The 42,431-nt window shown below is 48.7% G+C and carries 41 protein-coding genes and 1 pseudogene (1 of these 42 running past the window's edge); 13 read left to right on the top strand and 29 right to left on the bottom strand.

The window, feature by feature from the left end; translation table 11 throughout:
• Positions 1–247 precede the first annotated feature (247 nt).
• A pseudogene (locus C7B65_RS10815) lies at positions 248–655 on the bottom strand (iron uptake porin); the annotation flags it as partial.
• A 277-nt stretch (positions 656–932) separates the two neighbouring features.
• Positions 933–1,337: a hypothetical protein gene (locus C7B65_RS10810; RefSeq protein ID WP_073071563.1), complete on the bottom strand. Its 405-nt coding sequence runs from the start codon at positions 1,335–1,337 to the stop codon at positions 933–935.
• 182 nt (positions 1,338–1,519) lie between these two features.
• On the opposite strand from C7B65_RS10810, the gene C7B65_RS10805 reads away from it, so the two are divergent.
• Positions 1,520–2,695, top strand: a complete 1,176-nt coding sequence (locus tag C7B65_RS10805; RefSeq protein ID WP_073071565.1) for an aminotransferase class V-fold PLP-dependent enzyme — start codon at positions 1,520–1,522, stop codon at positions 2,693–2,695.
• Between the two features lie 240 nt (positions 2,696–2,935).
• Entirely contained in the window at positions 2,936–3,241 is a 306-nt protein-coding gene (locus C7B65_RS10800; RefSeq protein WP_143162049.1) for a hypothetical protein, read from the top strand.
• On the opposite strand, the gene C7B65_RS10795 is transcribed toward C7B65_RS10800, so the two are convergent.
• Positions 3,238–4,182, bottom strand: coding sequence for an aldo/keto reductase (locus C7B65_RS10795; protein WP_073071569.1), 945 nt, complete (start codon positions 4,180–4,182; stop codon positions 3,238–3,240). The two genes, C7B65_RS10800 and C7B65_RS10795, sit on opposite strands and share 4 nt — an antisense overlap.
• Positions 4,183–4,360: 178 nt before the next feature.
• Here C7B65_RS10795 and trpS point away from each other — a divergent pair, with 178 nt between their 5' ends.
• The 4 genes from trpS (at position 4,361) to C7B65_RS10775 (ending at position 9,929) form a co-directional block, all read left to right on the top strand.
• Positions 4,361–5,371 (top strand): tryptophan--tRNA ligase, encoded by a 1,011-nt coding sequence (trpS, locus tag C7B65_RS10790; RefSeq protein ID WP_073071571.1) that lies wholly within the window; start codon positions 4,361–4,363, stop codon positions 5,369–5,371.
• 301 nt (positions 5,372–5,672) lie between these two features.
• Positions 5,673–6,602, top strand: coding sequence for a methylenetetrahydrofolate reductase (locus C7B65_RS10785; protein ID WP_073071573.1), 930 nt, complete (start codon positions 5,673–5,675; stop codon positions 6,600–6,602).
• Positions 6,603–6,678: 76 nt separating this feature from the next.
• On the top strand, positions 6,679–7,980 hold the full coding sequence (locus C7B65_RS10780; RefSeq protein WP_073071575.1) for an ATP-binding protein: 1,302 nt from the start codon (positions 6,679–6,681) through the stop codon (positions 7,978–7,980).
• A 26-nt stretch (positions 7,981–8,006) separates the two neighbouring features.
• On the top strand, positions 8,007–9,929 hold the full coding sequence (locus C7B65_RS10775; protein ID WP_073071577.1) for an ATP-binding protein: 1,923 nt from the start codon (positions 8,007–8,009) through the stop codon (positions 9,927–9,929).
• On the opposite strand, the gene msrA is transcribed toward C7B65_RS10775, so the two are convergent.
• On the bottom strand, positions 9,926–10,579 hold the full coding sequence (gene msrA / locus C7B65_RS10770) for a peptide-methionine (S)-S-oxide reductase MsrA (protein ID WP_073071579.1): 654 nt from the start codon (positions 10,577–10,579) through the stop codon (positions 9,926–9,928). The genes C7B65_RS10775 and msrA overlap by 4 nt on opposite strands.
• 202 nt (positions 10,580–10,781) lie before the next feature.
• On the opposite strand from msrA, the gene C7B65_RS10765 reads away from it, so the two are divergent.
• Entirely contained in the window at positions 10,782–12,155 is a 1,374-nt protein-coding gene (locus C7B65_RS10765) for a hypothetical protein (RefSeq protein ID WP_073071581.1), read from the top strand.
• Between the two features lie 363 nt (positions 12,156–12,518).
• Positions 12,519–14,174 carry an iron uptake porin gene (locus C7B65_RS10760; RefSeq protein WP_073071583.1) on the top strand — a complete coding sequence of 552 codons (1,656 nt, stop codon included), beginning with the start codon at positions 12,519–12,521 and terminating at the stop codon, positions 14,172–14,174.
• A gap of 67 nt (positions 14,175–14,241) precedes the next feature.
• Here C7B65_RS10760 and C7B65_RS10755 read toward each other — a convergent pair whose 3' ends face one another.
• The 12 genes from C7B65_RS10755 to C7B65_RS10695 form a co-directional block, all read right to left on the bottom strand.
• A complete protein-coding gene (locus tag C7B65_RS10755; protein WP_317615815.1) occupies positions 14,242–14,727 on the bottom strand; it encodes a response regulator transcription factor in 486 nt (161 codons plus the stop codon).
• A gap of 759 nt (positions 14,728–15,486) precedes the next feature.
• Entirely contained in the window at positions 15,487–15,891 is a 405-nt protein-coding gene (locus C7B65_RS10750) for a (2Fe-2S) ferredoxin domain-containing protein (protein WP_073071585.1), read from the bottom strand.
• A 91-nt stretch (positions 15,892–15,982) separates the two neighbouring features.
• Positions 15,983–17,338, bottom strand: a complete 1,356-nt coding sequence (gene creD, locus C7B65_RS10745) for a cell envelope integrity protein CreD (RefSeq protein ID WP_073071587.1) — start codon at positions 17,336–17,338, stop codon at positions 15,983–15,985.
• Positions 17,339–17,457: 119 nt separating this feature from the next.
• Complete coding sequence (ureC, locus tag C7B65_RS10740) at positions 17,458–19,167, bottom strand: urease subunit alpha (RefSeq protein ID WP_073071589.1); 1,710 nt, start codon at positions 19,165–19,167, stop codon at positions 17,458–17,460.
• Positions 19,168–19,560: 393 nt separating this feature from the next.
• Positions 19,561–20,208, bottom strand: a complete 648-nt coding sequence (locus C7B65_RS29595) for a DUF1294 domain-containing protein (protein ID WP_073071591.1) — start codon at positions 20,206–20,208, stop codon at positions 19,561–19,563.
• 80 nt (positions 20,209–20,288) lie between these two features.
• Complete coding sequence (locus C7B65_RS10725; protein WP_073071593.1) at positions 20,289–20,549, bottom strand: hypothetical protein; 261 nt, start codon at positions 20,547–20,549, stop codon at positions 20,289–20,291.
• Between the two features lie 162 nt (positions 20,550–20,711).
• Entirely contained in the window at positions 20,712–20,891 is a 180-nt protein-coding gene (locus C7B65_RS28340) for a hypothetical protein (protein WP_219898477.1), read from the bottom strand.
• 113 nt (positions 20,892–21,004) lie between these two features.
• Positions 21,005–21,478 (bottom strand): DUF4079 domain-containing protein, encoded by a 474-nt coding sequence (locus C7B65_RS10715; RefSeq protein WP_073071595.1) that lies wholly within the window; start codon positions 21,476–21,478, stop codon positions 21,005–21,007.
• A 49-nt stretch (positions 21,479–21,527) separates the two neighbouring features.
• A complete protein-coding gene (purH, locus tag C7B65_RS10710) occupies positions 21,528–23,081 on the bottom strand; it encodes a bifunctional phosphoribosylaminoimidazolecarboxamide formyltransferase/IMP cyclohydrolase (protein WP_073071596.1) in 1,554 nt (517 codons plus the stop codon).
• Between the two features lie 99 nt (positions 23,082–23,180).
• Positions 23,181–23,411, bottom strand: a complete 231-nt coding sequence (locus C7B65_RS10705; RefSeq protein WP_073071598.1) for a hypothetical protein — start codon at positions 23,409–23,411, stop codon at positions 23,181–23,183.
• Between the two features lie 342 nt (positions 23,412–23,753).
• The gene (locus tag C7B65_RS10700) at positions 23,754–24,737 is read right to left on the bottom strand and encodes an aldo/keto reductase (RefSeq protein ID WP_073071600.1); all 984 of its coding nucleotides are present in this window, start codon (positions 24,735–24,737) and stop codon (positions 23,754–23,756) included.
• Between the two features lie 89 nt (positions 24,738–24,826).
• Positions 24,827–25,363, bottom strand: a complete 537-nt coding sequence (locus C7B65_RS10695) for a hypothetical protein (RefSeq protein ID WP_083582892.1) — start codon at positions 25,361–25,363, stop codon at positions 24,827–24,829.
• 174 nt (positions 25,364–25,537) lie between these two features.
• On the opposite strand from C7B65_RS10695, the gene C7B65_RS10690 reads away from it, so the two are divergent.
• Positions 25,538–25,759 carry a hypothetical protein gene (locus C7B65_RS10690; RefSeq protein WP_073071603.1) on the top strand — a complete coding sequence of 74 codons (222 nt, stop codon included), beginning with the start codon at positions 25,538–25,540 and terminating at the stop codon, positions 25,757–25,759.
• A gap of 233 nt (positions 25,760–25,992) precedes the next feature.
• Here C7B65_RS10690 and C7B65_RS10685 read toward each other — a convergent pair whose 3' ends face one another.
• Positions 25,993–26,364 carry a hypothetical protein gene (locus C7B65_RS10685; RefSeq protein WP_073071605.1) on the bottom strand — a complete coding sequence of 124 codons (372 nt, stop codon included), beginning with the start codon at positions 26,362–26,364 and terminating at the stop codon, positions 25,993–25,995.
• A gap of 609 nt (positions 26,365–26,973) precedes the next feature.
• Here C7B65_RS10685 and C7B65_RS10680 point away from each other — a divergent pair.
• A complete protein-coding gene (locus C7B65_RS10680; protein ID WP_073071606.1) occupies positions 26,974–28,116 on the top strand; it encodes an AAA family ATPase in 1,143 nt (380 codons plus the stop codon).
• A gap of 149 nt (positions 28,117–28,265) precedes the next feature.
• Here C7B65_RS10680 and alaS read toward each other — a convergent pair whose 3' ends face one another.
• Genes alaS through C7B65_RS10645 form a run of 6 tightly spaced genes read right to left on the bottom strand, consistent with a single transcriptional unit; the run spans position 28,266 to position 34,316 of the window.
• Positions 28,266–31,283 (bottom strand): alanine--tRNA ligase, encoded by a 3,018-nt coding sequence (gene alaS / locus C7B65_RS28755; protein ID WP_223257370.1) that lies wholly within the window; start codon positions 31,281–31,283, stop codon positions 28,266–28,268.
• Positions 31,284–31,319: 36 nt separating this feature from the next.
• The gene (locus tag C7B65_RS10665) at positions 31,320–31,883 is read right to left on the bottom strand and encodes a Uma2 family endonuclease (RefSeq protein ID WP_073071608.1); all 564 of its coding nucleotides are present in this window, start codon (positions 31,881–31,883) and stop codon (positions 31,320–31,322) included.
• A 29-nt stretch (positions 31,884–31,912) separates the two neighbouring features.
• Positions 31,913–32,485, bottom strand: coding sequence for a Uma2 family endonuclease (locus tag C7B65_RS10660; RefSeq protein WP_073071609.1), 573 nt, complete (start codon positions 32,483–32,485; stop codon positions 31,913–31,915).
• A gap of 11 nt (positions 32,486–32,496) precedes the next feature.
• Positions 32,497–32,835 carry a diacylglycerol/lipid kinase family protein gene (locus C7B65_RS10655; protein ID WP_073071611.1) on the bottom strand — a complete coding sequence of 113 codons (339 nt, stop codon included), beginning with the start codon at positions 32,833–32,835 and terminating at the stop codon, positions 32,497–32,499.
• Between the two features lie 21 nt (positions 32,836–32,856).
• On the bottom strand, positions 32,857–33,543 hold the full coding sequence (locus C7B65_RS10650; RefSeq protein ID WP_073071613.1) for an ATP-dependent Zn protease: 687 nt from the start codon (positions 33,541–33,543) through the stop codon (positions 32,857–32,859).
• Positions 33,540–34,316: a M15 family metallopeptidase gene (locus C7B65_RS10645; protein ID WP_073071615.1), complete on the bottom strand. Its 777-nt coding sequence runs from the start codon at positions 34,314–34,316 to the stop codon at positions 33,540–33,542. The genes C7B65_RS10650 and C7B65_RS10645 overlap by 4 nt, the downstream gene beginning before the upstream one ends.
• Before the next feature lie 192 nt (positions 34,317–34,508).
• Between C7B65_RS10645 and C7B65_RS10640 the strand changes: the two genes are divergently transcribed.
• Positions 34,509–35,429, top strand: a complete 921-nt coding sequence (locus C7B65_RS10640) for an AEC family transporter (RefSeq protein ID WP_073071801.1) — start codon at positions 34,509–34,511, stop codon at positions 35,427–35,429.
• Here C7B65_RS10640 and C7B65_RS10635 read toward each other — a convergent pair.
• The 3 genes from C7B65_RS10635 to murC form a co-directional block, all read right to left on the bottom strand.
• Positions 35,426–35,779: a cyclic di-GMP-binding domain-containing protein, MshE-related gene (locus C7B65_RS10635; protein WP_106253988.1), complete on the bottom strand. Its 354-nt coding sequence runs from the start codon at positions 35,777–35,779 to the stop codon at positions 35,426–35,428. The two genes, C7B65_RS10640 and C7B65_RS10635, sit on opposite strands and share 4 nt — an antisense overlap.
• A 342-nt stretch (positions 35,780–36,121) precedes the next feature.
• On the bottom strand, positions 36,122–37,156 hold the full coding sequence (gene murB, locus C7B65_RS10630; protein WP_083582894.1) for a UDP-N-acetylmuramate dehydrogenase: 1,035 nt from the start codon (positions 37,154–37,156) through the stop codon (positions 36,122–36,124).
• A gap of 88 nt (positions 37,157–37,244) precedes the next feature.
• Complete coding sequence (gene murC, locus C7B65_RS10625) at positions 37,245–38,780, bottom strand: UDP-N-acetylmuramate--L-alanine ligase (protein WP_073071618.1); 1,536 nt, start codon at positions 38,778–38,780, stop codon at positions 37,245–37,247.
• 682 nt (positions 38,781–39,462) lie between these two features.
• Between murC and C7B65_RS10620 the strand changes: the two genes are divergently transcribed.
• Positions 39,463–40,473, top strand: a complete 1,011-nt coding sequence (locus C7B65_RS10620) for a type I glyceraldehyde-3-phosphate dehydrogenase (protein ID WP_073071620.1) — start codon at positions 39,463–39,465, stop codon at positions 40,471–40,473.
• Between the two features lie 88 nt (positions 40,474–40,561).
• On the opposite strand, the gene C7B65_RS10615 is transcribed toward C7B65_RS10620, so the two are convergent.
• The 3 genes from C7B65_RS10615 to C7B65_RS10605 are packed head-to-tail and all read right to left on the bottom strand — an operon-like array spanning position 40,562 to position 41,805.
• Entirely contained in the window at positions 40,562–40,942 is a 381-nt protein-coding gene (locus tag C7B65_RS10615) for an HNH endonuclease (RefSeq protein WP_083582895.1), read from the bottom strand.
• Positions 40,939–41,349, bottom strand: a complete 411-nt coding sequence (locus C7B65_RS10610) for a hypothetical protein (protein WP_073071623.1) — start codon at positions 41,347–41,349, stop codon at positions 40,939–40,941. The genes C7B65_RS10615 and C7B65_RS10610 overlap by 4 nt, the downstream gene beginning before the upstream one ends.
• Positions 41,350–41,373: 24 nt before the next feature.
• Entirely contained in the window at positions 41,374–41,805 is a 432-nt protein-coding gene (locus tag C7B65_RS10605) for a hypothetical protein (protein WP_073071625.1), read from the bottom strand.
• A gap of 181 nt (positions 41,806–41,986) precedes the next feature.
• Between C7B65_RS10605 and C7B65_RS10600 the strand changes: the two genes are divergently transcribed.
• A protein-coding gene (locus C7B65_RS10600; protein WP_073071626.1) for a hypothetical protein crosses the window boundary here: on the top strand, positions 41,987–42,431 show its 5' portion. Its footprint extends 122 nt past the window's final position; the window shows 445 of its 567 coding nt (coding positions 1–445); the start codon lies at positions 41,987–41,989; its stop codon lies off the right edge, out of view.

Here is a 42,431-nt window from a genome sequence, read left to right as displayed (position 1 = left end):
AGCTAAAGCCCATGGACATACGGTTGAACGCTTTCGGTTCAGGGCAGAAGACACTTAATACAACTTCATCCAACTCAACTTTTCTACGCCTACCTACTCAAATCAAGTATATTGTGATAATCTAAAGAAACAAATGGAATGACAAAGCAATCGAGACCTTAAACACGAAGGCGAACGGATCTGAGAGTCTCAATCCCTAGCTTATTCACCCCCTGAAAACCGTCTGGTCTTGGGGGTCCACTTCAACCAAGTCTTCTTTCTTGACCAGATCAGCCGTAGAAGCCGCAATCAGTTCATTGATTTTGTTCAAGCAAGCATTTAAGCCAGCCGCAAACTCATATCGATTTAACGCTTGGTTGCCTTTGTAAGTACGATCGGGATAACCCACAATGCAGCCATAGCGCTCTACCAAAGATTGCAACGCTTGAAATGCCCAATCGGTTGGCTGAACATCTGTGAGTTGAGAAACTGAGGTTACTTGTTCGATTTCGTCAGCTTCTTCAACATCATTAGAATCTGGTTGACTGCGCGATCGGAGTTGGAAACCTTCATCCGCCTGGGGCAAACTGGCAGACCGAGCATCAGAGCCTCCTAAAACGATGCTCAATATCCCCAGAGTAGCTAACCATAAAGTCCTCAAAACTTTAATTGTCATGATCTGCATCCACTGATGAAGTTACCTTAACCACAATTATTTACTTGCAGTAATATCAGTTGAGTGTGTTATGGAAGCGATCGTTCATCCACAACTGAAACTCTAAGAAGTTCACTTGCTCGTCTCTGTTCAAAAAACTATAGTGTTTGCAATCGGTGCAATTAAAGAATGTGGCAACTCTAGCACCCTTGCCAATTGAAGTTGAATATTATCTTGCGATCGCCAATACAATCTTGCTATATTTTGCAAAATTGTTTCGTGATTTGCTTACACTCACTCACGCGATCGGAGTTTTCCGGCGTTCTTCAATGTCTTCTAACGTGCGGATAATCAGCCGCTTTGCCTGAAGCTGCCAGCCCAGTTTTTGGATGTTGAACGCGATCGCACCCCCGACGATCGTGGCAATAAAATCTAAAGGCTGAAATGATGAAATTCCAAACAGCAAACCTAAACCAGCGATTCCCCAAAACGGCAAAGCCGCGGTCTGACGCTGGGTTTCGACTAACTTGCGAATCGGGTCGGTGGGCATCTCTGCTAACAGCGTTTCTTTAACTTCCTGCTGGTCTTTGGCGTTGACTGATAAACCGATCTTCTGTCTCAGTTTTTCAATCTTGCGGGCATCAGTGCTGTATTGCGTTAACTCATCTTCTGCCATCAAAACTAGCCGTTCACACTGTCCCATCGTTTGACCTCAATGCCATTTCCTCTATTGTTGATCGAAATTCGATTGATTTATAATTTTGCGATCCCCATCCCATTGTGGTCAACTAATTAATACCAATTTCAAAAACAATTGCGATCGTCTGTAAAAGGACACGGCAGTGCCATGTCCCTACTGTTGCATCAATCAAATTGGCATAACTTATGATCAAACCATCACAACCAAATTGGGCGCAATATTGGTCGCTTGACCCTGCGATCGTGTTTCTCAATCACGGCTCGTTTGGCGCGTGTCCATTGCCAGTGTTGGCACTACAACAACACCTACGCCAGCGCATTGAGCGACAGCCGCTGCAATTTTTTGGGCGAGATTTAGAACAGTTGCTTGACCAGGCACGAATTGATCTCGCCGCGTTTGTGGGTGCAGATGCCGACGATCTGGCCTTTGTGCCCAATGCTACGACTGGAATCAACACGATTCTGCGTTCTCTCACGTTTGAGCCTGGAGACGAACTGCTGACCACCAATCAGGAGTATAACGCCTGTCGAAATGCGTTGGAGTTTGTGGCAGCGCGATCGGGCGCAAAAATTGTGGTGGCAGAAGTCCCTTACCCGATCGAGTCTGCTCAACAAGCGATCGAGCTAATTCTGCAAGCCGTTTCTTCAAAAACTCGTCTGGCATTGCTGGATCACATTACCAGTCAAACGGGATTGGTGTTTCCGATCGCGGAGATCATTCACGCATTGACCGCTCAAGGAGTCGATACGCTGATTGATGGTGCCCACGCACCTGGAATGGTCGCTCTGGATTTGACGGCGATCGCCCCCACTTACTACACAGGCAACTGTCATAAATGGCTCTGCGCCCCTAAAGGAGCCGCTTTTTTATATGTGCAACGCGACAAACAAGCTGAGATTCGTCCTTTAACCATCAGTCACGGAGCCAATTCGCCACGCTGCGATCGGTCTCAATTTCGTTTAGAGTTTGACTGGACAGGAACCGATGATCCCACCGCTTATCTATGTGTCCCAGAAGCGATCCGATTTATGGGGTCACTGTTGCCGGGTGGCTGGTCTGAGTTGATGGCTCAGAATCGAGCTAAGGCGATCGCTGCCAGAAAAATTCTTTGCGAAATCTTGGAGGTTGCGCCGCCTTGCCCCGATCAGATGATTGGCTCTTTAGCAACGGTGCCGCTATCCGATGGGTCGTATATTGAGTTGCAGGATGCGCTGTTAGAAAAGTTTGGGATTGAAGTTCCGATCGTGCCCTACCCATCTGCGCCTAACCGATTAGTTCGCATTTCTGCCCAGATTTACAACACATTGGATCAGTACGACAAGTTAGGGCAAGCGATCGTAGAACTATCGGCCCATCACTAGACTTGAGTCATCCCAATTTGATTTAACGTGAGTTCGACGAGGTTTTTCGCTTCGTTCTCAGCGGCTTCTGCCCTCTAAATCCCCCAATTTGGGGGACTTCAAGCCAAAACTTCCGGTTCAAAGTCCCCCAATTTTGGGGGATTTAGGGGGCTTCCCGAATTCATCATCGGAGTGAACCACTTCTATCGAATGCCCTCTCGCGATCGTTAGCACACATGCCCTCTCGCGATCGAAGATGCGATGAAAGATTCCACGATCTCTATCAAAAGAATGTTGCCAGAGTTGGGCATCTTAAAGTTGGCAGACTCCCGACAGGTGATTTTTTTCGAGTGGGTGTCTGCTCATCCCTGCTACCTGGATACCTCCCTCATGCTTTCAAATCTTCTCAAATTCGATTTCCCGCTCTGGCAATATCTCAACCAACCTTTAGGAGAGCGGACTTACCCAGTAGTTCTCAACCCTCGTCGCTTTCGGTGTATTCATCGAGTAGAGCTTCTAGAACGATGTCTCGAAAAAAGTATCGAATCGAAAGGGCGACGTGACTAACGCTCATAGGAGTAAACATCGCCCGTTTGCTGAAACAACGTTGACGATCGCTCTGATAACTGTTGCACATCGCTCGATTCCAGACTCCAGGTAAATGCTTCAACATTGTGCTGAATCTGCTGACGATCGAGGGTCAACCCAGAAATCACGGCTTCTACGCCCTGCTGTTGGCTGACCCAGTTTAAGGCAACCTGAGCGATCGTCTTTTCATATTTTTGGGCAATTTGCGCCAGCGTTTCTAACAGATCCAACACAGCCGACCAGCCGCCGTGAGTCCGAATCATATTGCTGTAATAAAACGATCGAGCGTGGTCAGCAGCATTTTGGGGCGCTTTCACCCCGCGAAACTTGTCAGATAGAAATCCCCCTGCTAGAGGGCCATAGGCGAGAAGTCTGATGTTGTGTTTGAGGCAGAGCGCTTGCATTGACGCTTCGACCCGACGATCGATCAAGCTGTATTGCACCTGATGAGTCGCGATCGGAGCCATTTGCAAAGCTTTTTCTAGCATCGGAGTATCAAAGTTTGTCACGCCCAGTTTGACGATTTTACCTTGCTCGACCCATTCATTGAGCAGTGCAAAGGTCGAAGAAAAATCAAGCTGAGGATTATGCCAGTGAACTTGAACGTAATCGAGGCGATCGCGCTGCAAAGTCCGTAACGAGTTTTCAATTTTGCTGCGAATCTGGTTAGGAGTCGGAATTCCACTAAAAAAGACCGCTTTCGTCAGCACGATCGTGTCGCGTCCTTTGAGCAACCGTCCTAAAACTTGTTCACTGCGCCCGTAGATGTCTGCGGTGTCAAAACCTTTGCTCCCCAACGTTAGATAGGTATCGATCGCCCGTTCTAGCTTGGCTTCTGGGATAGCTTTCCAACTCCGATCGTCGATCTGCCAGCAGCCGACCACCAGCGGCTTTAAACCAGAATCTAGTTGAGAATTCATAAGAGAAACATTAAAAGTAAGACCCTTAGTCACAAATACAGACTGAAGCTTTGAAAACTGGGTTAGGTTGCAGGTGATAATAGGTGAACTGAAGACTGTTTCTTCAGCAGCACGACTCAGTTGTTACCTCTCTTAATGATATCGACAGGCGCTTTAACCTGTTTCACTCTTCAAACTTATGACAAGGCAGCGAGTTCTTTCTGGCATTCAAACCACGGGCTATCTTCACCTCGGTAATTATCTAGGAGCCATTCGCAACTGGGTCGAAGGGCAAAGTCAATATGATAACTACTTCTTCTTAGCAGACCTCCATGCCATTACGGTGCCCCACAACCCAGAAACGCTGGCGGCAGATACCTACACGATCGCAGCGCTCTATCTCGCTTGTGGCTTAGATTTACAATACACTACGATTTTTGTGCAGTCACACGTCCCGGCGCACACCGAGTTTGCCTGGTTGTTAAGCTGCATTACGCCGCTCAACTGGCTAGAAGACATGATCCAGTTTAAAGAGAAAGCGGTGAAACAGGGGCAAGACGTGGGAACGGGCTTACTGACTTACCCGGTGCTGATGGCTTCTGATATTTTGCTCTATGAGCCAGATAAAGTGCCCGTCGGCGAAGATCAAAAACAGCATTTAGAACTGACTCGCGATTTAGTCGATCGGTTTAATCACAAGTTTGCCACTCCTGAACAGCCAGTTCTCAAACGTCCCGCTCCGCTGATCCGATCGGAAGGCGCACGAGTGATGAGCCTCACCGACGGCACTCGCAAAATGTCAAAGTCTGACCCGTCTGAGTTGAGCCGGATCAATTTGCTAGACCCGCCAGAGGTGATTCAAAACAAGATTAAGCGCTGCAAAACTGACCCGATTCGAGGGCTAGTGTTTGGTGATCCTGAGCGTCCTGAGTGCAACAACCTGCTGACGCTGTATATGATTTTGTCTAACCAGACCAAAGAAGCCGTTGCCGCAGAATGTCGAGAGATGGGCTGGGGGCAGTTCAAACCATTGCTGACAGAAACGATGATTAGTGCCTTGCAGCCAATCCAAGAAAAATATAAAGCCATCATGGATGACCAGGGATATCTAGAATCGGTGCTGCGAAGCGGACGCGAAAAAGCATCTGCGATCGCCAACGAAACCCTAACCAAAGCGAAGAAAGCAATGGGATATACCTTGCCTCTTTAAAAAAGAGAACGGTAGAAACTCCGGCGTTGCAAAATCAGAGGGGTCGAATGGCTGTAGGGGTAGCGCCCCCGTGCCTACCCCTGACGGAGGGCAACCACGTAGAGATTGCCCCTACTCAGATCATCCCTACGTTCAGGAATGCCAAAATTCAGACCATTTACCGATGAAGAATCCTGGATTACTCAGGATCTATGAGGGTATGCGGTGCTGAACTTTAAGTTCCTGTAAATTGCTGGGATCAGCTTCAGATTTTGAACCAATCACCGATACCCTATAGCTAAAGCTCTAACCCCGATCGCCCATGTCTCACCCTTCACACCCGCTCCCATCGTTCCGCTCTGCTGCTCAGTCTGGCGAATTTTTGATCACGGCTGAAGTGGCTCCTCCTAAAGGCGGCAACCCTGCTCATATGCTGGAGATGGCGCAACTGCTCAAAGGGCGAGTCCATGCGGTGAATATCACAGACGGCAGTCGAGCCGTGATGCGGATGTGTTCGCTCGTGTCGTCAGCGCTGCTGCTGCAACAGGGCATCGAGCCGATTTGCCAAGTGGCGTGCCGCGATCGCAACAGCATCAGCTTACAAGCCGATCTGCTCGGTGCCCACGCACTAGGGATCTACAACATTTTGGCGTTGACGGGCGACCCCGTGAAGGCAGGCGATCATGTGGATGCAAAAGCCGTGTTTGAGCTAGAGTCAGTGCGCTTGCTGCAACTGATCGCCAAGCTCAATTTAGGCGCTGATTGGAAGGATCAGCCTCTAACTGATGGAGAAACCAGTCTATTTGTCGGCGCGGCAGTTGACCCGCAGTGTGGGAGTTGGTCAGGTTTACAGCGTCGGTTTGAGCGCAAGGTAGAGGCGGGGGCGCAATTTTTTCAGAGTCAGCTAATTTCGGACTTCGATCGCTTAGAAAAATTTATGGATCACCTCGGTTCACCTGCCGGAAAGCCCATCTTAGCGGGAATCTTTCTGCTCAAGTCTGCAAAAAATGCTCGATTTATTAATCGCTGTGTGCCAGGAGTTCAAATTCCAGAACACATTATCGATCGCTTAGAACGCGCCTCTGATCCTCTGCAAGAAGGCGTGATGATTGCCGCAGAACAGGTGCAAACCGCTCGCCAACTCTGTCAAGGCGTACACATGATGGCGGTGAAGCGAGAAGATCTGATTCCGCAAATTCTTGACCTGGCAGGAGTCGCACCGTTGAGTAAAGCAACTCCTGTTACGGCGTGAGTAGCTAATCTAAAGGGGTTCGGGCTACGATCGAAGGTATAAAGCACTGCCCTACTCCGATCCAGGAGAACTGCCGATGACTGAAAGCCCGATCACTCAAAATCCCTTTATTGTCGGTAGACCCGTTCCGCCAGATTGTTTTGCGGGGCGCACCTCTGCGATCGAGACCGCGTTTGATCAGATTCTCAGTCGCAGCAATCTCGCCATCTGGGGCGGGCCTGGCATTGGCAAATCGTCGTTTTTAGAACTTCTAGCTTCCCCCAAAGCGTGGCAACTGAGAGGACATGATCCCTCTAGCGCAGTTATCGTTTTGCTGAGTTGTTTGAGCATTACTCCATTTAGTGCTGTCAACTTCTGGCGCGAGATCATGCTGCTTACCCAAGAGGCTTTAGAAAAAGAGCCAGTATTGCAGACAGAAGTTGGTAAGTTCTTGGAGCAGGGCAACACGACGAAGGACGGGCTACGATCGATGCTGCGATATCTAGGCAAGCAAAACAAATTTCTCGTGCTGCTGGTCGATGATTATGATGCGGCGCTGCGATCGCAAGCAGGCTATAGCGATAGTGACATTGCTGTTTTCTTGAGCGATTGCCGAAACATTGCTTCTCACTCCAGAGAGCGGCAGTTTCTCTCGATGGTCGTCACTTCACTGCGACGGCTTAATGAACTTGGGCCTAAATTAAAACCCGATGGCTCTCCGTGGTATAACCACTATTTATTTCAGCCTCTCAAGCCTTTTGACGAGACAGAAGTGGCGGCGCTGCTAGGCTGTATGCCGATGACCCCAGCGCTCAGAGACGGCATTCGAGAGATTGCTGACGGCAACCCGGCTTTGCTGCAAAACGCCGGACATCTGCTCTATCGTGAACTGCGGACGGGTCACATTCCCAACGCGGAGGCATTTGCAAAAGATTTTCAGCGCACCACCGTTCACTATTTTGAAGACATGTGGAATCTGGCTAGTGAGATCGAGCAAACGCTGATGATGCTGATTGCCCTCTGTGGGTTAAAAGGTCGCCTGCATAAAAAACACTATGATCTAGGTGACACCAATCTTGTCTTTAGCCAAAAAGAACGAGAATTGACCGATTTAGAAGAGCGAGGCGTGGTGATATCGCAAATGCAGGACAGCCAAAAGTCCTATGAGTTTGCCTCTTCAATGATGGAATGGTGGGTGGTCAAGGAAATTGAAAACAGCACCGAAGAGACCCTTCACGATCGCCAAAAAGGCTTCCTCAATCTCATGAGTCACAAACAGGCAGAGAACGTTACAAAAGCAATTCGCTGGTTGTGGCAGCATAGAGAAGAGGTGCCATCTATCCTGGAATGGTTGGGAAAAGTGTCGGCAGCATTGCCGAAGGGATTGATCCAGGGTTAATCTAGCCAAATAGCTAAAACTTATCTATGCGTTTTCCGATCGCTCGGAGAAATCCTTACATTATCGGTCGCCCGATTACGGAGCCGAACTTATTTTTTGGACGCGAGAGTCTGTTTCGGTTCGTGGAAGACAGCCTCTACAAGGGTTCTCAAGTGATTTTGCTGCACGGTCAGCGCCGCATTGGGAAGTCATCGGTGCTGGCGCAGATTCCTAATTTCGTTGACTTGGAACAGTTTGCCTTTGTTCCGCTTTCACTAGAGGGCGACAGCCAAAAACCCCTCGGTGAAGTTTTGCACGAACTCGCGAGAGATTCGCTAGAGCACTTTAGTTTGATGGACGCGATCGCACTGCCCTCGATCGCAGAACTAGAAGCTGATCCCAGGACTTTTGTCGATCGTTTCCTTCTACAACTGCGCCAAGCCCTCAACGTTCAAAATCTAGTGCTGTTGCTCGACGAATTTGACGCGTTCTACAGCCTTAAAGTAGCAGCAGGACATCTGTTTCAATATCTCCAATCGGAGGTTTATCACCATCCTGATCTCTACATCATTCCAGTGGTGGGGCGGCAACTCAACGACTTGCCCGAACTAGTGAGCCTATTTCGTGAGGCACCCAATCAAGAAGTTGGGCTACTCGATCGCCGCAGTGCAGAACGGCTGATCACCAAACCTGCCGAGGGTTTGCTGGACTATAGCCAAGACGCGATCGACGCAATTTTAGAACTTTCAGCAGGTCATCCTTACTTTACGCAAGTGGTTTGTTTTGCCGTGTTTTCTCACGCCAGAGAAGAAAATCGCTGGCAGGTGACTCGCGCCGATGTTGACAGCATTGTCGAAAAAGCCCTCGAACTCGGTGAAGGCGGGTTAGCTTGGTTTTGGGATGGATTGCCGATTCCAGAACGAGTCGTTTTCGCAGCCGCCGCCGAAGTGCCTGAGACGAAACTGATCGCTGATCAGGCTGACGATGCCTCAATTTTAAGTTTCACCCAAGAAGAGCCACTAGCGCTGCTGCGCGATCTCGGAGTCAGTCTCACGCCGCCTCTACACGATGCTGTGTTTCATCTCTCTGACTGGAAGTTTCTGCAACCTGTGGGGTCAAATCGACCCACCGGAACCAGCATTCCGCCCAGAATTGCCACGTTTCGAGTGACGATCGAGTTAGTCAGGCGATGGTTGGTCAGACGACACGCCCTCCAGCACGAAATTTGGGAACTAGAGCGGCTTGACCCCGAAATTGACCATCTCTATCAAGAAATCAAAAAAGCGCGTCCGTTTGGAGTCACCCTGAGCATTATCAGTCGGCTCAGTCCCATTTTGGCGGCAAACCCCAACCACTTTGGGGCCCTGTTTGATCTCGCAGAGTGCGTGATGGAGATTCGCAACTTTAGTCAAGCGGTGAAATATTACGATCGTGCCTACCGCGTTGATCCCGTGCGGGCAAAAGATGGGTTTCTCCAAGCCTTATGGGAATATGGCGAAGAACTTGGAGATGAAGGACATTTAGAAGAAGCAAAAGCAGCATTAAAGCAAGCCTTGGAAATTGCTCCAGATAACCCAGAGATCTATGAGCTGCTGGAGAAGATCTATAAAGAAGAGAAATATAGTGGCTACTTCAAGACAGTCTTTCCACCGAGTTTGAACCCTGTGAGCGATCGCGATTTCCCTTCAGAAGCCGTGTCAGAGATTGTCTTAGAGAGCGATTTGACAAACTTGCAAAACAAGTTTAGCGACGTGTGGAAACTCGTCGAAGATAACGCGCCTTCTGAGGTGAAAGACCGAGCGCTAGAGCGATTAGAAGAACTCAAAGAAATCTTCACGACTCAAGAGCTAAATCTGACGACGATGGCTTATGTGCGGCAATGGTTCGAGAAGAATCTGCCTGCGCCACTCTACGAAGCTGTGAGCCGCTTTTTAGAAGAGATCATCTCGAAAGCCAGTAATGTGAATTAACTGACTTCGACACTAGGAAAGCAAACCTTCGTGCCACCTAGCCCACAATATCCACCGAGATTTTTAGCAAGATACTGCTGGTGATAGGCTTCTGCGTAGTAAAACTCAGGCGCATCTATAATCTCAGTCGAAATCTCTCCGTGCCCTTCTTGCTTTAGCGCTTGCTGATAGACATCGCGAGACGCTTCTGCGAGTCGGCGCTGCTCGTCAGAATAGACGTAGATGCCCGATCGATACTGCGTTCCAACATCGTTACCTTGGCGCATCCCTTGCGTTGGGTTGTGGCTCTCCCAAAAGACTTTCAGCAGGTCTTCATAGCTGACCACGCTGGGGTCGAAGACGACTAGAACGACTTCGTTATGTCCAGTTCTCCCTGAGCAGACTTCTTGATAAGTAGGGTTTGGGGTAGCTCCGGCTGCGTATCCGACTGCGGTCGTGAAGACCCCGTTTTGCTGCCAAAACTTACGCTCTGCGCCCCAAAAACAGCCAAAGCCAAATAGAGCCGTCTGCATTCCGGCTGGGAATGGCGGCTGGAGTGGGTTGCCGTTGACATAGTGGCTTGAAGGCACTGGCATCTTTTCTGCCCGCCCTGGTAAGGCTTCTTCAGGGGTGGGCAAGCTCTGCTTTTTGCCAAATCCGAATAACACCATGCGTTTTAACTCTATTTTCGAGATGAATCTTTACACGTCCTTATATTAACGTATCTCTTTGCAGGCTCAAGTGTTGGGAACCGTCCGATCGTCCAACTTATTTTTATAAAGGGTTAGTCTCTAATCCTCCATACCGCGTATAACATTCTTTTTAGGGGTCGTCTGTCATCTCTATCACGGCAATTTTCGTTTCTCTGAAATCATGAAACCCTTTTCAATTTCTAGGGCGTTTTTTCAAATCAAATGGGGAACGGTGGGCGCGATCGGGCTGCTGTCAGGAGCGGTAGCGCTGCTGATCTGCGGGGCATGGCTGAGTGTAGAATTTATTCTCGATCCGCGATCGGTGATTTGGCTCAATCAATATCTGCCAGAAGGGTCAAAAATTTTAGTCGTAGGGTCGGATGACCTGAGAACCCTAACAGAATTGCAGGCAGCCCTGAAGAAAACCGGACGCACGACTGGCGACCCGCTTTTATTAGAAACCAATCTAAAAGCGGCTAAAAAATCTTCAGATCTGCTGTTGCCCGTGTTGACTCGCAGAGAATCCTGTGACCTTGATTGCGATCGCGTTACAGAGCTAAGAGTTTATCGTCCGATTCTTGAGAGTCATCGTCGGGGCAAACAAGACTATCTTCAGCTAATCAGTCAGCTTCCGATCACTGGGGTAGACGAGTCATTTGTGCTGGCACCGTTTGCAGAGGCGGGCGGCGACGATCAAGGCTCAACCCGTGCCCTGCCCCTGACCACACTGCAACGCTTTGAAGATAAAGCGCCATCCCAGGGCGTTTGGCTCAACCTGAGCGGGCAGCGATCGCAAGGAGACCACTCAGTTGCCTATGGAGAAATTGTTCACTACAACCCCGGTCAGACTCACTTGAGCATTTTGCTGCGCTGGACAAGCCCGATCGGAGAAGCTCCAGTCTGGCAAAAACGAGCGAAGGGCATGCTGTCTACGCTGGTCGTCAATCAATCGATCGGGCTAGAACCCCGTTTTGAAGCTTATCAGGTAAGAGCGCGCAAGTTTGTCCCCGATCCGCTACAGCTTCTCCCGGTTTCGCTCACCGAACCCGCGTTAGACAATGGTGCGTTTGTCGATGCTCTTTTTTTAGCGCGAAACGGCTTGTGGTCAACCGCTTTGGAGTTTTTGCGATCGGTTAAAAATCGCCGAGTAGGGTGGTCAGCCAATGCCCAAGCGCAAATGGATTTGGTAGAGCGCCACGCTCAAGTCACAAAATCGCAAGCCGAAAAACCTTGGGCAAATGTGAGTCAACAGGTTTTAGTCAATCTCGTGGATGGACGATGGGCAAAAGCAACGCAAGTGCTGCAAGCGTCCCCGAACGATCGAGACGAGATCACTAGTCTTTTAAAGAGTGACTCAGGGCGGTTGTGGAAGCGAATCAGCGCCCTGCTGCGGGTGAATCCAACTCGGCAGGATGTGCAAACTTGGGGAGCGCTGATTCTGATGGCGCAGCAAGATAAACCGAGGGCGATCGCGTGGTTAAAGAAACAACCCCAAGAGTCTCCAGCAAGCCGCGCTCAAATCACCAAGTTATTAAACCAAATAGACGCACTTTAGACACAATTCTTAGCTACAAGCGCCTCAACACCCTTAAAAGAGAAGAAGCAATTCTGTGAAAAGCCTCTCAATAAGGCGTACTGATCAGCAGTAATAAAGCAAGATCTATACTCGTTCTTGATCCCCTAGGGGGGGATATCAGAGGGTCTTGGTGAGCCAGTGGCTCTAAGCTTATTGAGAATTAATGGCAAAAAAGCTTGACAAGGTTCATCAAAACATAATAAGACGGTTAAGAGTTATCGTCCAAGCAAGCGAATAAGAACGATAATTATTATCATTTTGTAGATTTGATTGGCTTTCATTGAGTTGAGCAAATCCACTAACGCAACCCATTCATTCACCTGATGTGAGGCCACGACCCCTATGACGAACCTTCTTTTCAAGACTTTCTGGCTAAACCCAGCGATCGTGGCAGCCAGTCTAACCGTTTCATCGGTGGCAACTGCGGCTGACGTTCCAGCAGTGGTGTCTGCTAAGACTGAGCCGATGCAGCTTGCTCAAGCCGCCGAGACAACCTTAGAGTCTGAGGTCAGTGATTCGAGCGAGACTGCCTTATCTCAAGTCACCTCAGTTTCTCAACTGTCAGATGTGCGCCCGACTGACTGGGCATTTCAGGCGCTGCAATCTTTAGTTGAGCGCTATGGCTGCATTGTGGGATATCCCGACAAAACCTTTCGCGGCAATCGCGCTACGACTCGCTTTGAGTTTGCGGCAGGCTTAAATGCGTGTCTCGATCGCATCAATGAACTGATTGCTGCCGCCACGGCTGATTTAGTCAAGAAAGAAGACCTTGCAATTCTGCAAAGACTCCAGGAAGAATTTGCTGTAGAACTGGCAACTTTGCGCGGTCGAGTTGATGCGCTAGAAGCGCGCACGGGAGCGTTAGAAAAGCAGCAATTTTCGACGACCACCAAGCTCAGTGGAGAAGTGGTGATCGGCATTGCAGGGGTTGCAGCAGGCAGAACGATCAGTGGTCGAGAAGTCTCGAAGAATACGATCATCGGCGATCGCGTTCGTCTCAACTTTGACACCAGCTTCACGGGCAATGACTTGCTGAGAACCCGTCTACAGGCTTTCAACCTAGCAGCGCTGCCTACGGATAGAGTAAATGGCGACTTACTGACACGGGAAGGAAACTTCCGGTTTGCAGCCGATGGTGATAACTCAGTCGCAATTGATGCCCTGCTCTATCAGTTTCCTTTAGGTAGCAAGACGACGGTCACGATCGAAGCAAATGCCGGAGCGATCGACGATTTCACCGACACGCTCAATCCCTATTTAGATGGGGACGGCGCAACAGGTGCCTTGACCCACTTTGGCACTCGCAACTCGATCTACTATCTGGTGAATGGGGCAGGTTTGGGTCTCAGACACTCGTTTAGCGATGCTTTGGAACTCAGCTTAGGCTATCTGGCCAACGATCCGGCTAACCCAGCTAATGGAGCGGGGTTGTTTAACGGGTCGTATGGCGCGATCGCCCAGTTGACCTTTAAGCCCAGCGAAGCCCTAGCATTAGGGTTAACCTACATTCATGCCTACAACAACGACTTTACTGCAAACGGCAGCGTCGGCAGTGACCTTGCCAACTTTCGCGAAAGCACAGGGGAAGCCTTCTCTACCGATGCCTACGGCATTGAAGCGTCCTTTCAGCTAAGTCCTAAGATTAATATCAACGGCTCTGTTGGCTATACCAACGCTCAGGCTGTAACAGGTGGCAGAGGCAGTTTTGATATCTGGAACTGGCAAGTCGGTTTGGCGTTTCCCGACCTGGGCAAAAAAGGCAACCTGGCAGGCATTATCGTCGGTCAAGAACCTAAAGTCACAGGCAGTCGTGGTGCGTTAGGGCAAGCTTTTGGGCGCGATCGTGACACTTCTCTGCACGTCGAAGGCTTCTATCAATATCAGTTGACTGACAACATTGCCCTCACTCCTGGCATTGTTTGGCTGACGGCTCCCAATCATGACAACCGCAATAATGATGTGGTGATTGGCACCGTTCGTGCAACGTTCACGTTCTAGTCTGGACAAACAAATAGTCACCGATGGGCTTATCCATGGGTGACTATTTAAAAATGAAAAGAGTGACCTACGCCATGCTGTTTTCGATCGCCCACCGTGCCAACTCAGTGCGATTGTGTAGCCCAGTTTTGCCCAGCATGTTGCTGACGTGACTCTCGATCGTGCGTTGACTGACATTTAACTCTTCAGCAATCTCTCGGTTTGCCATGCCCCGCGCCACAAATTGCACTACCCGCAGCTCAGTCGGCGTTAACTCAACGTCAAACGGCACCTGAATCTTGGGCGTGTTGTCTCCCCCTCTAGAGTCTTTGTGCTGAATCAGTCGCGAAGCTTGCTTGAGAGAAGACTCAACTTGAGCGACTAATTCTTCTGGCTCAAACGGCTTAACCATATACACGTCTGCGCCAATGTTGAGTCCTTTCACGCGGTCTTGACTCTGCCCTTTTGCCGAGAGAAATAGCACCGGAATCCAACTGGTTTTGGGGTCTTGGCGGATGGCGCTCACCAGCGAGTAGCCGTCCATCTCTGGCATCATGACATCGCAGATAATCATAATCTGGCGTTTCTTGCTCTAAAACTTCTAGAGCCTCACGACCGTTTTCGGCAGTGATGACTTTATAGCCGCGAAACTCAAGGTAATCTTTGACTAGCAAAATCAAGTTAGGGTCATCATCAATCAACAGCAATCGTTTGTGATTTCCGGCGCTGGTTTCCTTCATGCTGTGACACTCGCTCTGCCTGAATCGGGATTAACGGTTAGAAACTGAGTTCTATTAACTGACATATTTTACAAAACTAGCCGTCTAAGTTAACGGAAACTTTGTTAAGCCCTGTTTTTCTTGTGAGAAGCTTTGAAGCAGCCAGCGAAAAGTTGTTTATTTCTGGTCGTTGACTAAAGCGTAAATTAATTACCCTTTGTTTCTCGTGTCATTATATACGACTGCTCGGAAAATTTAACACTCTCTGGCTAATGAGCCGATCGCAATTTAGGAGACAGATGTTTTTTTGCCGCCTTAAGATCGGTGCAGCAATAAACCTGCACAAATCTGGAAACGCCCCCTAAATCCTCCAATTCTGGGAGACTTTGAACTCCAGTTCCTCCCGAATTGGGGGTTAGGGGGCGAGATCGCAGGGTGATTTACGTCGAGAATTTTATTCATGCAGGAGGTCTAATAAACCGAAAGGGGTTTAGAGAACTCGTCGCTACGCGACTAAACACAGCAGATTTGACTTTACCAAAACCTCGGAGGTTTAAGCCACTGTCGGTCACGATGCTTGATTCTTGGTTAAACCTCCGAGGTTTGCGTGGGTCTTAAGTTGCATCAGACTTGACGGGAGTTGGCAGCGGATGGGTTAGGAATGCGTATTCCTGCACAATTTTGTTCTCAATTAAGTGTTCTTGGATGATGCGATCGATAATTTCTGGGCTAGCGGCTCGATACCAAACTCCGTCAGGGTAGACCACCATAATCGGGCCCTGATCGCAAACGCGCAAACAGTTAGCTTTAGTGCGAAAGATGCAGTCAGGACGCTCGATCGTCGGGGTGTCGAGTTTGAGTTCCTTTAAACGGTTTTTTAGATGGTTCCAAGCAACCAACCCTGCTTCTTTAGAACAGCATAAGGGTTTTGTTTGGTCGGCACAGATCAAGACGTGACGTTGGATTTGAGCGAGTCCTAAAGATTCAACACATTTCGTTAAATCGGTTTGCGAGGTCATTGATTAGAAGATTTTATAGATTGACTGATCAAAAAAGGTAGGGAAATCTTTCCCTACCCTTGAGCTTAACTTGACTGAACTGAGTTCTCAATCAAAGTGTTTCTGGAGAAGGTGGCTCAGGTTGCGGTTCTACACGCTTGGGGCTGAGAGGCGGCTCTAGCGACTCCATGCGGCGGGTGAAATACATGATGATCGCCAGGAAGACAAATAGTCCGATCGAACCCATTAATAGCGAATAGTCTTGGTTTGCCAGCACCACATAGAGATAGCTGTAGAGTGCTGCCTGCATGACTCCGACGATCGCGCCCCGTTTTTTAGCTCGCAGCACTGATGTCGAATAGGCGGTAAGCAAGATAACTACTGCACCCGTAGCGGTTAGATAGCCGATTTTGAACCCCAGGTGTTCAGAAATTGCCAGTTGTAAGAGATAAAACATCGACATCGCCACCCCAACCAGCAGATATTGCAAGGGATGAACGCGCAGACGAGTTGCGGTTTCAAACAGCCAAAACACCGCAAACGTCAAAATCAAGAACAAATAATTGTATTTGATGCTGCGATCGCTCATGCGATAGTTATCGACGGGCGAAATCAGATCGACTCCAAACAGAGATGCTTGAATCAGTTCGGGGTTAACGGGTGATTCATTGTTCCACTGTTGAGGATAGTTGCGACCGAGAGATGGAATATCCCATGTGGCATCAAAGCCTTTGGAAGTCACCGATCGCTGGTCGGGTAACCATACGCCCTGAAAGCTGGGATTTGTCCAGTCAGAGTTGAGGCTGACTTTGGTAACTTTGCCAAAGGGCGCAAAGGCGATTTTCTCGCTGCCGTTAACCGTGAGAGGAATTGCAAAATCAAAGCTTTCGCCCTTGATCTGGTCTTTTAGATTGGCGTGAATGCCTTGTTCGGGGCCGCCATATTTGCCTTGTCCGGCTGTAAACGGAATTGATTTTTGATTCCAGTCCAGGGTCGCTTGGGTTTGAATGGCGTGAGCATCCGAGATTTGCAAACTCAGTTCAGCGCGATCCCACAAAACATCTTCGGGACGCACTCCCCAACTTACGACATCGGGACGGACAAACCGACCGCGAATATCTAGTTTTGTTTGATAGATTGGCACTTCAAAAATGCCTCGATAGCGCACTTCTGTTTTGAGCTTGCCGCTCACCTGCAAATCATCGGGCAAAAAGGTGCCGTATTTGACTTCAGATTTTTCATCTTTGCCGACCTGCGATCGCCGAATATAAGGCACATAAAGCCGCGGCCCAAGGATAGTCTGCTCACGTCCCCAATTAGAGGTAATGCTGCTGATTGCTTCTTGACGCAAGTTTTGGCGATCGCTCACCAACCCTTGCAGCATCGCAGTCGGAATTTGCAGAACGAGAATCAGAAACGTGATTAAAAAAAGACGGGCGAGTTGAGAGTTTTTTAGCTGCTCGTACATAGGTGACGATTAAGAAGGCTGAATGCTTTGATTCATTTCTCAAGGCTTCATCCGTGCGCTCGAAAATTTCGGAGGAGAACATTTAAGAAACGTGAAGCAGATAGGAAGTAATCGCCAGATTAGAACAAGAAATAGCGTTGCGCCATTGGCAAGACCGTTGCAGGTTCACAGGTCAACAACTGTCCATCAGCACGAACTTCATAGGTCTCGGAGTCTACCTCGATATGTGGTAACGCATCATTGAGCTTCATATCGCGTTTGGTGAGATTGCGAATGCCTGAGACAGCAACAGCGGTTTTTTGTAAATTTAGCTGGTCGGGAATGCCCTTTTTGAGGGCCGTGTGAGAGAGAAAGGTGAGCGAAGTCGCCGCGATCGCACCTCCAAAACTGCCAAACATCGGCCGCATATGCACAGGCTGCGGCGTGGGAATGCTGGCGTTAGCATCGCCCATTTGTGACCAGGCAATCATGCCGCCTTTGATCACCATTTCAGGCTTAACGCCAAACATCGCAGGTCGCCATAGACATAAGTCTGCCAGTTTACCGACTTCGATCGATCCGACGTGGTTAGCGATGCCGTGAGTGATCGCAGGATTGATCGTATATTTTGCGATGTAGCGTTTGGCTCTGTGATTGTCATTGCGTGACGAATCTTCTGCTAATGCACCGCGCTGAACTTTCATTTTGTGTCCGGTTTGCCAAGTGCGAATGATCACTTCACCAATCCGACCCATGGCTTGCGAGTCAGATGACAACATACTAAACGCACCCAGATCATGCAGAATATCTTCGGCGGCGATCGTTTCTCGGCGAATTCGCGATTCGGCAAACGCCACATCTTCAGGAATGCTGGGATCGAGGTGATGACAGACCATCAGCATATCCAAATGCTCGTCTAGCGTATTTAGCGTGTAGGGGCGAGTCGGATTGGTGGAGGACGGCAACACGTTCGCTTCGCCGCAAACTTTGATGATGTCAGGGGCATGTCCGCCGCCTGCACCTTCAGTGTGATAGGTGTGAATGACGCGATTTTTAAAGGCCGCGATCGTATCTTCAACAAACCCGGCTTCATTCAAGGTGTCGCTGTGAATGGCAACCTGCACGTCGTATTCGTCAGCCACGTTGAGACAGTTATTGATCGCGGCGGGAGTTGTTCCCCAATCTTCGTGCAGTTTTAGCCCGATCACACCCGCTTTCACCTGTTCTTCGAGGGCGGCAGGCTGCGAACTGTTGCCTTTGCCGAGGAATCCAATATTCATCGGGAACGCGTCGGCGGCTTGCAGCATTCGATAGATATTCCAGGGCCCGGGTGTGCAAGTGGTGGCATTGGTTCCGGCGGCAGGCCCGGTGCCTCCACCGATCATTGTGGTGATGCCAGAAGCGATCGCGACCTCGATTTGTTGCGGACAAATAAAGTGAATGTGTGTATCAATGCCGCCAGCCGTGAGGATCATGCCCTCTCCCGCGATCGCTTCGGTGCCGGGGCCAATAATGATCGTTACGTTGTCTTGAATGTAGGGATTTCCGGCTTTTCCGATCGCTGCAATCTTACCGTCTTTAATGCCAACATCGGCTTTGACAATGCCCCACCAGTCTAGAATTAACGCATTCGTAATCACCGCATCAACTGCGCCATCTTCATTCGTAATCGGTGATTGTCCCATGCCATCCCGAATCACCTTACCGCCACCAAACTTAACTTCTTCGCCGTAGGTAGTGTAGTCTTGTTCGACTTCGATGATCAGTTCGGTGTCAGCGAGACGCACCCGATCTCCCACTGTTGGGCCAAATGTTTCAGCGTAGGCGCGGCGATTCATGCGGTAACTCATGCAGTCTTCCTCACAGTGAATTAGGGGCGAAAGATACGATCGACAGGCTGGCTGCGATCGCGACGATAAATATCAAAATCTTTGTCTAGCGTTGCAATAGCAGCAACATTCAAACGTTCAGAAATCACAATTAAAAACAAATCTGCAAAATCACCAGGTAAGTCAGCATATTAAGCATTCAGTTCAGCAATTCGTATAAAGTCACTTGGAATTATAAGGTTCACACCTCGGCTGAATCTGTTAAAAAGTCATTTTGCATCGTGAAATAAGGTTTTCCACTGCATAGACCGGGTTTTACTGCTACACACTGTGCAGTTTTAACCAGCCAATTTCAAGTCACTGTCTTTCGTCTTCACGATCGCTCGTTCTCACTGTTTAGTTTGGGATGGATTACTAGACCCATCTCGTTTTGCCCCAAACCAGCCAAACCAGCCAAGCGATGTGATGAACTGCGACGATCGTCCAAAACTTAGTTTGATAAGACGCTTTCTGACTTTTGTGGCGCAACATTCGCTGGGCTATAAACCCGCCTAACCATCCGCCTGCCAGTTCACACAGATGCAGCGTTTGTTCAGGAGTTCGCCACTGCCTTCGTTGGGCACGAGATTTATCTTTAGCGTATAGAGCATAAGTCACTAAACTCATGACAGAATAGAGAATCAGCGGAAGGGGATTGCGCGTTGTTAGAGTAAAATGAGTAGCTCCAGACAAAGGCAAAATCGACAGCAACAATACCTCATATATGGGAAAGTTCGATCTGGGTACAGCACTGAGTTTAGCGTTGCCAATCAAAAACCCCCAGGGAGAAGTTGATTTGTTTCTCGCTCCCAGAATAAAAGCGTTGCAAGCCCGAATTTTGCCATCTGAGTCAACTATGGGGTAGTAGTAAATCGTGTCGTTTTCCTGCGGGCGACGGGTCGCATCTTGAAGCTCAGACATATGTAGAAAAACGTCCTTGCTTCCATCAGCGGGCTGGATGAAACCAAATCCACGATCGTCTTTCCATTGCGTAAGTTTTCCACTGCGTAGACTGGGTTTCATGAAAAAGCTTAATGATACGAACTTGGCAATTTTAACAAACCCACTTCAAGTACAGTCCTGACCGGAAGACAAAGTAACCCTTACAATTTCGCTTGGGCGACGCACTCTTCGACGGGTCTGATTTGATGCCAATCAATGGTCGCAACCCATATTTTTTCTACTTCAGAGTACTGCACTGCTCCGTCAACTTCTAACTCTTCACTATAAAGCGTCAATAACCGACCATTCTGTAACTCGATTCGATGACGGGATAGATCTTCGATCGTGCCAATACAATTTAGACGTAATCGCCCTTGGGCATCCGCATTATGGAAGTCTGCAAAAATTCTGGGACGGTTCATAAAGCTGCTCCAAATTAAACCTGCTGTGATGGACTCGGAACTGTTGGGATTAAGAGGTTGCTAATTTCCTTTGGAGTTAAGCCTGTCAAAGTGGCATGATTTGGGCTTCTTCCAGAGGTTCGGATGACATCTCCACCTAGTTTGCGAACTTCACTAACCCTTTTAACACCTACCTGCCCGTGTGGAATGGTCGCTGCTAATTCTGCTAGTGACGATCCTAACTTCACATTCGACTGAAATCCCAGTCACACCACTGGGATGAGTTCCAGTTGCCCGTTGAATATCTTCTGGACGATTGCGCCCGCCTCGAACCACGATCGCATCGTCTGGAATAATCTGCACAAACTTTACTCTGAGTCTTGGAATCCTGCTCTCATCGATACTGATCAAAAGAACCCCTGAATGATCAATAGCTCAGGGGTTGAACATTGCGGAATTAGAACTCCGATCGCGTCCTACAGTTTGCTAATAATTCGCTGCACGATTTGTACACCCGTCAGCGCTTGCCAGCTAAACAGACCCACAATCACCACATTCAAAGTAATGTGCGTATAGCGTGCCCAGTCTTGCCCTTTTTGCATAAACGGCGATAGAGAAGCCGACACCGCGATCAACGCCGTCATACTCAACCCTGCCAACAAGTGCGACCCAACAAACAGCTTGCCATTGTTGATGTAAGTGATGACCATTCCAGCGATCGAACCTACCACCATCAGCGCCAACACTACCGACCCGATCTGATAGTGCTTTACATTGAACTTTCCTTTGATCAGCTCTTTTTTGAGATCGCCTTCTGCGGCGCGAGTCCGACGAATTTGAACGCCTAGATATAAGGCGTAAAGGGTCAACGCAAACAGCACCCACATCAAAACAGGGTGCAAAAACTGACTGTAGACTTTAACCGACTCTGGAATCTTGTCCAAGGGCATCGAGAGTTCTCCGTGTGCGAGGAATGTTGTAAAACTTAGCATAATTGGTTTAATGCAAAAAGTGCCGAATTCCGGTGAACACCATGACGATGCCTAGCTCATTGGCTGCGTCGATCGAGTCTTGATCTCGCAGACTTCCTCCGGGCTGCACGATCGCCGCAATTCCGGCTGCTGCCGCCGTTCGCACTGAGTCATCAAACGGGAAAAATCCATCGCTGGCAAGAACGGCTCCGGTTGATTTTTCACCTGCTTGCTCTAAGGCGATTTTGACCGATCCGACTCGATTCATCTGACCTGCGCCGACTCCGATCGTGGTGCGATTTTGGGTGATGACGATCGCGTTGGATTTGACGTGCTTACAGATCTTCCAGGCAAACAACAACTCGGCAAGCTGGGCTGGAGTCGGTTTTTTCTCGGTTGGCATCTGCCACTGAGTCGGGTCAGCCATAATATCGTCAGAGGCTTGAGCTAGAAATCCTCCGGCGATCGGTTTCACGGTTCCTTTGGCTCCACTTTGCAAATCCGGCAGCAACAACACCCGCAGTTTAGATTTAGCTTGCAGAATTTGTTGGGCTTCAGCGTCACATCCTGGAGCGACAACGCACTCTAGAAAGGTCTTGGTCATTGCGGTGGCGGTTGGGACATCGATCGCCCGATTGAGTGCCACAATTCCCCCAAATGCTGAAGTAGAGTCTGCGTTAAACGCTTTCTCATATGCTTCTGACAACGATGATCCCATCGCCGATCCACATGGGTTTGTATGTTTAACGATCGTTGCGGCTGGATCATTGTCTAAAGTAGCGAATTCAGCGATGATCTGTCGGGCGGCTTCTAGGTCAACTAAGTTGTTGTAGCTCAGTTCTTTGCCCTGAAGTTTGGGTGCAGATGCCCAACCTGTGGGAGTGGCTCCGGTTTGATACCAGGCAGCAGGTTGATGCGGATTTTCTCCATAGCGCAAGGCTTGAATTTGGTGCCCTGTTAAAGTCAAGTTAGTGGGAAGTCCAGCACTTTCTGAAGGTTGCTGTGCCTCTAAATAGGTTGAAATGGCACGATCGTAACTAGCAGTGTGCTGAAACGCCTGCAACGCGCAACTCTGACGAAACGAGAGCGAAGCGTCTCCGTTGTGTCTCAATTCTTGAAGATAAGCGTCATATTGAGTCGGATTGCACAGCACCGTTAGATGGGCAAAATTCTTAGCCGATGCCCTGAGCATTGCGGGGCCGCCGATATCGATGTTCTCGATCGCGTCTGCTAAAGTCACATCGGATTTAGCGATCGTTTGCTCAAAGGGGTAGAGATTGACGACAACGAGGTCGATCGGGCGAATTTGCTGCGCCTCTAAGTCTGCCAAATGTTCGGGCAGATCGCGCCGCGCCAAGATTCCGCCGTGAATGCGTGGGTGCAGTGTTTTCACTCGTCCGCCTAAGATTTCGGGCGCTCCGGTGTAATCAGAAACTTTTGTGACAGGCAATCCAGCTTGTTTTAATGCGTTTGCAGTGCCACCACTACTGATGATGTCGAACCCGAATTCTTCGACCAGGCTTCGCGCTAAATCAATCAGTCCTGTTTTGTCAGATACACTCAGCAGTGCTAGACGTGCCATGAATTCAAAGTCCTCAGTCGTTAAATCGCATCTTTTAGGATAAAGGAAGTGCTGGGAGAATGGGCGATCAGACGGTTGAAAGCTGGCGCTTTATCAAATCTAGTGAGCAGCGATTATTGCGTTGACATGGGTGAAGATACGATCGAGTTCTGCAATCGCGTCGAGTTCTGCAATTTCTTCGGGGGTGAGTTGGTCGGCTTTCTTTTTGTCGAGAAGGTTTTCCATGCGAAGTTGTAGAAATTCGCTGAACTTGAACAAATTCCAGCGATCGACTTTCTCAATGCGAATTTCATGCAGCAGCGACGATGGCTTGCCAAGCGTTGTAGTCATTTTAGTTCGGCCAAGTAAAACCTGTAATTGCCTGATTGCAGCTTGATGGGATTATAGCTTTTTGGCTATTGTATCGATCGCGAACAATCGGCTCAACGTATAAAAAAGCCGCTCTGATGAGGAGCGGCTTACGTTTCTAACTAATTCGACCGTGAAGAATCAGTACAACTGGAGTGCTTGAAGAAGCTCGGACTGCCAACTTCAAGTTTCCAACTAATCCGATCGTGAAGGATCGGCACAGACTTGTTTCCAACTAATCCGATCGCGAACGATCGGGCAATTTTAAAAAGGGTCACGCTCCCAAGTCACAGTAATGTTTAGCTTACAAAAGCTTCTTCGATCCTAACGATTGACGCTGCTCATGTCTGTGTAGCGATCGCCCACCGCAATTCCTAGCGGTAGCGCTTTTCCAATTTGGTCTAGCTCGGCTTGAGTTAAAGTCACTGTGGTGGCTGCAATATTCTCCTCTAAATAAGTGCGGCGTTTAGTGCCAGGAATGGGCACAATGTCTTCTCCCTGCGCCAAAACCCACGCCAGAGCCAACTGTCCAGCTTTGACACCTTTATCGGCTGCCATTTGTTCAACTTGCTGCACCAACTCTAGATTGTGCTGCATATTCTCAGCTTGAAAGCGGGGATAGCGTTCAGCCCGAAAATCGCCCTCAGATAAATCATCTAGGCTCTTGATCTTGCCCGTGAGAAACCCCCGACCCAGAGGGCTGTAGGGGACAAAACCAATGCCTAACTCGCGGCAGGTAGGCAAAATCTCGGCTTCTGGCTCTCGACTCCAGAGTGAATATTCTGTCTGAAGTGCAGAAATAGGATGCACGGCTTGAGCACGACGAATCGTGGCGATCGCGGCTTCTGAAAGACCCAGATAGCGCACCTTTCCGGCTTGCACCAACTCCGCCATCGCGCCGACAGTTTCCTCGATCGGAGTGTTGGGATCAACTCGATGCTGATAATACAAATCAATCACGTCCACGCCCAAGCGCTTGAGGCTGGCATCACAGGCAGAGCGGACATAATCGGGCTTGCCACTTATCCCCAAAAAGCTGCCGTCGCTGCCGCGCACATTGCCAAATTTAGTCGCGATCACCACCCGATCGCGATGGTCTTTGATGGCTTTACCCACTAACTCTTCGTTGTGACCCACGCCATACATATCGGCAGTATCTAGCAAAGTGACTCCTAGCTCTAAGGCTCGATGAATGGTGGCGATCGCTTCTGATTCATCAGCAGTGCCATAGAACTCAGACATGCCCATACAGCCTAATCCTAGCTCTGAGACGACTAATCCTTGATTACCTAGTTTGCGCTGTTTCATTGGTTTTTCCTGGTTTGGCGAATGATTGCAAGACGATTTCATCCCTACGAATTAGAACATAGGTTAGAAACACTCCGCTTACAATCTATCTAAACGGAGGGTTTTGGAATGCGATCGTAAGGGGGTTCACAGATCGAGTTGTAAGCCAGGGTGATGTTGTCTGAACCCAACAGATAATCTATGTAGGTGGCAACAACACCATCACCGAGGCAGCCGCGATAATCTGCAAATCCTTCGTGCCCGCCAGGATATTGGAGATCTTTCCAAATCGGAGGTTCATAACCAAAAATATAGTTGAAGAATTGCTTGGTGTTGTAGTTAAAGTAGCCATTGTTCGCCGTATTTGGGATTAACCAAATAGTTTGCACTCGGTTGTCAACAAAGGTCATACCAAACTTGCCTTGCTTAGGAAAAGTCGGAAACACCCGTCGCACCCCAGATGGGGAGTAGGTATAGAGTTTAGTGTTGGGTTTGTCTTTCAGAGTTTCGATCGTCCATGGACGACCAAAGTGTCGTTGGATCGTGGCTGGAGTTTGGTTAAGAACGTAACGTCCCGCAAGGGCAGGAGTGGGAAAAAGACCGCTCAAAAACAGGATTGCTAAACCGAGTAGAATAAATTTCTTCATTTGAGTTAGATAACACAGGTACATCTTCATCTACCGCATGAGCCACGAACATTTCGCCCAAATGACATTGATGCTTTATGCAATGGGTCGAAACCTGCGAAGCCCAGACAGAAGCGTAATCTTGGCGATCGCGCTATAGTATTTCCTAGCATTCTCACCATGCCGGAGGCTTCTATGACTTCCCAGCAACTAGAAGAACGTTCTCAACAACTCGAAGCGAGAGTTATTGCCCTAGAAGCAGAGATCGTGCAGATCAAGCAACTTCTTTCGCATGAAAAGCAGACTGAATCGCCTTGGTGGGAAAAAGTTGTTGGCTCGTTTGTCGATCGCCCCGACTTTGATGAAATGAAACGCTTAGAGCGCATTCTAAATAAAAGCTTAAAGCCATGCAGGTAGAAAAGCAGGATGAATCAAGATTGAAAAGTCACCTTGATCCTTGTTGTAGTTGTAAGCGATCGCTCTCATCAAAAACTGGGTTACAGGCTATTTGCCTTTCTACGGAATTTGGGCCGCGATCGTGCTATTTGCTTTTCCGTTCCTCTTCTCGTTTAAGTAAACCGAGGAAATTAGAGAGCCGCCTAAAGGTGCAGCCAAGAACTTTGATCACACAATTGACGACTCCCAACTCCCTACAGTTGAATCGTGACTTTGTTGTGCAATTCCTCCAGGTAGATCAGTGAACTGTTGCCTAGAACAATGTTGAATTTCACGAGGGAACGTTCCACTTGATATCCCGGCAACACTCGCGCGATTTGATATTCTGTCGTCAAGTCACTGGTGCCATCCCACTTGAACGATGCTAGTTGATTGGATGCGATCGCACTCAGTTGTGAAACGAAGTCCTCAATAGAATCGCTCACATCAGGAAGAATGCCAGACGACAGAAAGATTAAACGCTCTTGCAAATCTAAAGTAACTGTGACTCGATAACGTTTCATCGTCGAGAGATCTAACTCAACGGTGAACGAAATCGAGCCAGGAAAGATATTCCTGACTCCCATGTTGTTATATCCTCTCTGTTAAGTCAAAGAGGATGAGAATGCTGATGTCTCAAGCATTCTGCATGGATATAAAACACCTGCTGGATCTTGATTCCATCCTTTCAAGATCCCATAGCAAAGCTGACGGTGTACAATCATGAACGCCTCCTGAGTTAATTACGCTAACTAGGGATGGAAGTCCTCGGAGTCTGATTTGCGAGATCAGACTTCGGGGCACGACTCCATCACTGCGATGTATTCTACAAGAGTTTTTTGGTTTTTGGAATGCTGAATTTTTGAGGGGGTGCGATCAAATGGCAGTTTTGCGCCGTTGTAGTGCAAATCTGTCAGCTTAATCCTCCAAACGGGGTTTTAGAGTGTGAGTGTGTCAGCTTAGTTTTCTGGGATCGTGCAATAGGTCACAGGATAAACTCGGTTTAATTAGATTGTCAGGTGGCTTAGGCTACCTGTTAGAGCATTGTTTGATGCCTACCTGTAAAATGGTCAACATCGATCAGAGAAGGTGATCGCGTTACGCCTAAAGGGAACAATGAGATGCGTGTCCTGAATAACTTATGCGAGTTATATTGGACTGAATAGCACCTCATTTCTACGGATTACTGTGTAACCATGTCATTGATTACTCCCGTGTTTAGTGTTTGTGAATTAGGTAATTCCTATCTGTGGGCTGCATGGAACACTCCTCAAGACGCTAATGCTTTCCTTGAGAAATCTGAAAAGATAGCTGTATTGGATTGTTTCTTTTATGCTGAAGCTCCATCAAGGGATGTTGCAATTCAGAATGCTCATAAAATTTTAGGTTCTTTTGCAAAACAGGTCAGTAATGAGTTGGCAGAAGAAGTCGCTAAGGCGTTATATGGCAAGCTATACAACGACATCGTTAAAAATAATACGAGTAGCGGCAACTCTTCTGCACACTCAGAGCAACTCGATCCTTCTGACCTACTTCAATCACTAATTGGCTTAAGCACAGTAAAGTCAACTGTTCAGGAGTTAGTGAACATGGCAAAAGTAGCGCAGATGCAAGCTCAGGCAGGGTTAAAGGCTCCCTCGATCACAAGGCATGTGGTATTTACGGGCAATCCTGGCACAGGCAAAACCACAGTAGCTCGGATTGTGGGTGAGATCTACAATAACCTCGGTGTTCTGTCGAAAGGACATTTCATTGAGGTTGATCGAACGGATCTCGTTGCAGAATATTTGGGTCAAACAGCACCCAAAACAGCACAAGTCGTTGAATCTGCTCTAGGGGGGGTGCTTTTCATTGATGAAGCTTACTCCCTGGTTCCAGAGGGACGCGGTGATATATTTGGGCAAGAAGCAATCAATACGCTCTTGAAAATGATGGAAGACCACCGAGAGGATTTAGTGGTTATTGCCGCCGGGTACAAAGAAGAGATGGTGCGGTTCATTAACTCTAATCCTGGTCTAAAATCTAGATTTGCAAGGTCAATTCATTTTGAAGATTATTCTTCTGCTGAGTTAGCTGAAATCTTTAAGGTTACGTGTGAAAGGCACGGTTATTTATTCTCAGACAAGACGCTGAAAGCAGTACGTCAACTGGTCAACAAATTTGAGGATCGAATCGGAGAACTGGGAAATGGTAGATTTGTTAGGAATATTTTTGATCGTTGTATTGCCAACCAATGCAATCGCCTAGCAACAACAGCCAAGCCCTCTAAGGAAGATCTGAAGACATTTTTACCTATCGATATTCCTTCCCCTGAGCAATTAGCAGAGTGCCTTGTCTGATATTAGCAATGTAGTAGTCACCATCTAATGTCATTGGAGCGGACGGTCGGAAGTCTTTTCGTCTATCGTCTAAACCTTCGTGCCACTGCTCAACTGCATCGTCAGGTCAATAAGAACGAGAAGGGGAAATGATGAACGCCACAAGTCTCTTAGCTCAAACCAGTTAGTAGCTGATTACGAGCTTCTGCTAGGGCATCGGGTAGCTTACTCGCATCGCGTCCGCCTGCTTGAGCGAGGTTGGGACGACCACCACCGCCACCACCACAGAGTTTAGCGATCGCCCCCACAACTTTCCCAGCCTGCAATCCTCTTTTCACAACCGCAGGGCTAAACGCCGCCGCCAAACTAACTTTGCCTTCTTCAGGCACAGAGCCTAACACCACCGCTCCTTCACCCAGCTTTTGCAGCAGTTGTTCTGTCACTGTTTTGAGCGATTCGGGATCGACGGATGCGAGTGAGGCGACCAAGATTTTGAAGTTGCCGATCGATTCGGCTTGGGTCAGCAGTTGATCGGCTTTTGCAAAGGCGAGTTGCCCTTTGAGCGCGTCGAGTTGCTTTTGAGTTGTTTTGAGTTCGGCTTGCAATGAGGCGATGCGATCGGGAATCTCTTCAGGCTTGACTTTGAAGCGATCGCTCAACTCGCGCACAACAGTATCTCGAACATTCAGGTACTCTAGAACAGCAGTTCCGGCGATCGCTTCAATGCGACGAATGCCTGCTGCAACACCTGACTCGGAGACGATTTTGAAGATACCGATTTCTGTGGTGTTGCTGACGTGAGTTCCGCCACAAAGCTCCATTGAGACACCGGGAACATCCAAAACTCTCACAGTCTCAGAGTATTTTTCGCCAAACATCGCGATCGCGCCTCTTTCCTTTGCTTCGGTCAGACCCATGACGTGAGTATTAGCGATATGAGCTTCTGCAATCCAGGTGTTGACCTGTTCCTCGATTTGTTGAACTTCGGCAGCCGTGATGGTGCGAGGACAGTTGAAATCGAAGCGGAGCCGATCGAATGCCACGAGCGATCCGGCTTGAGAAATGCTGTCATCGACAATCTTCTTTAGAGCCGCTTGCAGTAAATGAGTCGCGGTGTGATGTGCCTGAACTCGACGACGATACGCCAGATCGATCTGAGCCGTTACCGTGTCTCCGACGTGCAGAGTGCCCCGCTCAATGCGCCCAAAATGCACCGAGAACGCAGATTCTTTTTTCACGTCTTCAATTCGCACCAGGATGGAATCACCGGAGAGATAGCCCCGATCGCCCACCTGTCCGCCCGACTCTGCATAAAAAGGAGTCTGATTGAGAATGACTTGAACTTGAGTTCCAGCGTCTGCCGATTCGACAGATTCACCCTCGACGAGCAAGACTTCAACGGTTGCCTGACTCGATGGCTGCGTGTAGCCCAAAAATTCGGTTGCGTGAATGCGTTCTGCTAACTCATCCAACGTGCCTTGAACGGTGAGATCGATCGTTTTGTGAGCCGCTTTTGCGCGATCGCGCTGGGCTTTCATCTCGGTTTCAAAGCCTTCTGTATCCACGTTAAACCCTTTCTCTGCCAACTCTTGTCTGAGTTCCATCGGAAAGCCATGAGTGTCAAAAGACTCATAGCACCCGACGAGCTTTTTCATCTGATCTGGCGAAAAAATACTGCTGTCAAAGTACACGTAGTCGTCAGCAATCTCTTGCGTGAGTTCCAATGGAAAACCATATGTGTCGTACAGAACAAAAGCATCTCGACCAGAGAGTGGTAATAAAGCTCGTGCTACCCCATAACGGTTTTTATCCAGAAGTACTTCCCGCTTAGCCCATACTTTTTTCTCTAATGAAGTTGCTTGTTCAGAAAGATTTTGATTGTGCCCAGATTGCTGAAGGAACAGTTGCTGTTTCTGCTTTAGATCGGCAAGCGATTCCTTCAGGATTTGTTGAGGTATTTCTACTAAGCCCTCTAGCTCACGAAGTACTAACTCACGTTGAGGTTCTTCTGAAGCTTTTTCCCAGCGCTCCATTGCTCTTACAACTTTCGTAACCTGACGTTCTTTATTTTGCAAAACTTCATTCAGCAGTTTTTCGCCTCGCTCCAACGTCTCACGGAATCGAGATTCTTCTTTTTGCAGTTCGTTTTTGATCGTGTCTGCTTTTTGCCGCACTTTAGGATAAGCCGATTCAGACAGCCCGATCGCCGTTTCCGCAACCTGAGTCGTAAAGTCTTGGTTAATGCCCATCAATCGACCATGACGCACAACACGACGAATTAGACGACGCAGCACATAGCCTCGACCTTCGTTATTGGCAGTAATGCCGTCTGCAATCATATGCACGACTGCCCGAACGTGATCGCCAATGACTTTAAGCGAAGTTTTGGTCGCATCGTCCTGTATGGCGTAATCAATCCTGGCGATCGCGGCAGCCGTTTGGACGATCGGGAAAATCAAATCTGTCTCGTAGTTATTGGGCACTTTTTGCAGAATTTGTGCCATCCGCTCTAAGCCTAAGCCCGTGTCGATATTCTGGTTTTGCAATGGGGTGAGATTGCCATCAACATCGCGGTTATATTGCATGAACACCAGGTTATAAAACTCGATAAACCGGGTGTCATCTTCTAAATCGATGTCGTCGCCTTTTTCAGGATGGAAGTCGTAATAGATCTCAGAACACGGCCCACACGGCCCCGTCGGTCCCGAAACCCAAAAGTTATCTTTCTCACCCATACGCTGAATTCGATGAGCAGGAATGCCGATTTCGTCGCGCCACATCGCAAACGCTTCGTCGTCTTCCTCAAAGACGCTGACGACTAACCGTTCTGGCGGCAAATTATAGATTTTGGTCGAAAGTTCCCATGCCCACGCGATCGCTTGAGATTTGAAATAATCGCCAAAGCTGAAGTTGCCCAGCATCTCAAAAAATGTGTGATGTCGTGCCGTGCGTCCCACATTCTCGATATCGTTGGTGCGAATGCACTTCTGAGAGGTGGTGGCACGCGCAAACTCCGCCTGACGCTGCCCCAAAAAGATCGGCTTAAATGGCAGCATTCCGGCGATCGTCAGCAAAACGGTCGGATCTTCGGGCACCAAAGAGGCACTGGGCAAAATTTTGTGCCCTCTTTCTGCATAAAAATCGAGAAACTGTTGCCGAATCTGAGCGCCGTTAGGGGGAGTAGACATGGGAATCTGTAGTGTTAACGAACCTGTAGGTCTATTCTATTCCAGCAACCAGCCGAACAGTTCGCCTACAGTTAACCGAAAATCTTTGGCAAATTCTGGCACAGGCAGCACTTGCTCGAATTGATTGAAAATTTGCGATCGCTGATTAAAGGGATACCCAATCACCGACTGCTCATCTGGATCAACCAACCAACCCATCTGACAGCCGTGATCGAGGCAATGCAGAATGTTGTTAGTCACCTTAGTTTGCCGTTGATCGGGTGAAAGAATCTCGATTGTCCAATCAGGTGCAGCATTAAAAGCGTTGGCAACGCCTCCATTTTCCTTACGCGGAATTCTGTCATAAGTAAACACAGCAATATCAGGAACGATCGCTCTTCCACCGAAACTGCATCTGAGTTCAGGAAAAGCACGAGCAACTTTTTGAAGCTTGACAACTCCATCAATTGCGTTGGTCAGGTCTCTCTGAAGGGTGCTGTGTTCTCCTTTTGGCATGGGTTTTTGGATGATTTGACCGTCAATGTATTCGCTGGCTGGCTTAGTTTCTGGTAGGTTTAAAAATTCTTCTAGCGTGATGGTTTTTTGAGGAGCTTGTACCATGATTCACCTCGTAGGTTCCGTAGTATTAATTAACGGTTCTCTAACTGTAGCCAACTGAATAAATTTTCTACTGTAAGCTTCAGTCCACTCGCGATCTCTGGAACCGAAAGCACTTGTTCAGGTTCGTCAAAAGCCTGCGATCGCCCATCAGAAGGATATACAATCACCACTTTCTCATCAGGATCGAGCAGCCAACCCATTAAACAGCCGTGATCAAGACAGTGCAAAATGTTCTTCGTCACTTTGGTTTGATTCTGATCGGGTGAAAGAATCTCGATCGTCCAATCAGGTGCAGCATTAAAAACGTTGGCAATTTCTCCATTTGCATCGACTGGAATCCGATCCCAGGCAAAAACTGTGATGTCGGGAACAATCGATCGTCCTCCAAAGGTGCAACGCAATTCTGGAAAAGCCAGTGCAATTCGCCGTTCTTCAACTAAGTCGTTGATTTTAGTGACGAATTTCCCTTGAAGTTTGCTGTGTTTTCCTTGGGGCATAGGTTTTTGGATGATTTGACCGTCAATGTATTCGCCAGCAGGTTTGGTTTCTGGCAGTTTCAGAAATTCTTCCAGCGTGATGGTTTTTTGAGGAGTTTGTACCATGTGTCTGTCTCCTAATGCCTATCTTTATTATCAGGCTGCCAAAGAGAACGATCGGCGTTTGGCGGCACTAACACCCATAAGCTTTTCGGCACTACCTGAAAATTCATGGGACTCACGCCCAGATAATCGCCATCGACCTGCACAGGCAAAACCTTTCGTCCCAAAATTTGCACCTGTCGCGCCCGATAATAGTTCACTTCGGGATCGCGATCGTAGTGCCGCAAAAAAATCGACAACAGCCGCAGCGGTGCCATCAACATATTGTCGCCCTTGATCACGCACACATCCAATAAGCCATCGTTGAGAACTGCATGGGCCGTTAGCGGCTGAGGCGGAAGCGAACTGCCCATAAGTAAGAGAACCTTGAGAAGTCAGTTCACAGTCAGGTGTTCTTGAAGGAGTTGACGACATTCTGCGATCGGTTTACGCGCCTCCATTGCCGTAACGAGCGCATCATAGGCATCCTGATTTTGTTGCAGCAAATTCTTTGCCTGAAGCGATGCCCACCGCTCTTTTTGCTGAATCTCAGAATTGGGTAAACGCAGTTGTGCTAAAGTCATGCGAAGTTTTTGCAAATCATCTCCGCCCCCTTCGACCGAATCGTATGCCAGCGTTTCAGCAACGCCGCCCGCCATCCAAACTGTGCAGTAGCGATCGACCAACTGCACCGAGAGTTTGCCTGCCTGCAACTGAGTGTCTAATTCCTGGGTGTCAAACTGTACCCCTCCTAGCCCTGGCTGCCCTTGTCGAAACGCTTCCCAAGCGCTGAGGGTGTAGCCAGTCACCGGAATGCCTAACTGCTGCGCGACGAGAAAGTGACCCGCCTCGTGTCTTGCCACCCGCGCCCGGTGAGCCGGAGAAAAGCTCGCCAACCAATCGAGCGCGATCGTGCCGCCTCTTCCCTGCCAGGTAAACGAATCTAGCGTCACGATGCCCAAAATCGTGAAGGTCGCGATCGCCGGAACTGCCGGGGACAGATGAATTAAGGGGCCCAGAATGGTCGTCACCGTCATCGCAAAGATCGAGAGGGCGATGAGATTGAGCGCGCTCGGGTTCATGGCTTTCTCGCCTTATAAAACGTCTCTAAACTTTGGCGATCGCCCACAAATCGCCAGTGCCACGGCTCATAGGTCACGCCTTGGGGATTATTTTTGGGAAACGACAGTTCAAAATTAAAGCGCACCGCATTTTGTTTAAGCCATTTAAACGCAGCCGTTTGATCAAAGGAAGGGCTGAGATTGGTTGCAGGCACGTTGCCATCTCCAACATCGATCGCGTAGCCCGTGTGATGCTCACTATAGCCGGGAGGAGCGCTGACCTCAGCCCGCTGATTAGGCGTTTGCGATCGCTCGGCTTTGACTTCAAAAAACACATGCTGCTGATCACTGAGCGATCGAAACGCCGAAAGTGGAGCCAGAATAATTCCTTCAGCTTGTGCCGCGCCTGACATTTGTCTAAAAGCTTCTGCGGCAGATTTGCGAAGTTTGATGCCCCCATCCCCATTGATCGGTTGCAGTTCGGCTTGTGGCGCTTCTGCGTAGGCAAAATGTCTTAGTAACGTGTCAGGAGAAGGACTTGCACTTGGAGATGCCGCGATCGAGCCAGTCGGCAGAGAAGGACTCGCAGCCGTGATTACACTCGACTGCCGAGCGTTGTAGGCAAACCAACCGCCCGCACCGAGCGCGACGATCGCTGCCAAACCCACCATTAGCCCAACTTGATTAAAACGGGGCTGCGGCTTGGGTTCTACTGTCTCCCGCAAAGCTTCGGGGATGTCGTCTGTAGAGGCAGCCTGATGATTTGGAGGTTTCCCAGGTAGACCATTATTCAAGGGGATGTTTCTTCCTGCACGTTTTAGGTTGCAACCAGCTTAGAGCGTCGAGAAACGCTACCCTGGCAGAGGAGTGGCGGCTAGACAACGCCGATCGTTAAAGCTCAACGGTCATCTGAAGTCAAAGCTTTATCTAGGCTACCCCTAAAGATACCGATTCTCTGTCCAGGAATGCAAATTCATTCCAAATTTATGCCCAATCTTGTTACTCAACTGTTTAATCTCTACTTGCCACTGGTGTGGTGGACGCTTTTGGGTTGGCTGTTTGGGCACTATTTACCCAAAACTGCCCCCACTTATTTAGGTCATTTCTTATTTTGGGTCGGAGTCCCGGTTAGCATTTTGGCGTTTTTGCGGGGGGCTGACCTATCAGGACAGGTTTGGATCGCTCCGATCGTCGCTTGGGTAGCAATTTTATTAGGCGCAGGATTGGCTTGGCTGTGGAGCCTCTATCAACCCACTTGGGACAGACCTACTCAAGGAAGCTTTTTACTGGCTTCAATGGTGGGCAACACAGGCTATTTGGGCTTCCCGGTCGCATTGGCGTTGGGCGGACAACAGCTTTTTGCCTGGGCACTTTTTTATGACATGCTGGGCACCACTTGGGGCGCTTATGGCTTAGGAGTCGTTTTAGCCAGTCGATTAGGACTGGGCACCCAGAGCCGATCGCAGTTGACCCTCGCACTTCTCAAAAATCCAGCCCTTTGGGGCTTTGCACTGGGGCTTGCCGCACGAGACGTTCCCCTCCCTAGCGTTCTAGAAACTGGTTTGCATCAGGCTGGCTGGAGCGCGATCGTGCTTGCCCTGATTTTAATTGGTATGCGCCTCAGTCAGTTGCCGTCGCTATCTCGGCTCAATTCTGCCAGTGTCAGTTTAGGGATCAAAATGATCGTGGTGCCTCTGACCGTGAGTTTGAGCTTACCTTTTTTGCCGATTAGCGAAGCAGAAAAGCACACGATCGTGCTGCAAATGGCCATGCCTCCCGCCTTTGCAACATTGGTTCTAGCAGAAACCTATGGGTTAGACAAAAATCTCGCGGTCACGTCTCTCGCGGTTGGCTCGATCGGACTACTCCTCATACTCCCGGTTTGGCTCTGGCTGTTTAGCCTTTAACCTGCCCAGCTCACCCCATCATCCGCAGGCAATGACGGCAGAGGCTTGCGCTCGTTTGGAAGCACAGAAGACGATTTTGCGGCGATGCTGGGAGGAGTCGGCTTGACGATCGCGGCGCTCACCAGATCAGGGCTGAGAGACTTTTGCTGAGATGCTCTTGCAGCGCGCTGTTCGGGGTCAACAATTTTTTTGATTAAATAATCTAAAGTCTGTTGCTTAATCCAGCCTCGTGCCACAAGCACTTCACCAAAGCGCATATCATCCATGATCTTTTGATCATTCAGCGCGACATCGATCTGGGCCTGAGTGATTAGCCCTGCCTCAATCAGATAGCAGCCAAGACGCTTCACTGGTTCGTTTCTATCTCTCATCTTTACCCAAAGAGAAATCTTGCTTGTAGTGACATCAACATAGCCTCTATCAGAGAATAGTTGAAGTGATTTTGCTCACGTTGTAGACGGACGATCGCTCTAGTCAGTACTACTGAGAACATCTGCCCTAGCTTTACGTCAAGTTCGTTAAGCTATTTTGACTCATAGAGTTGCTGTAAAGTTCCCACCTTTATACTTAAAAGCTGTGAATTAAATTAGGACGCAGATTTACATACGGGCATGGCACGGCAGCGCCCATTCGACATTGAAAATAACCGACATTACTTAATTTACGATCTTAAATTACGATCTTAAATATAGTCAGGCAGACTGAAACTCGCCCATCATTTTCACTTCTGTCTCTAGCAAAAGCGACCAGCGCTGATGCACCTGCTGCTGCACAAACCGAATCAGTTGAAAAATGTCACTCGCCGTCGCACCCCCGCAGTTGAGAATAAAATTTGCATGACGCTGTGCGACCTGAGCGCCCCCAATTTGATGCCCCTTTAACCCTGTCTGCTCAATTAGCCAACCCGCTTTATAAGCGCCAGGGTTGCGAAACACGCTGCCACAACTGGGCATGTTATAAGGCTGAGTTGTTAGTCTTTGGTGCTTGTGGTGACTCGTCACGCCTAAAACCTCAGCAGGGTTAGCACCAGGTCTGAGTTGAAACGTTGCCTGAGTCACGAGCCGTCGCAAAGCAGTTTTCTCTTCAGAGTATCCGCCTTGCAAGGCAGACGTGCGATAGCGATAATTTAGCGCTTGAGGGGTGAGAATCTCAAACTGTCCATTGGGAAGCAAGATCTGCGCTTCGACCAAAATATCTGCGATCGAGTCTCCATGAGCACCTGCGTTCATGACGACAGCTCCGCCGACCGTGCCCGGAATGCCCACCGCCCACTCAAAGCCTTGCCAGCCGAGATCAGCTAGCTGCCATGCCAGACGAGGCAATGGCTTACCCGCTCCGACTGTTACCTGTCCGGTAGCTTGATCAAAGTGGCTGTGGCGTAGATGACGAGTTGAGATCACGAGACCGGGAAGCCCACGATCGCTAATCAACAAGTTTGACCCTGCGCCCAGCATCGTGGTTGCCAACCCCTGAAGCTCTGCCCACTCAAGGCTGGCTTGCAGTTCTTCAAGATGACGCGGCGCAATGTACCACTCTGCCGGGCCACCGACCCGGAAGGACGTAAGCGTCGCTAAAGGAACATTTGCTTTTAGCAAGCTGTCAGTGCCAGGAAGGGGAATGGTCTGAATGTCGCTGGTTTTCGCGAGTGCTCTAGAGAGGGTGCTGCGAGTTGAGAAGTCTGATTGGTGAGCAGCGCGAGAAGTTCGGGGATCGCTTGAAAGAGTCATAGTAATTTTAGGTGTGTGAATGCTCCAACTGGAGACCCCGATGGATCTCGTGCCTAGGATCTAAAGATAAGAAGGTTGTGCCATAACCTTAAGAGCGGTGGCACCGTTCCAAAGACGAGTCTTGTTCGACACCCTGCTGATATGACATCACTTCTGGGATGATTTGATTCAAATTTCCTGCACCCAAGAAAAGAGTCAAGTCTCCAGGAGCCAGCGTTTCCCCTAAAAAATGGCTGATCGATCGCAGCGAAGGCTGATAGTGAACGTTGGGGTGATGCTTGGCAATCAGATCTGCCATCTGCTGACCATTAATCTGCCCTAAATCGGGTTCTCCAGCACTATAGATATCGCTGACAATGACGACATCTGCTTCGGCAAACGATCCGGCAAACTCTGTCAAAAACGTGAGGACACGACTGTAGCGATGCGGCTGGAAAACCGCCACAACTCGACGTTTAGACGCAGTTAACCTGGCGTGAATTTGGGCAGATGAAAGGGTGGCTCGAATCTCACTGGGATGGTGGGCATAGTCATCCACAAACAGAATGTCGTTGACAGCACCCCGATGCTCAAACCGCCGACGAGCACCTTCAAAATTGACGATCGCGGCGGCAATCACCGAAAACTCTAACCCCAAGAGCCGACCGACCGCGACGGCTGCCAAAGCGTTACTGAGATTATGCTCACCCAGAAGTTTAATCTTTAACTGTCCTAACGGCTGCCCGCGCTCGTAGATTTGGGCAGTCGTGCCCTCTGCATGATAGAGAATCTGAACGGCAGTATAGTCAGCTTCAGATTCAGCGCGAAGGCTATAGCTAATGCTGGGCTTGAGGCGATCGCGCACCGTCTCGCAGTCAATGCTGCCGATCACCGTGTGACAATGACTCGAAAACGTTTGAAACGTCTCGACCACTTGCTCTAAGCTGCTGTAGTGGTCGGTGTGATCGAGTTCAATATTGGTGATGATGCCAATGTGGGGAGAAAACTTAACCAGCGAGCCGTCTGACTCATCGGCTTCTGCAACGAGATAGCGACCTTGCCCTTGCCGGGCGTTGCCTTTCCAGGCGTGAACTTCACCACCGACAATAATGGTGGGGTCAAGCCCTGCCATCAACAGCATATAGCTGATTAAGCTGCTCGTCGTAGTTTTGCCATGAGTTCCGGCAACGGCGATGCTCTGATAATCGGCAATCAGGGCTGCCAAAATATCTGAGCGGTGAAAGATTGGACACCCTAGCTCGATCGCCGCTCGATATTCAGGGTTGGCGGCGTTAATTGCGGTAGAGCAGACAACCTGCGGCAAAACCAGAGTCGATTTGCAGTCTGATAATCGACTTTTTACAGATGGCGCAGGAGTCGCACCCTTCACAGAAGCAAAACTGATGGCACCCGCAGGAGTCAAATCAACTTGAGACTTAAAGAACTCAAGATTAGACGCATCTTGACGATCAAAAATATGGGCACCTAATTCTTCGAGGCGCTCCGTAATATGGCTTAAGCGAACATCAGAACCGGAAACAGGCAGCTTACGCTTGGTTAAAACATAAGCGAGGGCTGACATTCCAATCCCACCAATTCCAATAAAATGAAATGGTCTGCCGCTGAAATCAACGGAATTCAGCATCTTAGCTCCTTACACACCACACCAATAACACGCGCTATCATATCAAGGATTGCTTTTTCACGGTATAGCTAAATGAGAATTTCTTTCTCTTTGAATTCAAAACCGCGAAATTGCCTTTTTGATTAACTGAACCAGAAATTCAATTTTCCCAACTCCTTTAGCTGATAAACATCAGCAGCGACATTGACCCGATAACTACACCCCGAAGTCAGTGAATTCCTGATAAAAATTCATCAGGTTCTAAGAGGTTTTTAGAGTTGAAATGAGTCGTCATTCAAAATAGCCTAAATTATTCAAATCAGCACACTTATAAAAAAAATAATGCTGTAGTCTTGCTGATTGCGGAGGACACCCTAAGCCAACCGACGCTTGATCGAGTGATCTGGTCAGAAGCGATCGCAGATGACCTGGCTGGCGATCGTTGGTCATCTCGCTTTTTCTGTCACAGATATTGAATCGAGCCGCTCAGGATACTCCTAATCTGGTTTCCAAAGGGGTGAGAGCATACATCTCGTCTCACCGTTTCTACGAATAGTCAAGCATTTTCTCAATTTCTGACCCTATGATCCCCGACTCCTGATCCCTCTTTTCCAGCCCTTGTTTTCCTCTAATAATTTCTTTACCTTTTACGATATGATGTGTCTCATCAATAGGTATTTATCTACAGAGGGCAACCGCAGTCATGAGAGTAGCGATTAACGGCTTTGGACGCATCGGGCGAAACTTCATGCGTTGCTGGGCGGGCAGGGAGAACAGTCAGATAGAAGTAGTCGCCATTAACGATACCTCTGACCCCAAAACAAACGCTCATTTGCTGACTTATGACACGATGTTGGGCAAGTTCAATGCCGATGTCAGCGCCGATGAAAACACCATCACCGTCAACGGTCATGTGATTAAGTGTACGAGCGATCGCAACCCAGAAAACTTGCCTTGGAAAGATTGGGGAATCGATTTAATCATCGAATCTACTGGCGTGTTCATCAGCAAAGAAGGTGCATCTAAGCACATCAATGCTGGCGCGAAAAAAGTTTTGATCACCGCTCCTGGTAAAGGCGACGATGGCACTTTTGTGGTCGGCGTAAACCATCAAGATTATGACCATCACAAGCACAACATTATTAGTAATGCAAGCTGCACCACTAACTGTCTTGCCCCCGTTGCCAAAGTCATTCACGAAAATTTTGGCATCATCAAAGGCACAATGACCACGACTCACAGCTACACAGGCGACCAACGCTTGCTAGATGCGAGTCACCGCGATCCGCGTCGGGCACGGGCTGCCGCAATGAACATTGTTCCCACGTCTACGGGCGCGGCAAAAGCTGTGGCTCTGGTGCTACCTGAATTGGCAGGCAAGCTGAACGGCATTGCAATGCGGGTTCCAACTCCGAATGTGTCGGTGGTTGATTTGGTCGTTCAGGTTGAGAAAGCGACGATCGCCGAGCAGGTCAATGAAGTGCTGAGAGCCGCCGCAGAAGGCCCAATGAAAGGAATTCTCAAGTATTGCGATCTGCCGTTAGTGTCGAGTGACCATGCCGGGACAGATGAGTCTTCGATCATTGACGCAGCGCTCACGATGGTGATGGGCGGTGACATGGTGAAGGTGATCGCCTGGTATGACAACGAGTGGGGCTATAGCCAACGGGTAGTTGACTTGGCTGAAATTGTGGCTCAAAAATGGGTTGCTTAAGATCGGTTAGACATTAGCTTGAACGCCCTCAATTTCCGTTGGAGTTGGGGGTTTTCTATATCGTTGAGTTAGCAGACGAGAAATTGCCTCAGGCGGTTCTTTTGCAATCATTGGAACCCTTCCTGGTATTGCAATCGGGGCAGAGTAAGCGCAGATTCTTCACACAGGTCGCTAATTCTGGAAACTTAGAGAGGGGCTGAACGTGATCAATGTGAGAGCCTTTAACTTGAATCACAAAGCTACAACTAGCACAGCAGCCGCGTTGACGCTTGTGTTGCTTCTCTTTCCACATTTTTCCGTCTTCTGTTGCTTTCCAACGCTCAAACTTTGCGCGAGGTGAATAGTACTGCCTGATTTCTTGTACATCTTTCTCAAAATCTTTGGTTCGTTGATCTAGCTTATTTTTGAGCAATATTAAGCTACGTGCTAAGTCTGAGAAGTCGGGGAATGAATGAGGAGGTGTACTCATGTTGTCTCAGGTTTGGTATGAGATTTTACTTTGATTTCGGCATCTATCTTCAGAGCAGCTAACGAGGAATTCGTTTTTGAAATTGTGGTCATCAGTTCTCGCGTCATTCGACTGAGTTCGGGATCAGTCGAAGTACCAAAAGCAACAGGAACAACATTTCCGATCAAATCTAGCAAGATATCTAAAGCTGTCTTGAGAGTCTCGCGAGTTGTAGCCTTGATTCTCGATCGCTGCATATACTGCCGCAGCGAACCTATAACTTCAGCAGCAGAATATAAGTAGGTAGAGCCTTGCTGCGTAGAAGGTTTCAATACCTTCGTGATGGCAGCTGCATGGTAGAGCGATAACCCAAGTCCGCGAAGCTGTTTTCGCGTTACGGTCTTGAGTTCTGAAGAAGGTTTTGGCATCGTGAGTTTAACAGGCAAATAGATTTACATGGTTTTTGATGAATCGTCTTCGTCTTGCAAATATTCGTTGTATGAAGTTAACAAAGCCTCAATCCAAGCATCTCTCAATCCAATTTTTTGAGCGATTTTGTAAACACGACTGATAATTCCAACAAACTGACTACGTTGGAGATTCAGATCTTCCTCATATTGTTCAACTTTTTTAGCGTGGGTAATTTTTATTTTTTCGATTTCATTCGTCTTTTTAGTAACTTGAGCTTTCTGAGCAGCTTGCTTACGTTGTCGCTCAGATAGTACTTCACCTGCATAGTCAGCTAAAGTCAAAGCTAGGGTAAATTCGTCGTCATCCGCGACTAAATCGAGGTTGACTCCAATCGATTCATAAGCTCGTTTAGCATCTTCCCGTGTCCAGCCAAGCTTCACCGCAAAATCAATCGCCCGTTTTTTAGAAACCATGAGACACTGCCTATTTCAAAGCCTGTTACCACTCAAATATACTGTCAACAGGGTATGACACCAGGATTCCCAAAGCCAATGAAGTTGAATCAATAAATTATCTGTTTCTAAGCCGATCAAACGAACTACTGCCGTATCGATTTGAAAGAGATCGTTCCATAGAATCTAAATGCGTTAGAAATTGCACTCAAGCTTCGCTGCGGTAGAAGAGCAAACGATCGCGCTAGTCTTTCAATTACACAATGAGCCGATCGCTGCCAGCAAGTGTATCTCTGATTTGCAAACCAAAATTAAACAGAATACTCTCTCGGTTGTCGCTACTTGCCAATCTCAAGCCGAATTGGACTTCATCTTTCCCGAAATCACTCGCATTCATCACCAAGATTTGCAGGTTTTAGAAGTGTGGCAAACTCAAATTGATGTAATCCAAGCCCTTTCACCTAGCGAATTACAGCAGCTTCCTGATCTGAGCCTTGAAGAGTTTGACGCGATCGAGCCTGAGATTTTACAAATCCCTCCAGAAGTGGCACTGTATGAAACGCTGCGATCTCAAACTGATTTTCGGGGATTGCGGGATCAATTACGCTTCATGATCAAGCCTGAGTCACGGCAAGAATATGAGGTGG

Origin of the sequence: Phormidesmis priestleyi ULC007 (assembly GCF_003003695.1) — a bacterium.
Taxonomy (GTDB): domain Bacteria; phylum Cyanobacteriota; class Cyanobacteriia; order Leptolyngbyales; family Leptolyngbyaceae; genus Phormidesmis_A; species Phormidesmis_A priestleyi_A.
This window is presented reverse-complemented; position numbering and strand designations above follow the sequence as displayed.

Excerpts from the sequence above, each read along its gene's own strand:
- C7B65_RS10810 (WP_073071563.1), bottom strand. The coding sequence starts at position 1,337 with ATGGGACAGTGTGAACGGCTAGTTTTGATGGCAGAAGATGAGTTAACG.
- C7B65_RS10805 (WP_073071565.1), top strand. The coding sequence starts at position 1,520 with ATGATCAAACCATCACAACCAAATTGGGCGCAATATTGGTCGCTTGAC.
- C7B65_RS10800 (WP_143162049.1), top strand. The coding sequence starts at position 2,936 with ATGAAAGATTCCACGATCTCTATCAAAAGAATGTTGCCAGAGTTGGGC.
- C7B65_RS10795 (WP_073071569.1), bottom strand. The coding sequence starts at position 4,182 with ATGAATTCTCAACTAGATTCTGGTTTAAAGCCGCTGGTGGTCGGCTGC.
- trpS (WP_073071571.1), top strand. The coding sequence starts at position 4,361 with ATGACAAGGCAGCGAGTTCTTTCTGGCATTCAAACCACGGGCTATCTT.
- C7B65_RS10785 (WP_073071573.1), top strand. The coding sequence starts at position 5,673 with ATGTCTCACCCTTCACACCCGCTCCCATCGTTCCGCTCTGCTGCTCAG.
- C7B65_RS10780 (WP_073071575.1), top strand. The coding sequence starts at position 6,679 with ATGACTGAAAGCCCGATCACTCAAAATCCCTTTATTGTCGGTAGACCC.
- C7B65_RS10775 (WP_073071577.1), top strand. The coding sequence starts at position 8,007 with ATGCGTTTTCCGATCGCTCGGAGAAATCCTTACATTATCGGTCGCCCG.
- msrA (WP_073071579.1), bottom strand. The coding sequence starts at position 10,579 with ATGGTGTTATTCGGATTTGGCAAAAAGCAGAGCTTGCCCACCCCTGAA.
- C7B65_RS10765 (WP_073071581.1), top strand. The coding sequence starts at position 10,782 with ATGAAACCCTTTTCAATTTCTAGGGCGTTTTTTCAAATCAAATGGGGA.
- C7B65_RS10760 (WP_073071583.1), top strand. The coding sequence starts at position 12,519 with ATGACGAACCTTCTTTTCAAGACTTTCTGGCTAAACCCAGCGATCGTG.
- C7B65_RS10755 (WP_317615815.1), bottom strand. The coding sequence starts at position 14,727 with ATGATTATCTGCGATGTCATGATGCCAGAGATGGACGGCTACTCGCTG.
- C7B65_RS10750 (WP_073071585.1), bottom strand. The coding sequence starts at position 15,891 with ATGACCTCGCAAACCGATTTAACGAAATGTGTTGAATCTTTAGGACTC.
- creD (WP_073071587.1), bottom strand. The coding sequence starts at position 17,338 with ATGTACGAGCAGCTAAAAAACTCTCAACTCGCCCGTCTTTTTTTAATC.
- ureC (WP_073071589.1), bottom strand. The coding sequence starts at position 19,167 with ATGAGTTACCGCATGAATCGCCGCGCCTACGCTGAAACATTTGGCCCA.
- C7B65_RS29595 (WP_073071591.1), bottom strand. The coding sequence starts at position 20,208 with ATGAAACCCAGTCTACGCAGTGGAAAACTTACGCAATGGAAAGACGAT.
- C7B65_RS10725 (WP_073071593.1), bottom strand. The coding sequence starts at position 20,549 with ATGAACCGTCCCAGAATTTTTGCAGACTTCCATAATGCGGATGCCCAA.
- C7B65_RS10715 (WP_073071595.1), bottom strand. The coding sequence starts at position 21,478 with ATGCCCTTGGACAAGATTCCAGAGTCGGTTAAAGTCTACAGTCAGTTT.
- purH (WP_073071596.1), bottom strand. The coding sequence starts at position 23,081 with ATGGCACGTCTAGCACTGCTGAGTGTATCTGACAAAACAGGACTGATT.
- C7B65_RS10705 (WP_073071598.1), bottom strand. The coding sequence starts at position 23,411 with ATGACTACAACGCTTGGCAAGCCATCGTCGCTGCTGCATGAAATTCGC.
- C7B65_RS10700 (WP_073071600.1), bottom strand. The coding sequence starts at position 24,737 with ATGAAACAGCGCAAACTAGGTAATCAAGGATTAGTCGTCTCAGAGCTA.
- C7B65_RS10695 (WP_083582892.1), bottom strand. The coding sequence starts at position 25,363 with ATGAAGAAATTTATTCTACTCGGTTTAGCAATCCTGTTTTTGAGCGGT.
- C7B65_RS10690 (WP_073071603.1), top strand. The coding sequence starts at position 25,538 with ATGACTTCCCAGCAACTAGAAGAACGTTCTCAACAACTCGAAGCGAGA.
- C7B65_RS10685 (WP_073071605.1), bottom strand. The coding sequence starts at position 26,364 with ATGGGAGTCAGGAATATCTTTCCTGGCTCGATTTCGTTCACCGTTGAG.
- C7B65_RS10680 (WP_073071606.1), top strand. The coding sequence starts at position 26,974 with ATGTCATTGATTACTCCCGTGTTTAGTGTTTGTGAATTAGGTAATTCC.
- alaS (WP_223257370.1), bottom strand. The coding sequence starts at position 31,283 with ATGTCTACTCCCCCTAACGGCGCTCAGATTCGGCAACAGTTTCTCGAT.
- C7B65_RS10665 (WP_073071608.1), bottom strand. The coding sequence starts at position 31,883 with ATGGTACAAGCTCCTCAAAAAACCATCACGCTAGAAGAATTTTTAAAC.
- C7B65_RS10660 (WP_073071609.1), bottom strand. The coding sequence starts at position 32,485 with ATGGTACAAACTCCTCAAAAAACCATCACGCTGGAAGAATTTCTGAAA.
- C7B65_RS10655 (WP_073071611.1), bottom strand. The coding sequence starts at position 32,835 with ATGGGCAGTTCGCTTCCGCCTCAGCCGCTAACGGCCCATGCAGTTCTC.
- C7B65_RS10650 (WP_073071613.1), bottom strand. The coding sequence starts at position 33,543 with ATGAACCCGAGCGCGCTCAATCTCATCGCCCTCTCGATCTTTGCGATG.
- C7B65_RS10640 (WP_073071801.1), top strand. The coding sequence starts at position 34,509 with ATGCCCAATCTTGTTACTCAACTGTTTAATCTCTACTTGCCACTGGTG.
- murB (WP_083582894.1), bottom strand. The coding sequence starts at position 37,156 with ATGACTCTTTCAAGCGATCCCCGAACTTCTCGCGCTGCTCACCAATCA.
- murC (WP_073071618.1), bottom strand. The coding sequence starts at position 38,780 with ATGCTGAATTCCGTTGATTTCAGCGGCAGACCATTTCATTTTATTGGA.
- C7B65_RS10620 (WP_073071620.1), top strand. The coding sequence starts at position 39,463 with ATGAGAGTAGCGATTAACGGCTTTGGACGCATCGGGCGAAACTTCATG.
- C7B65_RS10615 (WP_083582895.1), bottom strand. The coding sequence starts at position 40,942 with ATGAGTACACCTCCTCATTCATTCCCCGACTTCTCAGACTTAGCACGT.
- C7B65_RS10610 (WP_073071623.1), bottom strand. The coding sequence starts at position 41,349 with ATGCCAAAACCTTCTTCAGAACTCAAGACCGTAACGCGAAAACAGCTT.
- C7B65_RS10605 (WP_073071625.1), bottom strand. The coding sequence starts at position 41,805 with ATGGTTTCTAAAAAACGGGCGATTGATTTTGCGGTGAAGCTTGGCTGG.